Genomic DNA, 56846 nt, shown 5'->3' with positions numbered 1-56846 from the left:
TAAGTCGATTGCTCTGAAAGGTGACTTGCCACAAGCGGTGAGGCAGGCGGTGGTACATGCACTGCTAAATGAAGGCGATATCGCGAGAACCTTGCTGAAAGACCCACAAGTAATGGCAAGTTACATCGAACTGATTTTTGACATGTTGAAGCAGCGCAATAACGACACCCCATAACGCAGGAGGTTGAGAGAATGGCAGATAATATCCCCCAGGCCCCTCAAGGTGAGTTTGTGCTTTTTACCAGTGCGGATGGTCACACTCGCGTCGAATGCCGCTTTGAATCAGACACCTTGTGGCTCTCTCAAGCCGCGATGGCAGAACTTTATGACAAGGATGTTCGTACCATCAATGAGCACCTGATCAATATCTACCATGAAGGTGAACTTGTACAAAATGCAACCATCCGGAAATTCCGGATAGTTCGATTAGAAGGAACCCGCCAAGTATCTCGTGAAATCGACCACTATAATCTCGATGCAATTCTGGCTGTGGGATACAGAGTCCGCTCACTACGCGGTACACAATTTCGTCAATGGGCAACCCAGACATTAAAAGAGTATCTGATCAAGGGCTTCGTTATGGATGATGAACGCCTGAAAAACCCGCCGGTAGGTAACTCTGCGGTACCAGATTATTTTGATGAAATGCTGGAACGTATTCGCGATATCCGAGCCAGCGAGCGCCGTGTATATTTGCGGGTAAAAGAGATCTTTACCATGGCCGCTGACTACGAGCCATCAAACCTGGAGACAAATCGATTTTTTCAAACTATCCAGAATAAACTGCATTATGCCTGCACACATATGACTGCGGCAGAGCTTATCGCCAGTCGTGTTGATGCCAATAAGCCTGATATGGGCCTGACCAGTTATAAAGGCGATGAAGTACGTAAGACGGATGTCACTATCGCCAAAAACTATCTGCGTGAAGATGAAATCAAAGAGCTCAATCGCATTGTTAACATGTGGCTAGATTTTGCCGAAGACCAAGCACTGCGCCGCAAACAAGTATTCCTAAAGGACTGGGCCGAGAAACTCGATCAGTTCTTGAGCTTTAACGATCGAGATGTGTTGAGCGGCTCAGGGAAAGTATCCAAAAAAACGGCAGATGAGAAAGCAAGATTGGAATTTGACCGTTTTGCAGACCAACGCCGACGTTTGAAAGAAGCTGAAGGGGCGTTGTCCAATATTGCCGCCCTAAGGGCTATGTTCAAAAAAGAGAAATAGCGATCCGAAGGATCTGCTCCATGTGTTTGCCTACGTAGAATAAAAACGGCCCACCGAAGTGGGCCGTTGTTATTTGCACTGCCGGTGTTAATCAGCGGCTGGCGGCGCGGGCGCTCAGTTCGGCTTTCTCGCTATCGCTCAGGAAGGCCAGGGTCAGGCCGTTTTGCTGGGCAGTGCGGATCTCGCTCGTCGTCATGCCAGCGGCCGGGGCAGCCACCTCATATTCGTGGGGCAGGTCGATCCCTTCCACAGCCGGATCGTCGGTGTTGAGGCAGGCTAATACACCGGCAGCCAGGAACTGGCGGATCGGGTGCTCGGTCAGACTCGCCACCGTAGTGGTCTGGACGTTGGAGGTGAGGCAGGATTCGATGCCGATGCGGTGCTCGGCCAGATAGGCCATCAGGGCCGGATCCTGAATCGCTTTGACACCGTGGCCGATACGCTCGGCACCTAGCTCGCGAATGGCCTGCCACATGCTCTCGGGGCCAGCCGCCTCACCGGCGTGCACGGTGACGCGCATGCCTGCATCGCGCACCTTGCGGAAGTGGTCGACAAAGAGTTCCCCCGGGAAGCCCAGCTCGTCACCGGCCAGATCGATGGCGACCAGCTTGTCGCGATGGGCCAGACAGGCGGCCAGCTCCTGATTGCACTGCTCAGTGCCGAAGGTGCGGCTCATGATGCCGATCAGGTTGGCCTTGATGCCGAAGTCACGGCTGCCCGCGGCCACGCCGTCGATGATTGCTTCCACCACACCCTGCGGGTGCAGCTTATGGGCCATCGCCATATAGGCCGGGCTGAAGCGCAGCTCTGCATAGTCGATACCGGCGCGCAGCAGGTCTTCTACGTTCTCGTAGGCAACCCGGCGGCAGGCGTCGTAGTCGGCCAGCACGGCAACACCCCAGTCCAGCTTCTTCAGGAAGGCGACCAGACTTGGCTCGTTCTCGACGATCTGTACGTGGGGGCGCAGCGCCTCCAGCTCGAAGGCGGGCAGCTGAATATTGTGTTGGCGACCCAGCTCGAGGATGGTCTGCGGACGGATGTTGCCGTCCAGATGGCGGTGCAGGTCGGTCAGGGGGAGAGATCTGTCAATCATGATGGCGCCTTCTTCGAGTCGGGTTTGAAAGCCTGCCATTCTAGGCGGGGCTTTCAAAAAAGATACCCCGTTTGCTGGCAAACGGGGTCTTATTGGTCGGTGATTTATCAAGGCGTGATGGGAATCGTTTTTCCCCGGGACTCAGGAGAGATCGAGTTCCTTCAGCTTGCGGGTCAGGGTGTTGCGACCCCAGCCAAGCAGGCGCGCCGCCTCCTGCTTGTGGCCGTGGGTGTGCTCCAGCGCCGTCTCCAGCATGATCCGTTCGAACTGGGGCATGGCATCGGCCAGGATGTCTGTCTCTCCCAGCGCCAGCTTGCTGGCCACCCACTCCTGCAACTGTTGCTGCCAGCAACCGGGCAACGCCGGTTGACCGGGCTCGGCGTTGTGGGTGATGGGGGTAAGCAACTCGGGGGGAAGATCGCTCACCAGTACCTCCTGCCCGGAGGCCATCACGGTGAGCCAGCGGCAGACGTTCTCCAGCTGGCGCACGTTACCCGGCCAGGGCAGGCGGCTGATATAGGTCTGGGTATCCGGGTGCAGGCTCTTGGCCTCCACATTCAGCTCTTTGGCGGCGCGCAGCAGGAAATGACGAGCCAGCTGGGGAATATCCTCACGGCGCTCCTTGAGGGCGGGAATATGAATGCGGATGACGTTGAGGCGGTGGAACAGATCCTCGCGAAACTCGCCATCGGCGACCCGCTTCTCCAGATTCTGGTGGGTGGCTGCGATGATCCGTACATCCACCTGCACTGGCTGATGGCCACCTACCCGGTAGAACTGGCCATCGGCCAAGACCCGCAGCAGCCGGGTTTGCACATCCAGCGGCATGTCGCCGATCTCGTCGAGAAACAGGGTGCCGCCGTCGGCCTGCTCGAAGCGGCCGTGACGGATGTTGTTGGCGCCGGTGAAAGCCCCCTTCTCGTGACCGAACAGCTCGGATTCGATGAGATCTTTCGGGATAGCCGCCATGTTGAGGGCGATAAAGTTTTTGTGGGCGCGCGGGCTGTGCTTGTGCAGGGCGTGGGCGACCAGCTCCTTGCCGGTACCGCTCTGGCCGTTGATCAGCACCGAGATGCTGGAACGCGACAGGCGACCGATGGCGCGGAATACTTCCTGCATCGCCGGCGCTTCACCGATGATCTCGGGAGTGGCAGTGGCTTCTTGCTGGCGAGACTTCCGCTTGGTGCGCTGCTCTTTGAGGTGATTCTCGGCGCGGCGCACCAGGGTCACGGCTTCGTCGATGTCGAATGGCTTGGGCAGGTACTCGAAGGCGCCGCGCTGGTAGGCGTTGACCGCACTGTCGAGATCCGAGTGGGCGGTCATGATGATGATGGGCAGATCGGCCTGACGGCGGTGGATCTGCTCCAGCAGGCTCAGGCCGTCGATACCGGGCATCCGGATATCGGAGAGTATCACATCGGGTGAGCGCAGCTCAAGGGCGTGCAGCAGGGCTTCACCATCGGCAAAGCTCTCGCAGTTGAAGCCTTCGCTGCCGAGGGTGCGTTCCAGCACCCAGCGGATAGAGCTGTCATCGTCGACGATCCACACTTTGGCTGTCATGGTGTTCCCTTACTTGCGAAGCGGTAGAAAAATGGTGAATTCGGTGTGGCCCGGCCAGCTGATGCAGTCGATTTTCCCCTTGTGCTGGTCGATCAGGTTCTGGGCGATGGAGAGGCCAAGCCCGGTGCCGCCCTCTTTGCCGGTGATCATGGGATAGAACAGGGTGTCGCGGATGGCATCGGGAATACCGGGGCCGTTGTCGATGATCTTGATCTCCGCCGCCAGCCGGTAACGCTGACCGTGGATGGTGATCTGGAACGCAGTGCGAGTCTTGATGCGGATAAGCCCGGTCTGATCGCCCAGCGCTTCGGCGGCGTTGCGCACTATGTTGAGAAACGCCTGCTGCAGCTGATCCGGCTCCATCTCGAATTCGGGGATGCTGGGGTCGTAATCCCGTTCTATGCGCACCGTCGGTGGCAGCTCCAGCTCCACCAGTCGGCGTACCTGCTCCAGCACCGAATGGACATTGTGCATCTGGTGGCGGCCGGGGCGCTGGGGGCCGAGCAGGCGATCGACCAGTACCCGCAGCCGATCGGCCTGTTCGATGATGATGCCGGTATATTCGCGCAGGGCCGGGTCGGGCAGCTCTTTTTGCAGCAACTGGGCCGCGCCGCGCAGGCCGCCCAGCGGGTTCTTGATCTCGTGGGCCAGGCCGCGCACCAGCTCCTTGGCTGCCAGCTGCTGGGCATGCTGCTGCTGCTCCTGACTGATCTTTTTCTGCTGGTCGATCTTGCGAAGCTCCACGACCAGCAGGCGCTGCTCGTGGTCGGCCATGGGAGTAGCACTCAGCTCTACCAGCCGCGGTTCTCCCTCTACCACCAGAGTCACTTCGCTATCGGTAAAGCCCTGCCCTGAAACGAGGCACTGCTTGAGCCGCTGCAAATCGAGGGAGATATGTTCCAGCAGGTGGGGCAGTTCGATGCCGATCAGCCGCCGTTCACTGAGAGAGAGCAGCTGCTCGGCGGCGGGATTGACGAACTGGATGCAGAGCCGTTCATCCATCAGGATCACGGCGGTCAGCAAATTATCCAAGAGTGTTTTGGCATTGTCCGAGCGGGTTGGCACAGGTTTCTCCCTAAAACGGTGCTGTGCACCTGCAATGCACCGATATGGTGCATTAAGTTTACCCGCATCGGTGCGCTATATCACCCCTAGTCGGCTTTGGGGGTGGGTTTGGGAGCCGGCGTCACGCTCGCTCTATGCAGGTAAAAGGTGACTGCACTGGATTTAGCAAGGATCGTACCGTCTTTGGCGAGCAGCTCGAGCTGAGCCTCGTGGGCGCCGCGATCGACGTTTTCGACGCGGACAGAGAGACTGTTGCTGACGATGGGGGCGGCTTTGCCATCAAGGGTCAGGCGCACATCATACTGGGTTGGAGGTTTGGGGCTGATGGTGCCCTGAAAGACGATGTTGCCTGTGTTGTCGCGCAGGGTGCTGCCCTGTTCCGGGGAGAGCAGTTCGATGGTCAGCTTGGCTGCCTCTTTCTCTTTCTTGGCATCGGCGCCGGTCAGGCTGTTGAAGTTATCCACCTGCACCGATCTGGGCGCGCTGCTGCCCAGCAGCGGGGCGACCCGCAGATCGACCTCTTTGGCGTTTTTGCCGGGTGGTGGCGCATCCGAGTAGTGGGTGATGCCATTGCCATCGACCCAGGAGTAGACCTTGGCCGCGTCCGCAGCGAACGAGGTCAGCAACAGGAGGCCGAGCACCCCTATGCCATGCTTGTTGTTCATCCATCTCTCCTTGACGGTATTTTGCTTAATCCTATCAGAGAAAAAACCCGCCAGATGGCGGGTTTTGTCACGATTAAGCAAGCTGACCAGATTTAAACGGCCAGTCTGCTGAGACTTAGACGGAGTAGTACAGTTCGAACTCCAGCGGGTGCGGGGTCATGCGCACACGGTCAACATCCTGCTGTTTCAGTTCCAGATAGGAGTTGATGAAGTCATCGCTGAACACGCCGCCGCGGGTCAGGAACTCGCGGTCAGCATCCAGAGCGGCCAGGGCTTCGTCCAGAGAACCGGCAACGGTCGGCACTTCTGCGGCTTCTTCCGGCGGCAGGTCGTACAAGTTCTTGTCCATGGCATCGCCCGGATGGATCTTGTTGATGATACCGTCCAGACCGGCCATCAGCTGGGCAGCGAAGGCCAGGTACGGGTTGGCAGCCGGATCCGGGAAGCGCACTTCGATACGACGGGCTTTCGGGCTCGGTACCACCGGGATACGGATGGAGGCAGAGCGGTTGCGGGCAGAGTAGGCCAGCATGACCGGTGCTTCATAACCCGGAACCAGACGCTTGTAGGAGTTGGTGGTCGGGTTGGCGAAGGCGTTGATGGCCTTGGCGTGCTTGATGATACCGCCGATGTAGTGCAGAGCCATCTCGGACAGACCGCCATACAGGTCGCCAGCGAACAGGTTGACGCCGTTCTTGGCCAGGGACTGGTGGCAGTGCATGCCGGAGCCGTTGTCACCGAACATGGGTTTCGGCATGAAGGTGACGGTCTTGTTGTAGGCGTGAGCCACGTTGTGGATCACGTACTTCAGTACCTGTACTTCGTCAGCTTTCAGCGTAAGAGTGTTGAAGCGGGTAGCGATCTCGTTCTGACCGGCAGTGGCCACTTCGTGGTGGTGAGCTTCAACGACCTGGCCCATCTCTTCCAGCACCAGACACATGGCGGCGCGGATATCCTGGGAAGAGTCGACCGGTGCAACCGGGAAGTAACCGCCTTTCACGAACGGACGGTGACCCTTGTTGCCATGCTCATAGGCAGTGCCGGAGTTCCATGCGGCTTCTTCAGATTCGATTTTCACGAAGCTGTGGCCCATGGTGTTGGAGAAAGTAATGTTGTCGAACATGAAGAATTCCGGCTCCGGCCCGAACAGCACGGTGTCAGCGATGCCGCTGGACTTCAGGAAATCTTCTGCACGTTTGGCGATGGAGCGCGGATCGCGATCGTAGCCCTGCATGGTGGCAGGCTCCAGCACGTCACAAACGATGTTCAGGGTGGTCTCTTCGGTGAACGGGTCCAGCTTGGCGGAGGCTGCGTCCGGCATCAGCACCATGTCGGATTCGTTGATGCCCTTCCAGCCGCCGATGGAGGAACCATCGAACATCTTGCCGTCTTCGAAGAAATCTTCATCAACCTGGTGAGCAGGGATGGATACATGCTGCTCTTTACCCTTGGTGTCGGTAAAGCGCAGATCAACAAACTTGACTTCGTGTTCCTGGATCAGGGCCAAAACGTTCTGGGCTGACATGCTAAGTAACCTCCGGTGTTAAAACTCTCTGGGTGAATGCGTCGTCGTATTCACATAAGCCAGTATCGTGCCAAGTTTGTGACAGCTTGATTTCAGGGCAATCTCGCTGAAGAGGCTCCCCAAAATCAGGCGATCTCGACTCGCGTTGCATCAATTTAGTGCGATGGTGGATCGTTTTGGTGCACTGTAATGGTGCGCGAAATACGGTCACCGCCCATCTAAGCAGGGTTTGTCAGAGAGGTCTATGATCCAGATCTGTTGTTATGCGCGAATGTACTGCAATTCTGCTAGGCAGATCACAAAGGCAAGAGTACAATTAGCGCCCAATTTTACCCGGTGATTGAGGCGAGAATGTTAGAGAATTTACGCAATATTGCGATTATTGCGCACGTTGACCACGGCAAAACGACTCTGGTTGATAAGCTGCTGCAGCAGTCCGGCACCCTGGACCGCTCCACGGAAGGCCAGGAACGGATCATGGACTCCAATGATCTGGAACGGGAACGTGGCATCACCATTCTCGCCAAGAACACTGCGATCCGCTGGAATGACTACCGCATCAACATCGTTGATACCCCGGGTCACGCCGACTTCGGTGGTGAAGTAGAGCGCGTACTGTCCATGGTTGACTCCGTGCTGCTGTTGGTTGACGCCGTAGACGGCCCGATGCCGCAAACCCGTTTCGTGACCCAGAAAGCGTTCGCTCAGGGTCTGAAACCGATCGTGGTCATCAACAAGGTTGACCGTCCGGGTGCTCGTCCTGACTGGGTAATGGATCAGGTATTCGACCTGTTCGACAACCTGGGCGCGACTGACGAACAGCTGGATTTCAAAGTTGTTTACGCCTCTGCACTGAACGGTTGGGCCACCATGGATCAGGACGTCGAGTCCGAGAACATGGAGCCGCTGTTCCAGGCCATCGTTGACAACGTTGAAGCGCCGAAGGCTGATGCCGAAGGTGGTTTCCAGATGCAGATCTCCCAGCTGGACTACAACTCCTACGTGGGCGTTATCGGTATCGGCCGTATCACCCGTGGTCGCGTCAAGACCAACCAGCAAGTCACCATCGTTGGTGCTGACGGCAAGACCCGTAACGGTAAAGTCGGTCAGGTGCTGGGTTACCTGGGTCTGTCCCGTACTGAAGTTACCGACGCGCAAGCGGGTGACATCATCGCTATCACCGGTCTGGGCGAGCTGAAAATCTCCGACACCATCTGTGACAACGGTGCCGTTGAAGCCCTGCCGCCGCTCTCCGTTGACGAGCCGACCGTGAACATGACCTTCCAGGTCAACACCTCACCGTTCGCCGGTAAAGAGGGCAAGTTCGTGACCTCCCGTAACATTCTGGAGCGTCTGAACCAGGAGCTGGTCCACAACGTGGCTCTGCGTGTGGAAGAGACTGATGATCCGGACAAGTTCCGTGTATCCGGTCGTGGTGAACTGCACCTCTCCATCCTGATCGAAAACATGCGTCGCGAAGGTTATGAGCTGGCGGTATCCCGTCCGGAAGTAATCCTGCGTACCGTTGACGGCGAACTGCAAGAACCGTTCGAAACCGTAACTGTGGACGTTGAAGAAGCGCACCAGGGTTCCGTGATGGAGCAGCTGGGTCTGCGTAAGGGCGAAATGACCAACATGACCCCGGATGGCAAGGGGCGTGTCCGCTTGGACTTCATGATCCCGAGCCGTGGTCTGATCGGCTTCCAGACCGAGTTCATGACCATGACCTCAGGTACCGGTCTGCTCTACCACACCTTCGACCACTATGGTCCGCACAAGGGTGGCAGCATCGGTGAGCGTCAGAACGGCGTGCTGATCTCCAACGCTACCGGTAAGGCACTGACTTACGCCCTGTTCGGTCTGCAAGACCGCGGTCGTCTGTTCATCGGTCACGCGACCGAGGTGTACGAAGGCCAGGTGATCGGTATTCACTCCCGTTCCAACGACCTGACTGTTAACTGCCTGAAAGGCAAACAGCTGACCAACATGCGTGCCTCCGGTACCGACGAAGCTCAGGTTCTGACTCCGCCGATCCGCATGACTCTGGAACAGGCTCTCGAGTTCATCGACAACGATGAACTGGTAGAAGTGACTCCGAAGAACATCCGTATCCGCAAGAAATTGCTGACCGAGCTGGATCGCAAGCGCTCTGGCCGTGGTTAATGCCATGTGCTGAGCCTCGGCAGCCTTCGTGGCCGCTGACGGTTCACTGATAAACGGACCCAAACCTCTGGTTTGGGTCCGTTTTTTTATGCCTGTGATCCGCTCTGGCCATCCTCATGAGCTCGTTCAGGCCATCAGCAATGGATGATGAGTGGGCTGATGAGCGTTGAGCGAAGGTCGTGGGGATGGGTGAGATAAAAAAGCCGCAGCGGGTGAACGCTGCGGCTTTTTGCTGGCTTGCAGTAAGGGATTACTGGCGCCAGAAGGAGGGGAAGAAGAGCACGGCGACCGTCAGGATCTCCAGTCGTCCCAGCAGCATGCCGAATGACAGCAGCCATTTGGCCGATTCCGGCAGGCTGGCAAAGTTGGTGCTGGGGCCGACCACCGGGCCCATGCCCGGGCCGACGTTGGCGACAGCGGTGATGGAGCTGGATATGGCCGTCAGGGGATCAAGCCCGATGGCGCCCAAAAGTGCAGCTATCACCAGAATGATGGCGAAGTAGGCCAGCACGAAGGAGATCATCGAGCGGATGATGGCGTCATTGACCGTCCGGCCGTTGTACTTCTGGGGGAAGACGGCAGAAGGGTGCATCAGCTGGCGCATCTGCTTTCTGAACAGGGCAAACGCCACCTGTACCCGGAAGATCTTGAGGCCGCCCGCAGTGGAGCCTGAGCAGGCCCCCAGCGCCAGCAGCACGATGAAGACGATGCTGGCGAGCGGCCCCCAGGTGCCAAAGTCACCAAGGCCGTAGCCGGTGGTGGTGAGCACCGAGACGATGTTGAAGCAGCTGATGCGCAGGGCATCCCAGAAGCCGAACAGGTCTCTCTCCCACAGATAGAAGGTCATGATGACGGTGACCCAGACCACCAGCCAGAAGAAGCCGCGCACCTGGGCATCCTTGAACAGGCTGTTGTCCCTGTGGTTGAGGCTCTGCACATAGAGCAGGAAGGGCAGACCGCCGAGGAACATGAACAGGGTGCCAATCCAGTGTGCCGAGTTGGAGAAGTGGGACATGGATTGATCGGAGGTGGAGTAACCGCCGGTACTGAGAGTGGTCATGGCGTGGTTGATCGCCTCGAACATGTTCATGCCGCTGGCCCAGTAGGCCATGAAGCAGAGCATGGAGAGCACCAGATAGACCACGACGATGTTGTTGGCGACTGTCTTGGCACGCGGGGCGCTTTTGTCCGACCAGTCCGAGCTCTCGGTCTGGAACAGCTTCATGCCGCCGACGTTGAGGTAGGGCAGCACGGCTACCGCCATCACGATAAAGCCGACCCCGCCCAGCCACTGCAGGATGGAACGCCACAACAGGATGCTGTGGGCCATGTTGTCGAGGCCGGAGAGCACGGTAGAGCCCGTGGTGGTTACCCCCGACATGGTCTCGAAGTAGGCGTCGGTGAAGTTGATGTGGGTGATGAAAACAAACGGCAGGGCGCCGAAGGCGCAGGCCACCACCCAGACCGAGGTGGTGAGCAGGAACATCTCCCGCACCCCCAGATGAAACTCCGCTTTGCGGCCGTAGTGGAGGCAGAGCAGGGCGGCGCCGTGGGTGATCAGCACGGACTTGAGAAACTCGACAAATCCCTCTGACCCGGTGAGCAGTGCCAGCAAGGTGGGCAGCCACATGAAGAGCGCCAGCTTGGAGAGCACCAGCCCGAGGGTGAAGATAATGGGACGCAGCTTGATCATGTTCGATAACCTGGTCGTTGATTAACAAAAGACCCGGACCATCCCCTTGGGGGAGCTGAGCCGGGTCTGGTTTGACAGCCTGTGTGCATGAAGACGTTACAGGAAGAAGGGGCTTGGCTGGAATAGCCGCTCCACTTCCGGGATGTACTTCTTGTCCACCAGGAACATGACCACGTGGTCATCCTGCTGGATCTTGGTGCGATCGTGGGCGATCAGCACCTCATCTCCGCGTACTACTGCACCGATGGTGGTGCCCGGCGGAAGCTTGAGCTCGCCCACCGTCTTGCCGACCACCTTGGAGGTGTTCTCGTCACCATGGGCGATCGCCTCGATCGCCTCGGCCGCGCCGCGGCGCAGGCTGTAGACGTTAGCGATATCGGCCCGGCGCACGTGGGTCAACAGCGCCGAAATGGTGGCCTGCTGCGGCGAGATGGCGATATCGATGGAGCCACCCTGCACCAGATCGACGTAGGCGCCGCGCTGGATCAGCACCATGGTCTTCTTGGCGCCCATCTTCTTGGCGAGCAGTGCCGACATGATGTTGGCCTCATCCTCGTTGGTCACGGCGATGAAGACATCGATCTGGTCGATGTGTTCCTCGGCCAGCAACTCCTGATCCGCCGCATCGCCGCAGAAGACGATGGTGTTTTCCAGTAGTTCGGAGAGCTGCTCCGCCCGCTTCTGGTTGCGCTCGATGAGCTTGACGCTGTAGCGCTTCTCCAGCTGGCGGGCGAGACCGGCGCCAATATTGCCACCACCGACAATCATGATGCGGCGGTAGGGGCTCTCGAGGCGCTGCAGCTCCGACATCACGGCCCGGATATGGCCCGCGGCGGCGACGAAGAAGACCTCGTCATCCGCTTCGATGATGGTGGTGCCTTGCGGACGGATCGGGCGGCCCTGACGGAAGATGGCCGCTACGCGAGTTTCGATGTTGGGCATGTGCTCACGCAGGGTGGAGAGGGCGTTGCCCACCAGCGGGCCACCGTAGTAGGCCTTGACCGCCACCAGACCAACGCGGCCACCTGCAAAATCAACCACCTGCAGGGCGCCCGGGTATTCGATCAGGCGACGCACATAGTCGGTCACCAGCTGCTCCGGCGCGATCAGGTGATCCACCGGCACCGATTCCGGCAGGAACAGGCGATCTCGCTCGGTCAGATAGGCCGGCGAGCGGATCCGTGCCACCTTGTTCGGGGTGTTGAACAGGGAGTAGGCCACCTGACAGGCGATCATGTTGGTCTCGTCACTGTTGGTGACGGCGACCAGCATGTCGGCATCCTGAGCACCCGCTTCGCGCAGCACCTTGGGGTGAGCGCCATGGCCGTTGACCACCCGCAGGTCAAACTTGTCCTGCAGTTCGCGCAGGCGCTCACTGTCGGTATCGACGATGGTGATGTCGTTGTTCTCCCCGGCCAGGTTCTCGGCCAGAGTGCCGCCGACCTGGCCGGCTCCCAAAATGATGATTTTCATAGGGAACGTCTACTCACGTTGAGGCTGTAAAGGGGAGCGCCAGAACGGAGCTGGCGGCTCTCCCGAATGAGGTTTGTCATGCCCGGCTCAGAGCTTGACCAGTTTGGCGTAGTAGAAGCCATCCATCTCGGCTTCACCCGGCAGGAACTGGCGACCCGGACAGTCCGGGGTGTCCTGTTCGTGCAACGGTACCAATTTGGCATCTTTGGTCGCGGCAAGGAAGGCGCGGATCTGGTCGCGGTTCTCTTCCGGCAGGACGGAGCAGGTGGCGTAGAGCAGGGTGCCGCCGCTTTTCAGCTTGCCCCAGAGAGCGTTCAGAATACGGCGCTGCAGCTCGGCCAGCTCGCGGATGTCCTGATCCCGGCGCAACCACTTGATGTCTGGGTGGCGGCGGATGACACCGGTGGCGGAGCAGGGAGCATCCAGCAGGATGCGGTCGAACTGACCCTCCGGCCACCACTGTTCCGGTGCCGCCGCATCGCCGTGGATCACCTTGGCGGTCAGGCCGATGCGATCCAGGTTCTCCTGCACCCGCTTGAGGCGGTTTTCGTCGGCATCGACGGCAACCACGCCAGCCAGCTTGGGCTGACGTTCCAGCAGGTGGGCGGTCTTGCCGCCGGGTGCCGCGCAGGCATCGAGTACCCACTCACCCGGTTGCGGGTCGAGCAGTGCCGCTGCCTGTTGTGCTGCGCCATCCTGTACCGAGCAGTCACCCACTTCAAAGCCGGGCAGCTTGGTCACATCGCAAGGACGCTCCAGCAGGATGCAATCCTCGCCCTCTTCACCGGCCACGGCATTGATGCCGGCTTCGGCCATGCGAGCCAGCATGGCATCGCGGCTCTGGCGCTGGCTGTTGTTGCGGATCCACATGGGGGGGCGCTGGTTGTTCGCCTCCATGATGAATTCCCACTCATCGTGATAGGCCTGACGCAGGCGCTTGGTGAGCCACTCCGGATGACCGAGGCGAATGCTGGGAACACGGTCAATACGCAGCAGAATGACTTCGGCGCTGCGCTGGAAGTTGCGCAGCACGCCGTTGATGAGGCCACGCAGGGAGGTGCCCTTGAGCAGTTTGACGGCGTTGACGGTCTCGGCCACCGCGGCGTGAGCCGGAATGCGGGTGTAGATGAGCTGATAGAGACCGACCAGGATGAGGTAGTGGAAAATGCGGCTCTTGTTTTTGAGCGGCTTGTCCATCATCTCGTTGACTGCCGCATCGAGGCGGGGCAGCCAGCGCAGGGTGCCGTAGCAGAGTTCTTGCAGGAGAGCGCGATCGCGAGGTGCAACCTTCTCCTGGGCAGCAGGCAGAACAGCGGAGAGGGATTGACCCTGATCCAGCACCTGTTGAATAACGAGAGCGGCCTGTGCACGTGTTTTCATAGAGTTACCTTAGATGCGCAAGTCGGGGCCTGGGCCCCGCTTGTGTCAATTCAATCCAGTTCAATTCAATTGCGTGCCGGGTTCAAACCAGTCGCGGCGAGAGTTGAGCAGATCCGAAACGGACATCGCCTTCTTGCCGGGCGGTTGCAGGGTCAGCAGGCGCAGTACCCCTTTGCCGGTAGCGATATCGATCCCCTGCTTGTCGGCCTTGAGCAGGGTGCCGGCGGGTTGGCCGTGGTCGCTGTCAATGACGGCGGCTTGCCATACCTTGACGGTCTGGTCAGCCACTTCAAACCAGCTGATGGGCCAGGGGTTGAACGAGCGGATGCAGCGTTCGATGGCAACAGCCTCCATCGACCAGTCGATGCGGGCCTCTTCCTTGGAGAGCTTTTCGGCGTAGTTGGCCAGCGCATCATCTTGCGCCTCGGCAGCGGTTTCACCGGCGGCCATGGCATTGATGGTGTCGATCAGTGCCTGCGGGCCCAGCTCGGCCAGCTTGTCATAGAGGCTGGCAGAGGTCTCGTCGGCGGCGATGGGGCAGCTTACCTTGCGGATCATGGCGCCGGTATCCAGTCCCACATCCATCTGCATGATGGTGACGCCGGTTTCGGCATCGCCCGCCCAAATGGAGCGCTGGATCGGTGCGGCACCGCGCCAGCGCGGCAGCAGGGAGCCATGGACGTTGATGCAGCCCAGCCGCGGGGTATCGAGCACCACCTTGGGCAGGATCAGGCCGTAGGCAACCACCACCATCAGGTCGGCGCCAAGGGCGGCCAGTTCGGCTTGCGCCTCTTCCTTGCGCAGAGAGGCAGGTTGGTAAACCGGCAGGTTGTGGGCCTGTGCCAGCTCTTTGACCGGGCTGGCGGTGAGCTTCTGGCCACGGCCAGCAGGCTTGTCAGGCTGGGTATAAACGGCAACGACCTCGTGGTCGGAAGACAACAACGCCGCCAGGTGACGGGCGGCGAAGTCGGGAGTACCGGCAAAAATCAGTTTCAGCTTATTCAATGGGGCAGATCCTCAGAGGACTTTGCGATCTTCACGGGCCATCTTTTCCAGCTTCTGGCGAATGCGCTGGCGCTTGAGCGGGGACAAATAATCCACAAACAGCTTGCCGACCAGATGATCCATCTCATGCTGGATGCAGATGGCGAGCAGATCGTCCGCTTCCAGCTCGAATGGCTTGCCGTTGCGATCCAGGGCGCGGATTTTGATCTGTTCAGCGCGAGGCACCAGAGCACGGCTGCCGGGCACGGAGAGGCAACCCTCTTCAATGCCGGTGCTGCCGCACTGCTCGATGACCTCCGGGTTGATCAATACCAGAGGATCTTCACGGTTTTCAGAGACATCGATCACTATGATGCGCTGGTGAATGTCGACCTGAGTCGCGGCCAGGCCAATGCCTTCCTCCGCGTACATGGTTTCGAACATATCATCTACAATCTGTTGTAACTCGGGTGTAAAGGTCTCGACAGGGGCTGCAACGGTGCGCAGGCGCTCATCGGGAAAACGCAATACATCTAGAATGGCCATAGTTTTTTCTTTAGTTTCGTATAAATGCAGTCAATATTGGCGTAATTCTAGTCATTTACGCCGACAAAAAACAGCAACACTTTGCGTACAGAAGTAACAGGGAGTGTTATGTATCTGAAGCAAACCATCCTCGCCTGCCTGCTGGTGACCGTGAGTCAGGCAGCACTGGCCGATCAGCTGAGGCTGAAAGCGGGTTACCCCGAAAGCTATGTAGTGCAAAAAGGCGACACCCTGTGGGATATCTCCGGCAAGTATCTTTCCGAACCCTGGCTCTGGCCTCGTCTCTGGAACATCAATCCGCAGATAGCCAATCCTCACTGGATCTACCCCGGTGATGTACTGCATCTGAGCTGGGTCAATGGTGAACCCCGGCTCGGCAAGGCGATGCAGGGTGGCAAGCAAGTCATCCGTCTCGGCCCGAAAACCCGTTACGAGAACAAAGCCAACCCCATTCCGACCCTGCCTATCAGCGAGATCGGCCCCTTTCTGCAAACTGACCATATTCTGGCAGACAGCCTGCAGCAGAAAACCTTGCCCTATCTGCTGGGGTCGGATCAGAAACATATCGGCATGCTGGAGGGGGACACCCTCTATGTACAGGGCTCCCTGACACCGGGGCAGGTCTATGGCATTTATCACCCCGGAGTGGTCTACAAGGATCGCGAAACCGGTGAACTGCTGGGACAGGAGGCGATCTTTGCCGGTGTGGTGCGGGCCGTGGCGCGTCTTGATGGCGATCGGACTGAGGTGACTCTGACTCATAACCAGCGCGAAGTGCTGCAGGGCGACAAGGTGATGCCGCTGCCGGCTCAGGAAAACATGCCCGCCGTCTTCACACCGAAAGCGGCACCTGCCATCACGCCGGGCTATATCATCGATTTGCCGAACAAGACCCGGGGCGGTGGCAAGTTTGATGTGGTGCTGATCAACCGGGGTGGTCGCGATCAACTGGTCGCCGGGGATGTACTGGATGTCAGACGGCCCGGTGCTGCTCTGGTCACCAAGAATGGCGATGTACAATACAAGGAGCTCTCGTCGGTTTTTAACCGAGTGTTTTACAGCAGCAACAAGAAGGCATCACTGCCCTCTGAAGCGATTGCTCGTGTCATGTTGTTCAAGGTGTATGACAAGCTGAGTTACGGTCTCATCATGCAGAGTAACGACATGGTGAGTGCGGGCTATCAGGTCACTCACTTCTGACGTGAATTACCCCGACGCACGTCTGGCGCTCTGGCTAACTCTCGATGCGGTCACCGGTATCGGTCCGGTGACCGCTGCACGTCTGCTGGAACGGGCCGGGGGAAGTATTGAGACCCTGTTCCAGAGCGATGAAGCGCAGCTGCATGGTATGGGGTTGTCGTCAGAGCAGATCAAACAACTGCGCTGGCCCTCGCCGGTGGTTGAGCAGAGCCTGGCTTGGGCCGCTTTGCCTGACAATCTCCTTATTCCGCAAGATCACCCGATTTATCCACCCTTGTTGCGGGAAATTCCCGCGGCACCCCTGTTGCTCTACTGTCGTGGCGATCTTGCTGCGCTGTCGCTACCCCAGCTGGCAATGGTGGGGACACGCCATCCTACCTATGCAGGCAAAGATAATGCCTCCCGCCTTTGTAGCGAGCTGGTTGGATGCGGGCTGGCCATCACCTCGGGCCTTGCGCTCGGTATCGATGGTGTCTGCCATCAGCAAGCGCTGGCTGGTGGCGGTATCACCCTTGCCGTGTTGGGTTCCGGGCTGGATTGCCTCTACCCCAAACGCCACCAGGGGCTGGCAGGCCAGATTCTGGAGAGCGGTGGTTTGCTTATCTCCGAGCTGGCGCCGGATAAAGGACCGCTGGCTGAACATTTTCCTCGTCGCAACCGTATTATCAGTGGTCTGTCGCTGGGAACTCTGGTGGTGGAGGCGACCGAGCAGAGCGGTTCGCTGATCACCGCTCGCTATGCGCTTGAACAGGGGCGCGAAGTGTTTGCGGTACCCGGCGCCCCGCAAAATGCCCAGGCGATAGGGTGCAACAGATTAATTCAGCAGGGGGCCAAACTTGTGCTGAGTGCTGCCGATATAGTGGAAGAGCTGCCAGAGTGGGTCGCACGGCCAGATCCGTTGGTCATACCATCTGAGCAACCGCATAATAGCGAATTGCCTTATGCCGATTTGTTGGATAACGTAGATTATGAGACCACGAGCGTGGATACCGTTGCCGAGCGGGCCCAGCTTCCTGTCGAAGTGGTATTGGGCAGGTTGGTAGAGCTGGAGCTAGCCGGTGCAGTGATGGCGGTAGCCGGTGGATACGTCAGAGCGAGGAGGGCGAATCATGTTTGATGTATTGATGTACCTTTTCGAGACCTACATCCACAGCGATGCAGATGTGATGGTCGAGCAGGATGAGCTCACCGACGAGTTGAGCCGGGCCGGTTTCGATAAAGAAGAGATCGACAAGGCGCTCGACTGGCTGGAGCGGCTGGCCAATCTGCACGATAGCGAGCGGGAGGTCTATGTTACCGCCAGCGCGCAAGGCTCGATGCGTATCTATGCTCCGCAAGAGCTGGCGCGCCTCAGCACCGAGTGCCGCGGCTTCCTGCTCTTTCTGGAACAGGCCCAGGTGTTGAATGCCGAAACCCGCGAGATTTGTATCGAGCGCCTGCTCGAGCTGGACAAGCCGGATATCGAGCTGGATGACCTGAAGTGGGTCGTCATGATGGTGCTGTTCAACGTACCGGGCAGTGAAAATGCCTACCAGCAGATGGAAGAGCTGGTGTTTGATGAGTCAGACGGCGTCATTCACTGACAGTCCGGTGCCGCGCTGGTAGAATTCAGGCCATCTGGATTTCAAGGCGCGGCCCATGTCAAAAATCGATCATCACCTCTTTTCAGCCCACGAACATGCCTTCGAGCGCGAGCCGTGCCCGCAGTGCGGGGCCGAGCTGGTGATCCGCCAGGGCAAACATGGCCCCTTTCTCGGCTGTTCTGCCTATCCTGCCTGTGATTACATACGCTCCCTGACGCCATCCGGCCGCGACATCGAAAAGGTGCTCGAAGGCTCTGCCTGTCCCGATTGCGGAGAGCCGCTGGCGATCAAGAAGGGGCGTTATGGTCTGTTTGTCGGTTGTACCCAGTATCCGGCCTGTCAGCACATCGAATCCCTGCAGGAGAGTGACGATACCCAGATCCTCTGCCCCGAGTGCGGCAAGGGTCATCTGGTGAGCCGGACCTCCCGCTACGGCAAGCAGTTTTACTCCTGTGATGGCTATCCACACTGCAAATATGTGGTGAACGACAAGCCGATCCCCATGCCTTGTCCCGCGTGTGGTTGGGGCATCATGGTAGAGAAAAAAGTGAGGGGAACTCTGCGTTGGGTCTGTCCGCAAAAGAAATGCGGCCACCAAAGTGAGCAGGTATAATCCCGCCGCCGCAACCGGATTGAAACGTTTTCGGTGAACTTCAACCCCCCACTTGGAGTAAGGAAATTCCCACCATGAATAAACCCTTTGTTGCCGTATTGATGGGCTCTGATTCTGATTTCCCCGTGATGCAGACTACCCTCGAGGTGCTCAAGTCATTTGATATCGCAGTGGAAGTCAAAGTCACCTCCGCGCACCGCACGCCGGCTGCGACCCATCAGTATGTGACCGATGCCGAGGCCCGTGGCTGCAAGGTCTTTATCTGTGCTGCCGGTCTGGCGGCGCATCTGGCGGGTGCCGTAGCTGGCATCACGACTCGTCCCGTGATCGGGGTGCCCATCGATGGTGGCCCGCTCAAGGGGCTGGATGCGTTGCTCTCCACCGTGCAGATGCCGGGTGGTGTACCGGTAGCGACCGTGGCGATCGGCAAAGCCGGTGCCAAGAACGCAGGTTATCTGGCAGCCCAGATGCTGGCAGTAGCCGATGATGAACTGGCGGCCAAGGTTCGGGCCGAACGCCAGAAGAATGCCGAAGAGGTGATGGCCAAGGATGCCGCCCTGCAGGCTCAACTCAAGTAAGTGAACGGGTGGCGATCCGGATGTGTCGTATTTTCCTGTGCAACAGCAAAACGTCACTTTGCCATGGTCGCCGCCATACGGATTCAACTTGCTACTAAGTGACGAGGCGGCAGCCAGGCTGCCGCATTTTTCCTATGCCAAATGAATTTGAACAGGCGGTTGCTGCCCTCCAGCAGGAAGGAGTGATCGCTTATGCGACCGAGGCAGTGTTTGGTCTGGGATGTGATCCCGACTCCGAAGTGGCGGTTCAGCGACTGCTGGCCATCAAGCAGCGTCCGGTTGAGAAGGGGTTGATCCTGATTGCTGCCGACGTAGAGCAATTGCAGGATTACATCGATCTGAGCCAACTTAGTGGTGAACAACTGGCTCGGGTTGAAGCCAGCTGGCCCGGCCCCTATACCTGGATCATGCCTGCCCGTGCAACGACGCCGGCCTGGCTGACCGGGCAGTTCGAGACCCTCGCGGTACGCGTGACGGCTCATCCTCAGGTGCAGGCGTTGTGTCGCGCCTTTGGCAAGCCGCTGGTCTCTACCAGCGCCAACCTGACCGGTGAGGAGCCTGCCCGTCGGGTGGCCGATATTGGTGAGCGGCTGGCAAGCAAGTTAGCCTATATCCTGCCCGGTGAAGTGGGTGGTCAAGCTAACCCATCCGAGATCAAGGACGCCCGAACCGGCGCCATTATTCGCCCCTCCTGAGCAGGCGGATACGTCATGATTTGCTATCAATCCGCTGAGCGGTGAGCTCATTGGATTGATTTAACTATAAAAATGGACAGGGCGTTCACGATCCTGCCTGACTGGAGACAAGATGAGCAAACCGGATGTGGCCCAGGTCAAGGCCTTCCTGTTGCAGTTGCAGGACGAGATCTGCCGGGGTCTGGAGCAGGCCGATGGCAGTGGACACTTTGTGGAAGATGCCTGGAGCCGTGAAGGCGGTGGCGGTGGTCGCACCCGTGTGCTGCGCCACGGCGCGGTGATCGAGCAGGGGGGCGTCAACTTCTCCCATGTCTATGGCGATGCCATGCCTGCCTCTGCTACAGCCCATCGGCCCGAGTTGGCCGGTCGCAAGTTCGAGGCGATGGGCGTGTCGCTGGTGATCCATCCGCACAACCCCTATGTGCCGACCAGCCACGCCAATGTCCGTTTCTTCATTGCCGAGAAGGAAGGCGAAGATCCCATTTGGTGGTTTGGCGGTGGCTTCGATTTGACGCCCTTCTACCCGTTTGCCGAGGATGTCCAGCATTGGCATCAGGTCTCCCGTGATCTCTGCCGGCCCTTTGGTGATGAGATCTACCCCGAGTTCAAATCCTGGTGCGATCGTTACTTCTTCCTCAAGCACCGCAACGAGACGCGAGGGGTGGGCGGTCTCTTCTTCGACGATCTTAATCGCTGGCCTTTTGCCGACTGCTTTGCCTTTATGCAGGCGGTAGGTCGGGGATATCTCGATGCTTACCTACCGATCATCGAACGACGCAAGGTTCTACCCTATGGCGAGCGGGAGCGGGAGTTCCAGCTCTATCGTCGCGGCCGTTATGTGGAGTTCAATCTGGTGTATGACCGGGGCACCCTGTTCGGGCTGCAGACCGGCGGACGTACCGAATCGATCCTGATGTCGATGCCACCGCTGGCACGTTGGGAGTATGACTGGCAGCCACAGGCGGGCACTCCTGAAGCCTTGCTCTACACCGACTATCTCACGCCGCGAGAGTGGCTGTGACCCGAGGGGCCTTGATGGCCCCTTTTTGCTGGCCGATATTCGGCTTGTTCCCGAGTGCGAAAACCCGTTAAATCGGAATATTGCCCTCTGATGGAACTCTTTGATGGATCGTTATCTGGTTTTTGGCCACCCGGTGCGCCACAGCAAGTCCCCCTTCATTCACACCCTGTTTGCCAGACAAACCCAGCAAGAGCTGGAGTATGGGCTGGCTGAACCCGCCGTCGACGAGTTTGCCCAAACTCTGCGTGCTTTCTTTGCCCAAGGGGGCAAGGGGTGCAATGTCACCGTTCCCTTCAAGGAGCAAGCATTCACTTTGGTCGATCGCTTGAGCCCGAGGGCCAAGCGGGCGGGCGCGGTCAATACCATCAAGCTGACCGATGATGGCGTGTTGCTGGGGGATAATACCGATGGCGCTGGATTGGTCGCCGATCTCAAGTCCCATGGTGTGACGCTGGCGGATAGTCGGATCCTGCTGCTGGGTGCCGGTGGCGCGGCTCGTGGTGTATTGGCGCCGCTGCTGGCTGAGTTGCCGAGCGAGCTGGTGATCGCCAACCGCACCCACACAAAAGCGCAACAGTTGGCTGCCGAATTCTGCGATCTGGGGCCTGTGACTGCCCAGACCTATGAGCAGTTGGCAGGGCCATTCGATCTCGTCATCAACTCTACCTCCGCCAGCCTGCAAGGGGAGCTGCCGCCGTTGACTCCCGCCCTGATCCACACTGATATTGCCATCTACGACATGATGTATGGCGCCTCGGATACGGCCTTTATCAGTTGGGCCAAACAGCATGGGGCCCGTCAAACCATGGATGGACTTGGCATGCTGGTGGAACAGGCCGCCGAAGCGTTTACCGTGTGGCGCGGAATTCGTCCCGGGACTAAACAGGTATTGAGAGAGTTGAAGCGTAACTTGGGGGTGATATGAACCAGGGTATTCTGTTTCCCGATCTGATGGAGTGGCAGGCTGACGAACAGCGGGTGCGTTTTCCTGCCCAGCAGATGGGGGCGCTGATAGATTGTTACATCAGCCAGCGGCGGCTGGAGAGAATGACAGGTCTGGCGCTGACGAGAGAGGATGACATCGTCAGAGCCTTCGAAAGTGTACGTTTTGATATTGAAGACATGGCTGAAAAACTCATTGAAGAACAAGAGTTTGCTGAAGATGGTGCTATCTATCTCTGATTTTTCAAAGTTTTTTTGTTTTGTAGCGGAACTACTTTGAAATGGCGCTGACTAACTAGATAGTTGAGGAAGTGCTAGCTAGTCACCTTTATAACTCCCCGGTATTCGTACTGGGGATTTTTTTATCTGCATGAAAGTAAAAGGTTTTTTCTTAATCCGTAAGTTGTGAAACTAAATTACATAAATTACTTTCACTTTCTGCTGCTTTGCTGTACAGTTGTCTGCGTAGGGTACAGAGGTAAGATGTTCTATCTTTCAGACCTTTTATTTCACGTAATTGAATGTGGCTGAATAGCTGCCCCGATGAGGTTCTCGTCGGGGTGTTTTTTTATGCGCATCATTTAGAGTAAATGCTTTAAATTGGCGATGCATTTGATAGAATGAGGCTGCTTCTTGAGGAATACCTGTCGTCTGGTACTCAAGATTCAGCTTCTTCCCAATTTTTTGAACTTATTATTTCAGGCTGGATGGCATCACTGTCGTCCGGCCTCATTTTTATCCCTTTCGGTTAGGTTTTGTAATTAAATTTCATTTTTGTCTTTTTTTGTAATTCTGGTTCGTTTTGAAAGAACGAATTTGAAAACGCTCTCAACGTCTTTAGAGGTTAATTTCTTGTGTGAATTAACTGCCTATCTATATGAACTGTAAGCGGTAATGGATATAGCAGGGGAGGCGAATGCAGAGTGTTTGTCGTGAGGCAGGTGAAAGCGGCAATCTGAAACCCTTTCAATCAGCGGAGGAGTGCTCCGCCAATTGCAAGGAGAGCGAGGAGTAGATTACTCCTCGGCAGGTTGCTGTTCGTCAGCGTCCAGCAGGTCGGTATCGTCACCACTGACGTACCATTCGGTCAGGGTTTGCGCCAGCTTCTCCACACCTATATTGGTGAGGGAGGAGAACGCTTCGACCTGGATCTGGGAACCGAGGTTGGCAACGGCCTGGCGCACCTTGATCACCTGGTTGTTGCGCGGGCCGGGGCTCAGTTTGTCAGCCTTGGTCAGCAGTAGCATGACGGGCAGCTGACGGTGCGAGCTCCACTCCAGCATGTTCATGTCGGTATCTTTGAGCGGGTGGCGGATGTCCATCAGGATCACCAGACCTTTCAATGACTCACGGCGCTGCAGATACTCTGCCAGTGACTTTTGCCACTTGAGCTTCATTTCCAGCGGAACTTGCGCATAACCATAACCCGGCAAGTCGACCAGACGCTTGCCCGGTTCCAGCTCAAACAGGTTGATCAGCTGGGTACGACCGGGTGTCTTACTGGTGCGCGCCAGGTTCTTGTGTTTGGTTAAGGTGTTCAATGCAGATGACTTACCGGCGTTGGAACGGCCGGCAAACGCGATCTCGACACCCCCATCATTTGGCAGGTGACGGATGTCGGGTGCGCTGGTCACAAAATGCACCTTATTGAAATTCAGAGTTTGTGTATCCAACGTAAATTCCCCATGGAGATAGAGGGTTATAGAGTTACTTTTTTGTAAAATGGTGTAAAATAGCGTCGCTTAAACGCGTTTATTTTAACATGCCTTCAGCGGCATGGGATCTGGAAGCCTAATAACGAAAAGTTGGAACGCCATGAAGAACCTAGTCATTACTCTTGCTCTGATGGTTGGCGTAACGGGGATGGCACAAGCCAAGGGCGATGCCGCTGCGGGACAGACCAAGGCTGCCGTTTGTGCGGCTTGTCATGGACCGGACGGAAACAGCCTGGTTGATATGTACCCCAAAATTGCTGGTCAGCACGCATCATATATCAAAAAGCAGTTAGTTGAACTGAAGGCTGCCGCTTCTGGTCAAATTGGCCGGGTTGCGCCAGTGATGGGGCCGATGGCGTTACCTTTGTCGGAACAGGACATGGATGACCTGGCGGCTTATTTCTCCAGCCTGAAGGTTACCCCTATCGCTGTCCCTGACGACGTGGTCGAAGCGGGCAAGGCACTCTATATGGGTGGTGACATGAGTCGCGGTCTGGCAGCTTGTACGGCTTGCCATGGTCCCCGTGGCTCGGGTGTCGAACAGGCGAAGTATCCAAACCTGTCCGGCCAGCATCCTGCCTATATCAAGGCTCAGCTCACCGCATTCCGTGCCGGGACGCGTGACAACGATCCGAATGGCATGATGCGGGACGTTGCCAAGAAACTGACTGATCAGGATATCGAAGCCCTCTCCAAATATGTGGCGGGTCTGCACTGATATAGTCGATACGGTCGATTTGAGTTGAAACGGGGAGCCTGGGCTCCCCGTTGTTTTTATAGCTTTCAGATAATTCTCGGTTTAATCCCCCCGTTCTGTAAGAGATCTCCCATTCTCAAGGCAGGCCAAGGCTCATAAAATTGCATAAAATATTAAATAATCATTATTTATCAACAGATTATATAAATATTGATATTTTTCGACATGTTGAGAATGTTTTGAGTGGATTGAGCCGCTTTATAGAGTTGGTACAGTAGGCTTAATGGATTCACCCACGGATTGGGTGGCGGTTTCACGACAGGGTGTTGTGAGCAGAGGATGGCTGGCGTGGCGGGATGCCATGGGCTCGGATGAGCTGGCAAAGGATTGAAGGATCAGGATGGTGACCATCTCCGGAGCGGGATGGGGTTGCGGGATGCAGACTCCCCGGCACAATGGCAGGATGCGGTCGAGACGGGTCAAACAGGCACACGCACATTCAGGAACGACCAATATAAGGTCAGGATGACCACACAACGATATGATGCGGCGACAAGTTGTCACGGAGAGGATGAAACAGATTGTTTTGCCATTCAGGATGGCGCACGCATGAACATATCAAGGCAGCTTCGGCTGCCTTTTTTCTTTTGGGTCATTAACCCGATTAGCCATTCTGTGTCAAAATACCAGCAACATGCCCAGAGGATACCGATCCTGCGGTGTTCAGTGGCCTGATTGGGCCGGATTGGTGCGGGATCCTGCTCTTGTTCCAGCCTTACTGTTCCTCGCATCGTATCCCACCGGGTGAGATCATCCCGGGTACGGGTCAAACCAGTTATTTTCGGAGTTAGCCATTCATGTCTGCCAAACAACCCACTCGCAAGCCTACTGGCAAGCGCAAAGAATCTGATGTCAGTGCTCAGGAAGGCCGTGAGCGTAAACGGGCTGCCAAGCGAAAGGGCCTGAAGGCTGGTTCTCGTCAGCAAGTTGAACAGCCGAAGAACAAGTCTGGCAACAGCCAGTCCAAAGATCCGCGTATCGGTTCCCGCAAGCCGGTAGTTCTGGTGGTGGATGACAAACAGAAGAAGCCGGCAGCACCCAAGGCGGTGAAAGAGAAGAAGCTGGTGATGACCCCCGAGCAGGAGCTGGCTTCCATCGAAAACGATGATCGCTTGAATGATCTGCTGGATCGTCTTGATGCAGGTGAAACCCTGGAAGCGGCCGAGCAGGCCTGGGTTGATCAGCGTGTCGACCGTTATCAGGAGCTGATGGATGAGCTGGGCATCATCGACAACGACGATGATGAAGATGATGAGCTGCCGTTTGATGATGGCGATGACGCAGAGTTCGACGAGCAGAAACCAGCTTCCGAAGAGGAGCTGTGGGACCGTTTCAACCAGGTCGATTTCAAGCCGGAACCCAAGCCTGAGCCGAAGAAAAAGTGATGAGTGGATGGATGCTGGCCGCCCTGTTGGGCGGCCTGATTTTGTCAGGATTGGCCATCTATGCAGGCATGCTGCTGGCCAGACTGAGACGACAGCAAGCGATGCAGTGGCAGGCGATTACCGCTCGCAATGAACGAATTCTGGATAGCGTGCGGGTCATTGCTCATGCGGTGCAGGAGGGGCAGTGTGATTACTCCGAAGGCGCCATTCGGCTGACCAATCTGCTGGATGCGTTGCAGATCAAGGGGGGGCGAGCATTCGTTGCCGAGTTCCCGGGTCTGTACGGGCTGTATGAGAAGGTGAAAGATATGCCGACTCATGAGGCCAGACGTGCCCTCAAGCGCAATGAAGTGATGAAGATGGATCTCGAACGAAGCGGCTACGAGGCCGAGCTGGAGGCTCAGATCCTCAAGGATGTGGCCCAGCTGAAGGATTTTCAGTTAGGTCGGTGAGCCAACAATAACAACAAGAGAGGAAGCGAGCGTGCAAGCAGAACAGATTGTGTGGGATCAGGCCCTGATCGAAAAATATAACTACAGTGGCCCGCGATACACCTCTTATCCCACTGCGCTGGAGTTCAACGAGAGCTTCGGCTATCCGGATTTTGTCCGCGCTGCCGGCCAGTATCCCGAGCGCAATCTGTCGCTCTACGTGCACATCCCTTTCTGTCACAAGCTCTGCTACTACTGCGGCTGCAACAAGGTCATTACCCGCCATCAGCACAAGGCTGACGAGTACCTCGACTACCTGGAGCAGGAGATCAAGGCGCAAGCCCCGCTCTTCAAGCACCGTCTGGTCACCCAACTGCACTGGGGTGGCGGTACACCCACCTATCTGGATGAAGCGCAAACGCGCCGCCTGATGGCCATGCTGCGTGAGCATTTCCATTTCGCCGAAGAGGGGGAGTTCAGCATCGAGGTCGATCCGCGCGAGATTGCCATTACCATGCTGGATGTGCTGCGAGACGTCGGCTTCAACCGCATCAGCCTTGGGGTGCAGGACTTCAACAAGGATGTGCAGGTTGCGGTCAACCGCGAGCAGGACAACGACTTTATTAAAGCCATGCTGGAACGGGCCCGTGAACTTGGCTTCCGCTCGACCAACCTCGACCTTATCTATGGCCTGCCGCATCAGGATCGTGCCAGCTTCCACCATACGCTGGAAGAGGTGCTCAAGACGGATCCGGCGCGCCTCTCCATCTTCAACTATGCCCATCTGCCGAGCCGCTTTGCCGCCCAGCGCAAGTTGAAAGAGGTGGATATGCCTGCGCCGCAGGAGAAACTGGCCATGCTGCAGGACACCATCGCCTTTCTCACCGGTCAGGGTTACCAGTTCATCGGCATGGACCATTTTGCCAAACCCGATGACGAGCTGGCAGTGGCGCAGCGCGAGGGCAAGCTGCACCGCAACTTCCAGGGCTATACCACTCAAGGTGATTGCGATCTGCTGGGGCTGGGGGTCTCCTCCATCAGCATGATCGGTGATGCCTACTCCCAGAACCAGAAAGAGCTCAAGACCTATTACGCACAGGTTGCAGAGCTGGGTCATGCCCAGTGGAAAGGCTGCTCGCTCAATCAGGATGACCTGATCCGCCGTGAGGTGATCAAGCGGCTTATTTGTGATTTCCGTCTGAACTTTGCGTCTGTCGAGCAGGCGCATGGGCTCAATTTCAGAGAGTATTTTGCCGACGATCTCAAGCTGCTGCAGACCTTCATCAACGATGGATTGGTGCGTATGACGGAGGATGGTCTGGAGGTCTCCTCCACGGGGCAGCTGCTGATCCGCAATATCTGCATGTGTTTCGACGTGTACTTGCGCAACAAGGCACGCCAGCAGCAGTTCTCTCGCGTGATATAAGCTTGTTTGCCGATTATAAAACAGAAAAGGGCGCCATCGTGGCGCCCTTTTCATATGTATTTTTGCTTAAGCCGCGGGTCGGGAAGGTTCTGGCAAGAAGGCCGTGGGCTGAGGCAAGCGATAGGGCTGTGAAACGCAGATAAAAAGATGGGGGCGACTTGCGTCGCCCCCGGTAGTCGTATCGCTCAGATCCTTGAACGAAGTTGCTCCCTGCAATCCCTGACTGTTTACCTCTTCCTTTAGGTTTCCCCTTCCCAATCCTTTGGGGTGTCCTTTAGCCATCTTGGCCTGACGAGTCATCCTGTCCCGTCGCACTTTCTCCGTCCTGGGAGGTGTCCTTTACCACATCCTGTGGTGAGTCCATTTGCCCAACCCTGGCAGCCAGTCTTCCTGACCGACTTCATTGCGTCCGTGCATGAGTAACTATAAGGATTTTCTAACCGGCTACAACGCCAGATTGGAAAACGTTTTTGTCATTAGCTATTTCGAAAGTGATGCGTTTCGATTTATTCATTTATAAACAGATAGTTAAGTTACTCATCTTCATGTTTTAAGATCTTATCTTCCGATTATCTCGGGGATCTTTTCGGCTGTTGGCTTACATGTGGAATGGCAGATCTCTTACGTGGCGTTTTGGTTGCTTCAGAAACAGATTTTGCAGTCTGATGATGGTCATTCGGGGTGAGTGGGCGAGGCACACAAAGAGCGGTTGAATGGAGAAATTATGAGCGCTGGTTGAGCCGCTCATAGATGGTCTGGCGCTCTTCAGGAGTCAGCGAAGAGAAGTAATGGGTAAAGAGGCGCAGCAACAGGGACTTGTTCATGCCATCTTGCTGGGTCAGATTACCCAGCTCGTCGATGGCCACCGTGCTCATGGAGAAGGTGGCTTTTTTGTAGCTGGGCTTCAGGTGCTCGCCGCTCTCGATAAAGGCCAGCGCCGACAAGGCTTCGTCACGATGCAGGCCCAGTTCGAGGCTGACCACCTTGGGTTTGCCCTTGGCGTAGAACTCCGCATCTTCGATAAATTCGTCGACGGTGAACTTCTTCTGGTGATGCAGCTGGTGCTTTTTCTTCAGATCGGCCAGACCCATCTCACACCCCCACTTGCAGGAACTCTTTGGCGATGGCCCGGATCTCTTCGGCGGATTTGCCATCCGGCTCGATCTCCATCACCGACAGTCCCTTCTCTTCGCTGTCGTCATAGACGTTGCGACCATAGGTGATGGCGTTCAGGACGTCGACACCGAACGAGGAGCAAACCTCTTTCGCTTCGAGAATGCGTTTTACCTGATTGGGCAGGGCGGGGCACTGGGTCAGCACTACTGCTGCATTGAGGGTCGGGTTGACCATCTTGCAGGTGGTGATGAGATCTTCCATGTGGGGCAGGGTCTTGAGGTCGCGGCGTTTCGGACGCAAGGGGATCAGGGCGTGGGTGGCGACAGCCATGGTAGAGCGCAGCGCCCGGTTGTCTTGCCCGCCGCAATCGACGATGACGTAGTCGTAGCGGTTTTTCAGGCTGAGCAGGTCGTTGCGAATATTGCCATAGAGCTGTACGCAGTTGATTTGTGGCAGCTCCGGGTTGTCGTTGCGCTCCTGAATCCAGTCAGAGGTGGTGCGCTGCGGGTCGCAGTCGACCAGTAACACCTCCCCCTGAAATTGGGATCTGAGGTAGACCGCCAGATTTTGTGCCAGGCAGCTCTTGCCACTCCCCCCCTTCTCTCCACCGACCAACAAGATCATGACGTTCCCCTATCCATGAGAAAACCGCTGATTTCAGTATAGGAGGGGCCTGTCTCATCACAAGGCGAGAGGAGTGATGCTCCTCTCGTTGTTTCGACTAGTAATGAACGCTGCCTCCCTGCCAGCGGCAGACATAGTCAGGCACCAGCATCTGGGGGGCCTTGTCGACATGGCATACCACCATGGGCATGGCAGGGGCTCCTTCAGCCTGACTGAGGGTGGGGAGCGCAGAGAGCAGCAAAGTCGCGAGCAACAGCATGGGTTTCATCTTCATAACAACTCCTTGGTAGTGCCATTCCTGTGTGATCTGGATCACTTTCTGAGTTAAGTCGAGGTTGGCGCCAGCGCAAGGTGAGACGAATAAATTCAATTAATGAAAAAAGTATCAAAAGGCGTTGTGGTGACCGACGAGGATGGTTGCCCACCTTGATGCGGACTTTGTGCATATTAAGTTGAACCGCACAAAGAGGTGGTGACTTATGGGGCCGAGCCTGATGGGGTTGGCATCAATGCCATGATCTGGAACAAGAAAAGATTTATGCAGTGAATGTGGTCGATGTGAGTATTTATTTCTCACGTGTTCATCCCGTCACGGCGATGTATTCAATACCTAGGGAACAATATTCAAATTATATTTGTAAAGTTACTTATAGTAATGATTTTTAACGGTTTTTGTTATTTGCATTTAATCACTCCAGTGAACTGGCATGAATAAAAAATGAATCAATCTGAAATATAGCAGGGTGGTTTTGCATGGTTATTCGGTGCGCTTTGTGTGGAAAATGCGCAATTTGCTACCGGGGTCATAGATTGGATGGTGAATATATTCAGTTCTGAGTGAATGTGATCAATGTCTAAGTTTGTCGTGATTCGCAGGGCTAACCTCGGTCTCGAAAGGCAAGGGCAGGATAGAACATAAGCCGATTACCCTACATAAAGAATATCCCGCCTTAGCCACGAGCATGAATAGAAGGAATCTATTCAATCACTCGCAGGGACCACTGCTAGACGGAATATAATCATGAGCAAATTTTATGTAGGTTCTGAAGTTGGCCAATTGCGCCGTGTCATGTTGCACCGCCCCAACCTCAGTCTGAAGCGTCTGACTCCTTCCAACTGCCAGGATCTGCTGTTCGATGACGTCCTGTCTGTTGAACGTGCCGGTCAGGAGCACGACAAATTCGCTCAGGTACTGCGCGATCAGAATGTCGAAGTTTTCCTGCTGACCAATCTGCTGGCCGAAACCCTGGATGTGCCGGAAGCCAAAACCTGGCTGTTGCAACATCAGGTCTCCGACTACCGCCTCGGCTCTTCTTTTGCCAACGACGTGCGCTGCTTCCTGGCTGACATGCCGCACCGCGAACTGGCCCGCATTCTCTCCGGCGGCCTCACTTACTCCGAGATGCCCTACAGCGGCGTCAACATGGTAGTGGGCATGCACGCTCCGACCGATTTCATCATCGAGCCGCTGCCCAACCACCTCTTTACCCGTGACACCTCCTGCTGGGTTTACGGTGGCGTCTCCATCAACCCGATGGCCAAGCCGGCTCGTCGCCGCGAGACCAACCATGTGAAGGCCATCTACCGCTGGCACCCGATGTTTGCCGGTCAGGACTTCATCAAGTACTTCGGTGACGAGGAGCGTGACTACGACAACTCCACCATCGAGGGTGGCGACGTACTGGTGATCGGCCGCGGCGCTGTGCTGATCGGGATGTCCGAGCGCACCACCCCGCAAGGTGTCGAGCACCTGGCTCGCAGCCTGTTCAAACATGGTCAGGCCAAGCAGGTCATCGCTATGGAGCTGCCGAAGCACCGCAGCTGCATGCACCTGGATACCGTGATGACCCACATGGATATCGACACCTTCTCCGTTTATCCGGAAGTGATCCGCAAGGACGTGCAGTGCTGGAGCCTGACTCCGGGCGGCGCCACCGGTATGAACATCAAGGAAGAGGGTTACTTCGTCACCGCCATCGAGAAAGCGCTGGGCGTGGATCAGCTGAAGATCATCACCACTGGTGGTGACAGCTTCGAAGCCGAACGTGAGCAGTGGAACGACGCCAACAACGTGCTGACCGTACGTCCCGGCGTGGTGGTGGGTTACGAGCGCAATACCTACACCAATGAGAAATATGACAAGGCCGGTATCACAGTTCTCTCCATCCCGGGTGATGAACTGGGCCGTGGCCGCGGCGGCGCCCGCTGCATGAGCTGCCCGATGGAACGCGACAGCATCTGATGAGACGGCGTGGCGCCGGCAGAAGCTGGCGCCACACAGAACCAAATTCGAGATTAACCACTATGAAAAAACCAACTGTCGTCGTCGCTCTGGGTGGCAATGCACTGCTCCGTCGTGGTGAGCCACTGGAAGCGGATATCCAGCGCAAGAACATCGCAACTGCCGCCAAGACCATCGCCCTCATCGCTCAGGAGTACAACGTGGTGCTGGTGCATGGCAACGGCCCGCAAGTCGGCTTGCTGGCCCTGCAAAACAGCGCCTACACCAAGGTGTCCCCCTATCCGCTGGATGTGCTGGGTGCCGAGTCCCAGGGCATGATCGGCTACATGCTGATCCAGGAACTGAAAAATCTGATGCCAAGCCGCAACGTCACCGCGCTGCTGACTCAGGTGCAGGTCGATCCCAAGGATCCGGCATTCGCCAACCCGACCAAATTTATCGGCCCCGTCTACGAAGAGGCTGAAGCCCGCACCCTGGCAGAAGAGAAGCGCTGGGTGGTCAAGGCTGACGGCAAGTTCTTCCGCCGTGTAGTGCCGTCCCCGCTGCCCCAGCGTATCGTCGAAGGCGACGCCATCGAAACCCTGATTGCCCAGGGCCACCTCATCATCTGTACCGGTGGCGGCGGCATCCCTGTGACTTGGGATGGTCAGAGCCTGACCGGTATCGAAGCCGTCATCGACAAGGACATGTCTGCCGCCTATCTGGCCAAGCAGATCAAGGCCGACGCCCTGCTGATCCTGACCGATGCCGATGCCGTCTATCTGGATTGGGGCAAGCCGACCCAGCGTCCGCTGCGAGTCACCAGCCCGGACGAGCTGGCCGGGGTCAAGTTCGACGCAGGTTCCATGGGACCGAAAGTCGAAGCCTCCTGTGAATTTGTCAAAGCGACCGGTGGCATGGTTGGCATCGGCTCGCTGGAAGATGGTCTTGCCATCCTCAAGGGTGAAGCCGGCACCAATATCGTCGCCACCCGCACCGTACATGCGTAATTACCGATATCTGTACTGAGAATGCGTAGTCAACACTACTGCCCGAACTGGTCTGAAACATATATAGAGAGAACTCATCATGGCTTTTAATCTGCGTAACCGTAACTTCCTGAAACTGCTGGACTTCACCCCGCGCGAAATCCAATACATGATCGACCTGGCCATCGACCTGAAAAAAGCCAAATACGGTGGCTACGAGCGCAAGCATCTGGTCGGTAAAAACATCGCCCTGATTTTCGAGAAGACCTCCACCCGTACCCGTTGTGCATTTGAAGTGGCGGCCTTCGACCAGGGCGCGCAAGTCTCCTACCTTGGCCCAAGCGGTTCCCAAATCGGTCACAAGGAGTCCATGAAGGACACCGCCCGTGTACTGGGTCGCATGTATGACGGTATCGAATACCGCGGCTACGGTCAGGAGATCGTGGAAGAGCTGGGTGCCTACGCCGGTGTACCGGTCTGGAACGGCCTGACCAACGAATTCCACCCGACCCAGATCCTGGCCGACTTCATGACCATGCTGGAGCACGGCAAGGGCAAGCGTCTGGATCAAATCAAGTTCGCCTACCTGGGTGATGCCCGCAACAACATGGGTAACTCCCTGATGGTCGGCGCCGCCAAAATGGGCATGGACATCCGCCTGGTCGCACCGAAAGCCTTCTGGCCGGAAGAGGAGCTGGTTGCCAAGTGCCGCCTGATCGCCGAAGAGACCGGCGCACGCATCACCCTGACCGAAGATGTGAAAGAGGGCGTGCTGGGTGCGGACTTCCTCTACACCGACGTCTGGGTATCCATGGGTGAAGCGAAAGAAGCCTGGGATCAGCGCGTCAAACTGATGACCCCGTATCAGGTCAACATGGATGTCATCAACGCCACCAAGAACCCGGATGTGAAGTTCATGCACTGCCTGCCGGCGTTCCACAACGACGAGACCACCATGGGCAAGGAAGTGGCTGACAAATATGGCATGAAAGGCCTGGAAGTGACCGAGGACGTGTTCGAATCCGAGCACAGCATCGTGTTCGACGAGGCCGAAAACCGGATGCACACCATCAAGGCAGTGATGGTTGCTACGCTGGGCGACTAAGGTCGCAGTAGTGGTGCCGGGGGGCGACCCCCGGCTTTTCGACCATGTGACAGCGGCATAATACCTCTAACCCTACAACCCGCAGCCTGCATGGATACCACACCCACAGAAGGAAGCTGGACCATGACCAAATTCAAGTTCCCGTCAGCCTACACGATACTGTTTGTGCTGATCGCCCTGGTGGCCGCCCTGAGCTGGATAGTGCCGGCCGGCAAATATGAGATGACCATGAACGAAGCCCTCGGCAAAGAAGTGCCGGTGGCGGGTACCTACAAACTGGTGGAGGGGAATCCCCAGGGGATCGTCGACGTGCTGCTGGCACCTATCGATGGCCTCTACAACCACGACACCTATGAGGCAGGCGCCATCGACGTCTCCCTCTTTATCCTGATCATCGGTGGTTTTCTTGGCATAGTGACCAAGACCGGTGCCATCGATGCCGGTATTGAACGTGTGACCGACCGCCTGCGCGGCCGGGAAGAGTGGATGATCCCGATCCTGATGGCGCTGTTCGCCGCAGGGGGCACCATCTACGGGATGGCCGAAGAGTCGCTGCCTTTCTACACCCTGCTGGTGCCGGTGATGATGGCCGCCCGCTTCGACCCTGTGGTCGCCGCGGCAACCGTATTGCTGGGTGCCGGTATCGGTACTCTCGGTTCCACCATCAACCCGTTTGCCACCGTGATTGCCGCCAACGCGGCCGGTATCTCCTTCACCGACGGTATCTGGCTGCGCGTCGCCATGCTGGTCGCCGGTTGGTTGCTCTGCGTTGCCTACGTCATGCGTTACGCCAAGATGGTGCGTAGCGATCCGAGCAAATCTCTGGTGGCTGACAAGTGGGAAGAGAACCGTGCCCACTTCCTTGGCAACAAGAGTGACCAGATGCTGGAGTTCACCCTGACCCGTAAAATCGTGCTGGGTATCTTCGTCGCCGCCTTCGCCGTGATGATCTACGGTGTCGCCGTGCTGGGCTGGTGGATGGCGCAGATCTCCGGTGTGTTCCTGGCTGCCGCCATCATCGTTGGTCTCATCTCCCGCATGAGCGAAGAGGAGCTGACCTCCAACTTTATCGATGGTGCTCGCGACCTGCTGGGTGTGGCGCTGATCATCGGTATCGCCCGCGGTATCGTGGTGGTAATGGATAACGGTATGATCACTCACACCATTTTGCACAGTGCAGAAGGGATCGTGACCGGCCTCTCCACCATCGTCTTTATCAACGTGATGTTCGTGCTGGAAGTGGTGCTCTCCTTCCTGGTGCCGTCCTCCTCCGGTCTGGCCGTACTGACCATGCCGATCATGGCGCCGCTGGCCGACTTCGCCAACGTGGGCCGCGATCTGGTGGTGACTGCTTACCAGTCTGCTTCCGGTCTGGTGAACCTGGTGACCCCGACCTCCGCCGTGGTCATGGGTGGTCTGGCCATCGCCAAGGTGCCTTATGTGCGCTGGCTGAAGTGGGTGGCTCCGCTGCTCGGTATCCTGACCGTGCTGATCGTGGTCTGCCTGAGCCTGGGCGCCGTGCTCTCCTGAGGGATGACAAGCAAGATGAAACGGGAGCCTGTGGGATCCCGTTTTTTATAGGCGCAAGAAGTGATGGACACAAAGTAGCAAGCAACAAAAAGGCGACCCGCGGGTCGCCTCAGTGCATTTGGGGGAGAGAGCTTAGCGGGCCTGCGCCAGCGTGCGCACCACGGCGGCATGGGCCTGACGGGTGCGGCTGATATGGCGCGGCGCGACCAGCACCACGTCATTGCCCGCGACGGCGCCCATGATCTCGGGATTGGCGTTGCGATCCAGCAGGCGAGCCACCACGGTGGCGGCCCCCGGAGTGGTGTGGATCAGCACCATCTGCTGGTTGTGTACCACTTCGCGCACCATGTCGTGGATCGAGCGGGTACTGCCGGCGGGTTCCAGCTGCTCATCGACCAAGGTGTAGACCTTCTTGCCGTTGGCATTCTGCGCTTTGGCGACGCCGAGGCGGCGCAGCAGGCGGGAGATGGTGGACTGGCTGATGTCGGCAAAGCCGCGCTCCGACAGCTCGCGGCGGATCTCTTCCTGGGTGCTGTAGCAGTGCTGACCGATGATCTGGCGACAGGCATCCAGCTGGGCCAGATCGGGCTCTTGGGCAACGGGACGACTGAGGGTTTTGACCACGGCGAATTCCTTTGATGATGACCGGAGGTAAACGCGCGATATCTGCCATAGCAGTCAGTTATCAGGCAAAAACACTGATAATCCATCTATATGCAGGGAATGAACGGGCATTACCATCTTGCGATGGCAAATTATAGCTGACTGGAAATTCGGTGATGTGACAGGGTTCAAAAATGGGCCCCGCAGGGCCCAATCAGATATCAGTAACGCTCGCTGACGATGTCCTGAGTGAAGGACTTCTCGCAATATTTGCACTTCATCCGCACCACGCCTTTCACTTCGCGCACCCGGAAGTAGCTGTCCACCGGCTCGTTATGGGAGATGCAGTTGGAGTTGGGACAGTGGAACACCCCAGCGATGAACTCCGGCAGCTCCAGCTGGTGCTTCTTCACCACATTGAAGTCTTCGATGATGTTGACGGTCGCTTTCGGGGCGAACAGCGCAAGCTGGTTGGCTTGCTGTTCGGTCAGGCGGGTGTTCTCGATCTTGATGAGATCCTTCTTGCCCAGCGCACCGGATTTCAGGTTGAAGCCGACGGTGATCCGCTCCTGGGTTTCGACCAGCTGGAACAGCTTGAGGATCTTGATGCCCTGGCCAGCGGGGATGTGATCGATGACGGAGCCGTGACGGATGGCTTCGACTTGCAGTTGGTTCTTGTCAGACATGATATTCCCCTAAGCTCAGACAGTTTCGTTCAGTACCAGTGCCAGCAGCGCCTGGCGTGCATAGACCCCGTTCTCCGCCTGCTGGAAGTAGCAAGCGTGGGGGGTCTTGTCGACCGCCACATCGATCTCGTCGACGCGGGGCAGGGGATGCAGGATCTTCATGGTGGGCTTGGCCCCTTCCAGAGTCGCCAGCTCCAGAATGAACTTGGCGGCCATGTGCTTGTATTCGGTCTCGTCGAAGCGCTCTTTCTGGACGCGGGTCATGTAGAGGATGTCCAGCTCCGGCATCACCTCTTCCATGGTCTGGTGGACGCTGAACTGGATACCCTTCTCTTCCAGCTCTTCGCAGATGTAGTCCGGCATCGCCAGCGCTTCCGGGGAGATGAAGAAGAAGCGGCAGTTGAACAGGCTGAGGGCCTGGGCCAGCGAGTGCACGGTGCGGCCATATTTCAGGTCACCGACGAAGGCGACGTTGAGGTTGTCCAGACGACCCTGGGTCTCATGGATGGTGAACAGGTCGAGCAGGGTCTGGCTCGGATGCTGGTTGGAGCCGTCGCCGCCGTTGATGACCGGCACGCGGGAGAACTCGGAGGCCAGACGAGCCGCGCCCTCTTTCGGGTGGCGCATCACCACCGCATCCGAGTAGGAGCCGATGATCTTGATGGAGTCAGCCAGCGTCTCGCCCTTCTTGGCGCTGGTGTTGCCACCGTCGGCGAAGCCGATGATGTTGCCGCCAAGGCGCTGTACCGCGGTCTCGAACGAGAGGCGGGTGCGGGTGGAGGCTTCGAAGAAGCAGCTGGCAACCAGCTTGTCTTTCAACAGGCTGGTGTCAGGTTCAGCCTTCAACCGTTGTGCGGTTGAGACTACCAGTTCCATTTCTGACCGGGTCAGGTCCGAAATGGAGATGACATGTTTCTTATAGAGTGGATTGGTCATCGTCTGCATTCCCTTTGACATCATTGGAGGTTTTTCGGGCACAAAAAAAAGCCCCTGAAACAGGGGCTTTTTTTAAAAATAACTGGGGATCGTTGGGGTGGGAACCGGAAACAACGGGGCCGCTCTGGTGCGCACCACCCGTCTGCAAGGCTGTTTTCTGAATCAAAAACTGCATCGTTTCGTCCCGACCTTTTTCAAAACCGGACAGATTATAGGGCCGCTTTTTTAATTGTCAAAATTTTATTTCCGATGCCAATTTCAGCATGAAAAACGTTTAAGTGGCGGAAACATGACGACAAATCCACACCTTGTGCGTCTCTTGCAGCGATTCCCCATCGCGGGCCATGGCGCGCAAATAACCGAGTCTGTGGTGTCCTTCCAGCAGGCAGTAGGGGCGGGGCAGGGGATGGCCGTTCGGGTAGCTGGCTCCCTCCTCCGGCGCCAGTACGATGACAGGTTCCGGCCAGGTGCCGTCGCTCAGCATCTTCTCGCCGAGCCAGGAGCGGCGGACATAACGGTTGCTGCGCAGCATCTCGCCCCAGCGCTCGATCACCTCCATATGGCGGGAGTCCACCTGATCCACCAGTTGCGCGGTGGGCCAGCTTTCACAGGTGAACTGATGGCTGGCGAGATCGATAAAGCTCCAGTTGGACTCAAAACCGCGCCAATGGCGGTAAATCCACTGGGAGAGCACATTTTCAGGAATAAAGGGCACCAGTGGCGCGACCCGTTCAAGATAGGCGGGCAGGGACTCTGTCTTGCGTTCATCCCTGAAGTTGAGGGGCGCCAGTTGTTGGAGCAATCGGTAATTGAGCATAAGTGGCCTCCCGGTACTTGATTTCACCCTACCCCCATTTATGTCCCATTCCTACCCCGGCAGGGCTGCAAATACAGCAAGTTATCCCGCTTTGCTGCACAAACAAGCGCGACTTGTTCGGGATTTGTGCAATCGCATTAAAAGTGTGAAAAAAGCCTTTACCTTTGAAACCCGCTTTGTATACTACGCCTCGTTTGTTGCAGGGGCGTAGTTCCAATTGGTAGAACAGCGGTCTCCAAAACCGATGGTTGCGGGTTCGAGTCCTGCCGCCCCTGCCATTTTCAGAAAGGCCAGCTCATTGAGCTGGCCTTTCGCATTTCCGGCGTTCGCCAATTTATCCCTCTCTCCTTTCTCTTCTCCTTCTTGCCGCTAGCCCTCGGTGACTGTGGCCACATTGATCTCGATGTCTGCCGCAAGAGCGTTCAGTGTGCAGCAACCCGCTGTTTCAGCACGGTGACCAGCCGCTGGTGGCGGGCGGGGAGCGGCCACTCGGCGCGGTAGATCAGCCAGAGGGTGTCGATCACTTCAATGCTGCTCTGGATCACCCGGATCTTCTCCTGCTGGGCAAAGGCGGTGACGGCGAAGCGGGGCAGCACGGTAAAGCCGAGGCCGCGGGCGACCGGCTCCAGGATCAGGCCGATCTGGTTGGTAAAGCCGCGCAGCGGGATCTCGTCAACGCGCTGGCCGGGGTAGCGTCGTCCCAACAGGCGTTGTGCCATGCTGCGGCCATCCGGGTGGTCGATAAAGCCGAGCTGACAGAGGTGCAGCCAGCTCGGCTCCTCGCCGTCGTTGGGTACCACCAGACAGAGGGGTTCGCGGGCGAAGGGCTCGGCGGCGATGCTGGGGTGTTCCGGCGGTTGATCCACCAGTCCCAGATCGCTGCGCCCTGCCAGTACCGCCTGCACTATGTCGGGGGTGGGGGCGAAACGGTGCTGGATGGTGAGTCCGGGGTGCTCCTGTTGCTGGTCGAGCAGCAGGGGATAGAGCAGCAGACCGATGCTGCCCGGGGTGGACAGGGTGATGGCGCCGCGGTGAGGGTCATCGTCCGAGAGGCGCGCCCGCAGCTGTTCGGCGGCCTGCGCCTGCTGGCGGGCGAAGTCGAGCAGCACCAGCCCGCGCGGAGTGAGCTCCAGCTGACGAGGCTTGCGCAGCAGCAGGGGGCCAAATTCGGCCTCGAGACGCGAGATATGCTGACTGACGGCGGCCTGGGTGAGATTCAGCCGCTCGGCGGCACGGGTAAAGCTGCCGGTTTCATGCACCACCACCAGGGTATGGAGCCAGAGTGGATTAACCATAAATTTAATTTATGCCTTCCATTAGTTTGACCTTATTTTTCATTATGGCGCCCCTTCCTATCATGTCACCTGTTTCCCACACACAATTTCAAGGTGATTTATGACTTACCCACGCAACTTCTCCCATATCGGTATCACGGTGACTGACCTCGACAAAGCGGTCGAGTTCTATACCAAGGTGATGGGCTGGTATCTCATCATGCCGGCGACCACCATCACCGAGGATGACTCCGCCATCGGCGTGATGTGCAACGACGTGTTTGGCCCGGGCTGGGGCTCCTTCCGCATCGCTCACCTCTCCACCGGCGACAAGATCGGCATCGAGCTGTTCGAGTTCCCCAACAGCGAGCAGCGCGAAAACAACTTCGAATTCTGGAAGACCGGAGTGTTCCACTTCAGCGTGCAGGATCCGGATGTCGAGGGGCTGGCGGCGCGCATCGTCGCGGCGGGCGGCAAGCAGCGGATGCCGGTGCGCGAGTACTACCCGGGTGAGAAGCCCTACCGCATGGTCTACATGGAAGATCCCTTCGGCAATATCGTCGAGATCTACAGCCACAGCTATGAGCTGACCTACTCCGCCGGTGCATATCAGGGGTAAGTGACAGGCCGCCTTCGGGCGGCCTGCTGCTTTGTTGTTACAAGAGTCAGTAGCATGGAATAGCGATCTGCTTCACACGAATAGCGCGTTCTGTTGTTGATAGATGGGAAAATATACAGATTCACTAAAGTCTGTTCATATTGCGGCCGATAGCCTTTGATACATCAGGGTTTTCCCTGCCTGACACAACAACAAGGATTCGTCGTCATGACCCTCTCTCTGCGCGGCAAGCTGCTGGCCACCAGTCTTGGCGTAGTGCTGCTGATGGCATCACTGCTCGGCATCGTTGCCTTTCACACCCTAAAATCCCGCACCATGAGCGCCATCCAGAGCGAGGCGGTCAACTATGGCCACGCCTACTCGGTCGCCATCGGCGACTGGATGACGGATCGCAAGAACACAGTCCATGCGCTGGTCAACCTGATCAGCGATAACCCCCAAGCCGAGCTGGTGCCGCACCTGAAGCAGGCCTACACCTCCGGTGGGTTCGGGCTCACCTATTTTGGCTCCGCGCAGGGGGTGATGACCCGGCAGGATCCCTCCCTCAACACCGGCAACTATGACCCGCGCGAGCGCCCCTGGTATCAGGATGCGGTGAAGGCGGGGCAGCTGATCGTCACCGCCCCCTATGTCAGCGTCACCATGCAGAAGCTGGTGGTCACCCTCTCCGAGCCGGTACGCCATCAGGGCGAGCTGGTCGGTGCCGTGGGGGCCAACCTGGCGCTCGACAAGCTGATCGACGAAGTACTGGCGATGAAGGTGCAGGGTGAAGGCTATGCCATGCTGCTCGACAGCAGCGGCCTCATCGTCGGCCATCCGCAGAAGGATTTGGCGCTCAAGCCCATCGCCGAACTGGCGCCGGGACTCTCTGCCGCCACCTTCCAGCAGTGGGGCCGTGAAAACAGCGAGCTGCACGCCGCCACCCTCGACGGGCGGGATGTGCTGCTGGCGGTACAACCGGTGCCGGGCACCGACTGGCTGCTGGCAATGGTGATGTATCGCGATGTGCTGGAAGCGCCGCTCAGCAGCCTGCTGTGGGAGCTGGTGGGGCTGACCTTGGTGCTGATGCTGGTGTTCAGCGCCCTGCTCACCGCCACCTTCAAATACCTGTTCGCCGATCTCGGTCGGGTCGCGCACGCCCTGCACGACATTGCCCACGGCGAGGGGGATCTCACCGTTCACATCAACACTCACAGCAAGGATGAGGTGGGTCAGCTGGCCCAGAACTTCAACCAGTTTGTGGCGCGGCTGCACGGTATCGTCAGCCGGTTGCGGGATGTGACCGTCGAGCTGGCGGCACAGTCTCGTGCTCAGGCGGCCGGGGCGCAGGCTCGCAGTCAGCGGGTGCGCCAGCAGCAGGACGAGATCGTGATGGTGGCGACCGCGGTGACCGAGATGGCTTCCGCTACCCAGGAGATCGCCGGCAACGCCGAGTTTGCCGCCACCACCGCCACCGATGCGGTTGCACTGGCGGTCGCCGGTCAATCCCAGGTTGGCCAGAGTCAGCGCAGCATTACCGGTCTGGCGGACGAAGTGGCCGATGCCAGCCAGATCATCAATGAGCTCGACAGCCATGCCCAGAAGATCAGCGGCATTCTGGCGACCATCAGCGGCATCGCCGAGCAGACCAACCTGCTGGCGCTCAACGCCGCCATCGAGGCGGCCCGGGCCGGTGAGCAGGGACGCGGTTTCGCGGTAGTCGCGGACGAGGTGCGGGTGCTGTCGCGCCGTACCCACGACTCTACCGACGAGATCCAGCAGATGATCGAGACCCTGCAGCAGACCACCCGTCGCGCCGTGGGTGGCATGGAGACCAGCCGTCAGCTGGCGGGTACCAGCGTCGAGGATGCGGAAGCGGCCAACCAGAGCCTTGCCCGGATCAACGAAGCGATCGGCTCCATCAGCGACATGGCGACCCAGATCGCCGCGGCGGCCGAGGAGCAGACTTCAGTGACCGGCGAGATCAGCCGCAATACCGAGAATATCCGCCACGTCTCGCAAGAGCTGGCCGAGCAGGCGGGCAACGAGGCGGCGCAGGCGGCCGAACTCAAGTCGCTGACCGAGCGGCTGGAGCAGGAGATCGGCCGCTTCCGGCTCTGACATCCCGCCACGCCAGCAACAGAAAGGGCAGCCCGCGGGCTGCCCTTTGTTATTTCACGACTGGCTTAAGGGTTCTGCTTGACCCAAATCAGCTGGTCGGTGGCAAAGCCCAGCGATTTCGCTTTGGCGACCAGCGCATCCACCTTTGCCTTGGGTGGGTTGGGTGAGCGGGAGAGGATCCAGAGGTAGTCGTGGTTGTAGCTGGTCACCAGCGAGAGCTGATAATCGGGGTCGAGGTCGATGACGTTGTAGCCGCCGTAGAAGGGGCCGAAGAAGCTCACCTTGAGCCGCGCCTCGTCCGGGTTGCCGACGAAGTAGGCCTTGCCCTCGGCTTCGCGCCAGCTGCCATCGCTCTGCTTGCCGCGGTTGAGCACCTTGATGCCGCCATCGTCCCGCAGGCTGTAGGTGGCGCTCACCTGCTCCAGCCCCCGCTCGAAGCTGTGGTCGAGGCGGGCGATCTCGTACCAGGTACCGAGATAACGATCGAGCTGGAAGCCGGTGACGGGGCGGATGCCGTCGGCGAGGCCGGTGCAGGCCGTCAGCAGAAAAGCGGTGAACAGGCAAAGCAGTGAACGCATAAGTAATCCCTCTCTTGTTATCCCTCTATGATGCGCAGTTGGCCATCCCGGAAGCGGGAGGCCTGATCCGTCGGCGTGCTGCCGAAGAAGCGCTTGTACTCCCGACTGAACTGGGAGTTGCTCTCGTAACCGACTCTGGCTGCCGCGGTGCCCGCCTTGATACCGTCGTGCAGCATCATCATCCGCGCCTTGTGCAGGCGAAACGACTTGATGTACTGCAGCGGTGAGGTGGCAGTGACCGCCTTGAAGTGGTGGTGAAAGGCGGAGACGCTCATGTTCACCTCCCGCGCCAGCTCCTCCATGGTGAGGTTGTCGGCATAACGGGACTCTATCATACGCAGCACCCGGGCGATCTGGCCCACATGGTTGTGGCGATTGGCGAGCGCCTGCAGCGCCGGGCCGCCCCCCTCGGTGAGGGCGTGGAACAGCATCTCCCGCACCGTTTGCGGTCCCAGCACCCTGGCGTGCAGCGGGTTGTCCATCAGCTCGATCAGTCGCTCGGCAGCGCAAAACATGGTTTCGGACAGGGGGACCGAGTGGACGCCGCTCTTTTGTGGCGCGGGGGCGGGCAGGGCATCGCCCAGCTCCAGCAGCAGCTCTTGCAGGGTGACCAGATCGATCTCGATGGTAAAACCGATAAGCGGCTGCTCGGGGGAGGCGAAGCACTCGCACTCGCAGGGGAGCGGCAGGGTCATCAGCAGGTAGTGGTTGGGGTCGTAGCGAAACACCTGATCCGCCAGATAACCCACCTTGTGTCCCTGCAGGATAACGATCATCCGCGGTTGGTAGAGCACCGGGGTGCGGCCATGGTGCTCGGTGGTATAGATGAGGTTGACCTGTTTCACCGGTGATGGGGTGATGCCGGGGGCGGTGACGTGGCGGGTCAATCTGGTTGCGAGGTCGCTGTAACGGTTTTGCATGGCGCTCTTTGATTCGATAGTTCCGGTTTTCGCTGCTTTGTAGAAATAGGCAAGAATCAAGCAGGATGTTGTCTTGATGGTAGAGTGGTTCTGGAGAAAAATGCAATCACGATTTCGCGGCCTGGCCGCCCTGACTATCAGAAGAAGGCAATGTCGATGAACAACTTTACTCTCCATACCCCGACCAAAATCCTGTTCGGCCAAGGGCAGATCGCCCAGCTGCGCGAGCAGCTTCCGAGCGATGCCCGCGTCATGATCACCTACGGTGGCGGCAGCGTGGTACGCAGCGGCCTGCTGGAACAGATCCGCAACGAGCTGGCTGGCATGACCCTGTTTGAATTTGGCGGCATCGAGCCGAACCCGGCCTACGAGACCCTGATGGGCGCCGTGGAGCTGGCCCGTGCCGAGCGGGTCGACTTCCTGCTCGCCGTTGGCGGTGGTTCCGTGCTCGATGGCACCAAGTTTATCGCTGCTGCCGCGCACTACGATCTGGCCAAGGATCCCTGGCACATTCTCGAGACCGTCGGCAGCGAAGTGCGTTCCGCCATCCCGCTCGGTTCGGTGCTGACCCTGCCGGCGACCGGTTCCGAAATGAACATGGGCGCCGTCATCACCCGTCGCAGCAGTGGCGACAAGGTGCACTTCTTCTCGCCGTTCGTGATGCCGCGCTTCGCCGTGCTGGATCCGGTGCTCACCTACACCCTGCCCGAGCGTCAGGTGGCGAACGGGGTAGTTGATGCTTTCGTCCACATCGTGGAGCAGTACCTCACCTATCCGGTCAACGCCAAGGTGCAGGATCGCTTCGCTGAAGGCTTGCTGCTGACCCTGATCGAAGAGGGCCCCAAGGCGCTGGCCGAGCCGCACAACTACGAGGTGCGCGCCAACATCATGTGGAGCGCCACCATGGCGTTGAACGGCCTGATCGGTGCCGGTGTGCCGCAGGATTGGGCCACCCACATGCTGGGTCACGAGCTGACTGCCCTGCACGGCCTCGACCACGCCCAGACTCTGGCGGTGGTGCTGCCTGCCCTGCTGCAGGCCAAGCGCAAACAGAAACATGCCAAGCTGCTGCAATACGCAGAGCGGGTGTGGGGTCTGAACAGCGGCAGCGAAGCGGAACGCATCGACGATGCCATTGCCGCGACCCGCGGCTTCTTCGAGCGGATGGGGGTCAAGACCCGACTGCGCGACTACGGTCTGAAAGATCTGGGTATCGACACCCTGATCGGCAAGCTGGGTGAGCACGGCATGACCCGTCTGGGCGAGCACAGCGACATCGATCTGGTGCAGAGCCAGCATATTTATGAAGCGGCCTGGTAAGGGCCGCCAATCGGTGCCAAACGGGCGAAACGATTGAATTGCCGGGGCCCTCTCCCGCCATCTGGCGGCTGAGCGGCCCGCTTTTGTTGGGAAAATGTTACTTTTCGGCGTTTCGCTGCGAGAAGTGAGACGAAAGCGGATTTCGTAAGAACAAAAAACGCTAAGATAGAGGGCCGGTAAAACATTTTTTTTGACTGGTTGGATCACTTTTTTCAGCCGTTTTTACTGGTATAAGCCTCTAATTTGGTTTGTTTTTTTTAATCGTAGCCAGGGATGGGCTGAATTCTGTACGAGTGCCGTCGGGACTGCGGTTGTAATAAAACTCCAAAATTTGATACTAATCACCTTCGCGCCTGAAAAGCGGGGGCCTGACCATGACAGGAGGTTGAGGTAAAGCCTACTGATTTTCATAACAAAGAGCCCTGGACCTGCACTTTGGTCATGTCTTGTTTCGTCAGAAGTGAGACACTGGGCAGCGATTGTTTATTAACCATCAGGGAATAGTCATGCAGATTGGAATACCGAGAGAGAGTCTCGCCGGTGAGACCCGGGTCGCAGCGACCCCGGCTACCGTCGAGCAGCTGAAAAAGCTCGGCTTCGAGGTCGCCATCGAGACCGGCGCAGGCCTGTCGGCCAGCTTCGATGATGCCGCCTTCGAGGCTGCCGGTGCCAGCGTGGTGCCGAATGTCTGGCAAGCCGACCTTATCTTCAAGGTCAATGCGCCGACCGATGCCGAGATCGCACAAATTAAAGATGGCGCCACTCTGGTGAGCTTCATCTGGCCTGCCCAGAACCCTGAGCTGGTCAAGAAGCTGTCCGAGCGCAACATCAATGTGATGGCGATGGATATGGTGCCGCGGATCTCCCGTGCCCAGTCCCTCGATGCCCTCTCCTCCATGGCCAACATCGGTGGCTATCGCGCCGTGGTTGAAGCTGCGCACCAGTTCGGTCGCTTCTTCACCGGTCAAATCACCGCAGCCGGTAAAGTGCCGCCTGCCAAGGTACTGGTGATCGGTGCCGGTGTAGCCGGTCTGGCCGCCATCGGTACGGCCGGTTCCCTCGGTGCCATCGTGCGTGCGTTCGATACCCGTCTGGAAGTGGCCGAGCAGATCGAATCCATGGGTGGGGAATTCCTCAAGCTGGACTTCGGTGGCGAAGATGGCGCATCCAGCGATGGTTACGCCAAAGTCATGTCCGATGAGTTCATCAAGGCCGAGATGGAGCTGTTCGCCCAGCAGGCCAAAGAGGTGGATATCATCATCACCACCGCCCTGATCCCGGGCAAGCCGGCTCCCAAGCTGATCACCAAAGAGATGGTCGACAGCATGAAGCCGGGCTCCGTCATCGTGGACATGGCCGCTCAGGCTGGCGGCAACTGTGAATACACAGTGCCGGGCGAACTGCATGTCACTGCCAACGGCGTCAAGGTGATTGGTTACACCGATCTGCCGGGTCGTCTGCCAGCCCAATCCTCCCAGCTCTACGGTACCAACCTGGTCAACCTGATGAAGCTGATGTGCAAGGAGAAGGACGGCAACGTTGCCATCGACTTCGAAGACGTGGTTCAGCGCAACATGACGGTGATCCAGGCCGGTGAAGTGACCTTCCCGCCGCCCGCCATCTCCGTCTCTGCTGCCCCGCAGAAACCGGCCGCCGCCAAACCGGCAGCCAAGAAGGAAGAGGCCAAGCCTTCCAACAAGAAGTTCGTGTTCGGTGCCCTCGGCATCGCCGCCTTCGGCTGGATCGCCTCCGTTGCCCCGGCAGCCTTCCTCTCCCACTTCACCGTATTCATCCTGGCCTGTGTGGTCGGTTACTACGTGGTGTGGAACGTCTCTCACGCCCTGCACACGCCGCTGATGTCGGTCACCAATGCCATCTCCGGCATTATCGTGGTCGGTGCCCTGCTGCAGATCGGGCAAGGGTCGACCTTGGTCACCGCGCTGGCGTTCATCGCCGTGCTGATTGCCAGTATCAACATCTTCGGCGGCTTCACCGTCACTCAGCGCATGCTGAAGATGTTCCGTAAGGATTAAGGGGGTTTAACGTGTCTCAAGGACTGGTAACAGCATCCTATATCGTTGCCGCCGTGCTCTTCATCCTCAGTCTCGCGGGACTGTCGAAGCAAGAAACGGCCAAGCATGGCAACCTGTTCGGTATCGCGGGTATGGCTATCGCCCTGCTCGCTACCGTATTCAACCCGGAGACCAGTGGCGTTCACTGGATCATTCTGGCCATGGTGATTGGCGGTGCCATCGGCGTGCGTCTGGCACTCAAGGTCGAAATGACCGAGATGCCCGAGCTGGTGGCCGTGCTGCACAGCTTCGTGGGTATGGCGGCAGTGCTGGTGGGCTTCAACAGCTTCATCGATCTGCACCCCTCTGCACCTGCTGAGGTCGTCGTCTCCGTCGGTTCCAATCTGGATGCCACCCTGGCAGCCGCCCGTGCGGCGTTCGAGCAGGCCAACAGCGTTGCTCAGGTCGAGCACCTGACCGGCGCCATGCTGAACATCCACCTGGTCGAGATCTTCCTGGGCGTCTTCATCGGTGCCGTAACCTTTACCGGTTCCGTGGTTGCCTTCGGCAAACTGCGTGGTCTCATCTCCTCCAAGCCGCTGATGCTGCCGCACCGCCACAAGCTGAACCTGCTGGCCGTGGTCGCCTCTCTGGCCCTGATGGTCTACTTCGTCAACGCGGGCGGCTCTACCTTCGCCCTGCTGGTGATGACCCTGATCGCCTTCGCCTTCGGCTGGCATCTGGTTGCCTCCATCGGTGGCGCAGACATGCCGGTGGTAGTCTCCATGCTGAACTCCTACTCCGGTTGGGCGGCGGCGGCGGCGGGCTTCATGCTCTCCAACGACCTGCTGATCGTCACCGGTGCCCTGGTGGGTTCCTCCGGTGCGATCCTCTCTTACATCATGTGTAAGGCGATGAACCGCTCTTTCATCTCCGTGATCGCCGGTGGCTTCGGCTCCGACGGCGTAGCCTCCACGGCTGATCAGGAGATGGGCGAATACCGCGAAACCAGCGCCGAGGAAGTGGCTGACCTGCTGAAAAATTCCAGCTCCGTCATCATCACCCCGGGCTACGGTATGGCGGTGGCGCAGGCCCAGTATCCGGTGGCTGAAATCACCCAGAAGCTGCGTGATCGCGGCGTCAAGGTGCGCTTCGGTATCCACCCGGTTGCCGGTCGTCTGCCTGGCCACATGAACGTGCTGCTGGCGGAGGCGAAAGTCCCGTATGACATCGTGCTGGAAATGGACGAGATCAACGACGACTTCGCCGATACCGATACCGTGCTGGTGATTGGTGCCAACGACACCGTCAACCCGGCCGCGATGGAAGATCCGGGCAGCCCGATCGCCGGTATGCCGGTGCTGGAAGTGTGGAAAGCGCAGAACGTCATCGGCTTCAAGCGCTCCATGAACACTGGCTACGCCGGCGTCCAGAACCCGCTGTTCTTCAAGGAAAATACCCAGATGTTGTTTGGCGATGCCAAGGCCAGCGTCGAGGCAATCCTGAAAGCACTGTAAGTGCCATTCAGAGAGTGAATATCAAGGAGGCTTCGGCCTCCTTTTTTATTGCTCATCCCTTGTATATCCTCAATCCATACGGACCATGAGGGATCTCCATGATGTGGTGTCAGGGTTGGCGAAGGATCGGGTTGTACGGCTGGCTGCTGGCCTCCCTGTTTGGTGCTGGTTCGGCTGTGGCGACAGACGAGCCGCCGACTCTGACGCTGCTGACCGAGCTGTGGCCCCCTTATGTGATGCGTGATGACAATGGCGAGCTGGCCGGCGCAGATCTCGATCTGGCCTGTACCGTGTTGCGCCAGATGGGTTATCGCACTGAAATCAGGGTGCTGCCCTGGAAGCGGGTTCTGCAGCAGGCCCGTCTCAGGCAGGGGGATGCGGTGCTCGATGTCTTCTTTGAACCTTCCCGCCAGCATTGGCTCCACTACCCCGAAGAGCCGCTCTCTTACAGCGGCGAAGTGCTCTTCTATCCGACGGTTCGTCCGGTGGATTTCAGGCAGCTCTCCGACCTCAAGGGTCTGCGGATAGGTATTCAGGAAGATTATGCCTACAGCCCCGATTTTCTGACCGATCCCGGGGTGATCCGGATGCCGATGACGGGGGAGGGGAATGCCATCAAACAGCTGCATTTGATGATGGCCGGTCGGCTGGACGGGGTGGTGCTCAACGAGCGGGTCGGTCGCTACTTGCTGCATACCCAGGGGCTACAGGATCAGGTGAACCACGGCTCGCGTCTGCTGACCGACGACAACCGCAACTTCCTCGCGTTTACCCACAAGCCCGGCCACGACCAGCTGGCTATCCGCTTCTCCTCTGCCCTCAAGGCATTCAAACAGACTCCCGCCTACAAGCAACTGCTGGCCCGCTATCACCTCTGAGTTGCTGCCCTGCTGTGCGCCGCTTCACAATTTGTCGCACTTTGTTAAAAGGTGGGCATAATGGCGAGCAAAAAGGGGATGCCGCTCAACATTAGTTGATCTTGTTGATAGTAGAATCAACTGTGGTTTACTCAGAGTTACTCATATATGTCCACAGCAGCCACCACTGACCAGATCAATTCGTTAACGGATGAAGAACGTCATCTGATCGCCAGTTTCGAGCCCGCGGTCGAGGCGCTGGCCGCGCTGTTTGGCGCAGGGTGCGAGGTGGTGTTGCATGCGTTCGATACGCTGGATGCATCGGTCATCAAGATTGCCAACGGCAATGTCACCGGTCGTCGGGAGGGGGCGCCGGTCACCGACTTTGCCCTCAACCGCTTGCAGGGGGAGGCGGGCAGCCAGTGGAGCAGCTACTTCAGCCGTACCCGCGACGGGACGCTGATGAAGTCCTCCTCCATCACCATCAGCAACCGGCAGGGCAAGCCCATCGGCATGCTCTGCGTGAACTTCAGTCTGGATACCTCCCTTGGCAGTCTGCTCGATACCTTTGCGCTGCCAGCGGCACCGGCGCCGCTCAACAACGAGACCTTTGCCAGCTCGGTGGACGATCTGGTGACTCAGGTGATTGAGAAGGTGGATCGGGACGATTCGCTCTCCTGCACGGTGCGCAACAAGGAGATAGTGACCCGGCTCTTCGACATGGGGATCTTCGAGATCAAGGAGGCGGCCCAGCTGGTTGCCCGGATGCTCGGCATCTCCCGTCATACTGTTTATCTGCATATCCGTAATCACAAAGCGGATCTGAACAAGCAATAACTGCCTGCGGGCACCCTGAACATGAGAAACACTGCGATGAAAGCACAATGGACCGACTTTATTACCCTGCTCAAGCGTGAAGTGGTGCCGGCCCTGGGCTGTACCGAGCCGATGTCGGTGGCGCTGGCGGCGGCCAACTGCCGCAAGCTGCTGGGGGAGACCCCGACCCGCATCAGCGTCTGGGTCAGTGGCAATCTGTTCAAGAACGGCATGGGGGTCGGAGTACCGGGCACCGGCATGATCGGTCTGCCGGTGGCCGCTGCGGTCGGCATCACCGGCGGCAATCCCGATGCCGGGCTGGAGGTGCTCAAGACCCTCACACCAGAACTGGTGGAAGCGGCCAAGGCGCTGCTGCCGGTGATCAAGGTGGATGTGAAGGATGTGCCGGACGTGCTCTACGCCGAGGTGCTGGCCGAAGTGGAGGGCCATAGCGCCCGGGTGGTGATCTGCACCGACCACACCCGCATCATCCTGATGGAGAAGGATGGCGAGGTGCTGATGGAGCAGGCCAGTGCCCCCGGCGTGCAGATCCAGCCAGCCAAATCCGCCAAACCGGCCATGACCCTGCGGGAGATCGTCGATTTTGCATTGGAAGTGCCGCTGGCGGAGATCGACTTTATCCGCGAGGCCGCCACCATGAATCAGGCGCTGGCAGATGAAGGGTTGCAGGGTTACGGCCTGAAGATCGGCAAGATCCTCACCGAGCAGGTGGAGCGCAAGCTGCTCTCCGATGATCTGATGACTCTGGCGATGCGCCTCTCCTCCGCTGCCTCCGATGCGCGAATGGATGGTGCCATGCTGCCCGCCATGTCCAACTCCGGTTCCGGCAATCAGGGCATTGCCGCCACCATGCCGGTGGTCGCGGCCGCCCGCTTCCTCAAGGCGAGCGACGAGCAGCTGACCCGGGCACTGGTGATGAGCCATCTGGTGGCCATCTACATCAAGACCTATCAGAACAAGCTGTCGGCCCTCTGCGCCGCCAGTACCGCCGCCATGGGTGCCGGTGCCGCCATCACCTGGCTGCTGGGTGGCCAGTATCAGCAGATCAGCCACTGCATCAACAACATGATTGGCGATGTCTCCGGCATCATCTGTGACGGCGCTGGCAGCGCCTGCTCCATGAAGGTCTCCACCTCCACCTCGGCGGCGGTTAAGTCTTCGCTGATGGCCATCAACAACCTGCATGTCCCCCAGAGCGAGGGGATCGTCTCCGACGATGTAGACCAGACCATCGCCAATCTGGGCCGTCTCTCCAAAGAGGGGATGCTGGATACCGACATCGAAATCATCAACATCATGCGAGCGAAACAGCAGAAGCAGTGAATCTGTGACAAGGGGGCGATAGACCCCCTTGTTCTTGTCACGACGGCGCAGACCGTCTGACACGGTTGCCAGGGCAAGCATGGCGCTTGCTCTTGTTTCTCGGGCCCAAGCCCGCTTTTTGGGGAGTCATACCATGACATTTAGCGTTATCGGCAATCTGGCCATCGCCGCCATCTTGCTGTTCTTTCTCTACCGGTTACAGGAAAAACATGTGAGCTTCACCCGCCGGGTATTTGCCGGTCTGGGGCTCGGTATTCTGTTCGGCGCCGCGTTGCAACTGCTTTACGGTGCAGGTTCGCCCGTCATTGTTCAGACCATCGACTATCTGGATATCGTGGGGAGCGGCTATGTGAAGCTGCTGCAGATGATCATCATCCCGCTGATCATGGTCTCCATCATCAGCGCTATCTTGAAGCTCAATGGTGGCACAGCGCTGGGCAAGATCAGCGCCATGACCATAGGCGTGCTGATCTTCACCACCGCCATCGCCGCCGGGGCGGGCATCCTGATGTCCAACCTGTTTGGCCTGACCGCTGAAGGGCTCACCTCCGGGGCCGCCGAGAGCGCCCGTGGTGCCGCGCTGCAGACCACCCTCGGCAGCGTCGAGAGCATGTCTTTCGCCAAGATGATGCTGGAGTTCATTCCCGCCAATCCCTTCCTCGACATGACCGGGGCGCGCAAGACCTCCACCATCGCCGTGGTGATCTTCTCCATCTTCATTGGCCTCTCCGCCACCGGCATCGCCCGCAAGAAGCCGGAGATCTTCGCCAGCTTCAGCCACTTCGTGGCCGTGGCTCATGCCATCGTAATGCGAATGGTGACTCTGGTGCTGCGCCTGACCCCGTTCGGCGTGCTGGCGCTGATGACCAAGGTGGTCTCCGGCTCCAACTATGCGGATATTCTCAACCTGCTCAGCTTTGTGATGGCCTCTTACGGTGCCATCGCCATCATGTTTGTCGTGCACCTGCTGCTGGTGAGCATGGTCGGCATCAACCCGCTGCGCTTCCTCAAGAAGATCACGCCGGTGCTGGCGTTTGCCTTCACCTCGCGCACCAGTGCGGGCTCCATCCCGATGAACGTGCAAACCCAGACCAAGTCGCTGGGTATTCCTGAGGGGATCGCCAACTTCGCCGCCTCCTTCGGTTCCACCATCGGCCAGAACGGCTGTGCCGGTATCTATCCGGCCATGCTGGCCGTGATGATTGCCCCGACCGTTGGGGTTAACCCGATGGATCCCGGCTTTATCATGACCCTGATCGCCATCATCACCGTCAGCTCCTTCGGGGTGGCCGGGATTGGCGGCGGCGCCACTTTTGCCGCGCTGATCGTGCTCTCCGCGCTGGACTTCCCGGTGGCGCTGGCCGGTCTGCTCATCTCCATCGAGCCGCTGATCGACATGGGCCGTACCGCGCTCAACGTTTCAGGCTCCATCACCGCAGGGACGGTGACCAGCCGCCTGATGGGCGAGACCGACATGCATGTGTTCAACAGCGATCACGAAGTGAGTCTGGACGGCGAAGAGTCCACCGTCTGAGTTGCTGTCGGTTGATCTGCCCGTGGAAAGGGGCGACTCTTTCCCGTCATAGACCGCAGGGAGGGCATGCCCTCCCTGCGCCATTGAGAGGAAAAACAATGAGAATTCTGATCATCGGTGGCGAAGCCGCCGGTATGAGCGCGGCGGCCAAGGCACGCCGTCTGGCCAAAGATGCCGACATCGTGGTGTATGAGGCCTCCGAAGTGATCTCTTTCGGTGCCTGCGGCCTGCCTTACTTCGTCGGCGACGAGTTTCAGGAGCCCGGCTACATGGCCGAGTTCACCCCCGAGCAGTTCGCTGCCAAGGGGATCGAGGTCAAGATTGGCCATCGGGTATTGAGCGTTGACGCAACAGCCCAGACCCTACAGGTGGAGCACAACGGCGACACCTTCACCGATCGCTACGATCGGCTGATGATTGCCACCGGTGCCCGCGAAGTGATGCCCCCCATCCCCGGTCTGCAGCAGCAAGGGGTATTCGGTCTGCGCCGGATGGCCGACGGGCTGGTGCTTAAGGCGGCGGTGCAAGACAAGAATAATCGCCGCGCCGTGGTGATTGGCTCCGGCTTTATCGGGCTGGAAGTGGTCGAGGCGCTGGTCCATCAAGGCAAAGAGGTGCGTCTTATCGAGCTGGCGGATCGGGTCATCCCCGATGCGTTTGATGGCGAGATCACCCAGCACATCGAAACCGAACTGCGCGAGCAGGGGGTCTCTCTCCATCTGGGTGAGCGAGTTGAAGCACTATTGGGGGATGGTCGGGTGACCGGCGTGCGCACCAGCCAGGGCGAGTACGAGGCCGATATCGTGGTGGTCTGCACCGGGGTCAAGCCCAACACCGAGTTTCTGGCTGATACCGGCATCGAGCGGCTCGGTAACGGCGCCATTAAGGTGGATCGTCAGGGTCGCAGCTCGCTGGCCAACGTCTGGTCGGCCGGTGACTGTGCCAGCGTCTGGCACAGCGTGAAGCAGCAGCAGGTCTATGTACCGCTCGCCACCATCGCCAACAAGCTGGGGCGCATGGTAGGCGAGAACCTGGCGGGTGCCGAGCAGGAGTTCCCGGGTACCCTCGGTTCTGCGGCGCTCAAGGTGCTGGGGCTGGAGGCGGGCCGTACCGGCCTCTCCGAGCAGGAAGCCAGGGCGATGGGCATCGACTATCGCACCGTGGTGATCAAGGATAAGTGCCACACCAACTACTGCCCGGGTCAGTCCGACATTCACGTCAAGCTGGTCTATGAGGCGGGCAGCAAGCGGCTGCTGGGCGGCCAGATCCTCGGTCGCAAGGGGGCGGTCCACCGCGTCGACGCGCTGGCGGTTGCCATCACCATGGGAGTGACCACCGAGCAGCTCGGCATGCTGGACTTTGCCTACGCGCCGCCCTTCTCCCGCACCTGGGATGCCCTGAACGTGGCGGGTAATGTCGCGAAGTAAGCGTTGCGATGACGGACGGCGTTGGGAAGGCGCCGTTACGTTGCCCCAGCTCTGCAGAGCCCCTGCGGGTAATTTCAGTGGCTAAATTGCAGCAATAAAAAAACCGATGCCAAGGCATCGGTTTTTTGTTACCGGTTTATCCGTATCACTCAGCCACGGCCGAGGCGGTTCTCCGGGTAGTTCTTGGCCAGCACTTCGCGGGCATGCTTGGCCAGCTGCGGCATCTTCAGGGCGTCGTAAGACTCGACCATGATCTCCAGCGCCTTCTCGGTTTCGGCTGTGTCGGGGTAGGTTTCGACAATCAGCTTGGCCCGGTTGGCGGCTGCGACCAGTGCATCGCGCTTCACGTAATACTCGGCCACGCTCAGGTCATATCGGGCCAGACGATTCTTCAGGCCAATCATGCGGGCGCGGGCATCGGCGGCATAGACGCTGTTGGGGTAGTTCTGCAGCAGGGTCTTGAAGTCCTGGAATGCCTGACGGGCATAAGCCGGGTCTTTGTCGTCACGACCGATACCGAACAGGCTCTGGAAGAAGTTGTAATCCGCCGCCATGTTGGTTAGGCCGCGCATATAGAAGACGTAATCGATATTTTTATGCGCCGGATTGAGGCGGATAAAACGGTCGATATTGGCGATCGCCTGAGCGGTATCATCCTGCTTGTAGTAGGCATAGATGAGGTCAAGCTGCACCTGGTTGGAGTAGGCGCCGAACGGGTAGCGAGAGTCCAAAGCCTCAAGCAATTCAGTGGCTTGCACGTAATTGCCAACGTCCAGTTTGAGGCGTGCTTTCTGGTACAGGGTCTCCGGCGGTTCGTCGGGTACCTTGGGTTTGGTGCTGGAACAGCCTGTGATCAAGGTAGCGACCAAGGCGAGCGACATCAGCAGGTGAGACTTCTTTCCCATCAACAACATCCGGTCCATTTCCACGAAATTGGCAAAGTATCCGTTATGCTTGGCTAAAAGAAAAGCTAGAATACCCGGATTATTTCGAATTGATACCCCCCGCTCAAGAGACCATACATGAGCCAGCATATTGAACTGACAGGCGAATTCCAGGATCACCAATTCGGGCAGCGACTCGACCAGGCCCTGGCCGAATTGTTTCCAGACTACTCCCGCACCCGCATCAAGGAGTGGATTTTACAGGACAGAGTGACCCTGGACGGTCAGGTTGCCAACACCCCGCGCGAGAAGATTCTGGCCGGGCAGCAGGTGCATGTGAATGTCGAGCTGGAAGATGATACTCGCTGGGATGCCCAGGATATCGAGCTCAACATTGTTTATGAAGATGAACACATTCTGGTGATCGACAAACCGGCCGGTCTGGTGGTTCACCCGGGCGCAGGTACGCCGGATGGCACCATCCTCAACGCCCTGCTGCACCGCTACCCCGGCATTGCCGAGGTGCCCCGCGCCGGTATCGTGCACCGTCTGGATAAAGACACCACAGGTTTGATGGTGGTTGCCAAAACCGTACCCGCACAGACCCATCTGGTGGAAGCGTTGCAGGCACGCCAGATCACCCGTGAGTACGAAGCGATCGCCATCGGTCACATGACCGCCGGTGGCACCGTCGATGCGCCCATCGGCCGTCACCCGACCCAGCGTACCCACATGGCCGTAGTGCCCAATGGCCGCCCCTCTGTGACCCACTACCGGGTTCACGAGAAGTTCCGTGGCCACACCCGTCTGCGTCTGCGTCTGGAGACCGGCCGTACCCACCAGATCCGTGTCCACATGGCGCACATCAAGCACCCGCTGGTGGGAGATCCCGCTTACGGTGGCCGTCTGCGCCCGCTGCGCAACGCGACCCCCGAGCTGACCCAGGCACTGCGCAACTTCAACCGTCAGGCGCTGCATGCCACCATGCTGCAACTGGCTCACCCCATCACGGGGGAAGTGATGCAGTGGCACTCAGCTACACCGCAAGACATGGTGGAGCTGATGGAAGTGCTGCGCGCGGATACTCTCGCCAATCCGGACGATCTGGTCTGGAACTGATGTGATAGGGCCTGCTGCGTCGGTTTCTGGCGTCATCCGGCCCGAATAGATGCCAAACGGGGTTCCCTTGCAGGAGCCCCGTTTTTATATCGGTGAAATTGAAGGAGTCACAGATGAAATGGATCGAACCTGACTGGCCTGCTCCGGCCAATGTCAGAGCCCTGTCAACTACTCGGGA

At 58.3% G+C, this 56846-nt stretch carries 54 protein-coding genes and 1 tRNA gene (1 of these 55 running past the window's edge); 32 read left to right on the top strand and 23 right to left on the bottom strand.

All coding sequences use genetic code 11. The annotated features are described in order from the left end of the window. Both AB5Y82_RS19385 and AB5Y82_RS19380 read left to right on the top strand, forming a co-directional pair. Positions 1-175: the final stretch of a DEAD/DEAH box helicase family protein gene (locus tag AB5Y82_RS19385; protein ID WP_368174407.1), read on the top strand. The gene continues 3056 nt to the left of window position 1, outside the view; only the last 175 of its 3231 coding nucleotides appear in the window; its start codon lies beyond the left edge, outside the window; it ends in the stop codon at positions 173-175. Positions 176-192: 17 nt separating this feature from the next. Next, positions 193-1227, top strand: a complete 1035-nt coding sequence (locus AB5Y82_RS19380; protein ID WP_368174406.1) for a virulence RhuM family protein — start codon at positions 193-195, stop codon at positions 1225-1227. A gap of 91 nt (positions 1228-1318) precedes the next feature. On the opposite strand, the gene add is transcribed toward AB5Y82_RS19380, so the two are convergent. The 5 genes from add to glnA form a co-directional block, all read right to left on the bottom strand. Next, complete coding sequence (gene add / locus AB5Y82_RS19375; protein WP_033135416.1) at positions 1319-2320, bottom strand: adenosine deaminase; 1002 nt, start codon at positions 2318-2320, stop codon at positions 1319-1321. Between the two features lie 141 nt (positions 2321-2461). Further along, a complete protein-coding gene (gene glnG / locus AB5Y82_RS19370; RefSeq protein ID WP_033135371.1) occupies positions 2462-3880 on the bottom strand; it encodes a nitrogen regulation protein NR(I) in 1419 nt (472 codons plus the stop codon). 9 nt (positions 3881-3889) lie between these two features. Further along, the gene (gene glnL / locus AB5Y82_RS19365; RefSeq protein ID WP_043850701.1) at positions 3890-4945 is read right to left on the bottom strand and encodes a nitrogen regulation protein NR(II); all 1056 of its coding nucleotides are present in this window, start codon (positions 4943-4945) and stop codon (positions 3890-3892) included. 86 nt (positions 4946-5031) lie between these two features. Next, complete coding sequence (locus tag AB5Y82_RS19360) at positions 5032-5610, bottom strand: DUF4124 domain-containing protein (protein ID WP_042079784.1); 579 nt, start codon at positions 5608-5610, stop codon at positions 5032-5034. 115 nt (positions 5611-5725) lie between these two features. After that, entirely contained in the window at positions 5726-7135 is a 1410-nt protein-coding gene (glnA, locus tag AB5Y82_RS19355; protein WP_005339672.1) for a glutamate--ammonia ligase, read from the bottom strand. Between the two features lie 351 nt (positions 7136-7486). Between glnA and typA the strand changes: the two genes are divergently transcribed. Beyond that, positions 7487-9298, top strand: a complete 1812-nt coding sequence (gene typA / locus AB5Y82_RS19350; protein WP_058056236.1) for a translational GTPase TypA — start codon at positions 7487-7489, stop codon at positions 9296-9298. A gap of 250 nt (positions 9299-9548) precedes the next feature. On the opposite strand, the gene AB5Y82_RS19345 is transcribed toward typA, so the two are convergent. The 5 genes from AB5Y82_RS19345 to def form a co-directional block, all read right to left on the bottom strand. Further along, the gene (locus tag AB5Y82_RS19345; protein ID WP_005341967.1) at positions 9549-10991 is read right to left on the bottom strand and encodes a TrkH family potassium uptake protein; all 1443 of its coding nucleotides are present in this window, start codon (positions 10989-10991) and stop codon (positions 9549-9551) included. Between the two features lie 96 nt (positions 10992-11087). Beyond that, positions 11088-12464 carry a Trk system potassium transporter TrkA gene (gene trkA / locus AB5Y82_RS19340; protein ID WP_005339689.1) on the bottom strand — a complete coding sequence of 459 codons (1377 nt, stop codon included), beginning with the start codon at positions 12462-12464 and terminating at the stop codon, positions 11088-11090. An 87-nt stretch (positions 12465-12551) separates the two neighbouring features. Further along, positions 12552-13844 (bottom strand): 16S rRNA (cytosine(967)-C(5))-methyltransferase RsmB, encoded by a 1293-nt coding sequence (gene rsmB / locus AB5Y82_RS19335; RefSeq protein ID WP_005341964.1) that lies wholly within the window; start codon positions 13842-13844, stop codon positions 12552-12554. A 60-nt stretch (positions 13845-13904) separates the two neighbouring features. Next, positions 13905-14849: a methionyl-tRNA formyltransferase gene (fmt, locus tag AB5Y82_RS19330; RefSeq protein ID WP_159142839.1), complete on the bottom strand. Its 945-nt coding sequence runs from the start codon at positions 14847-14849 to the stop codon at positions 13905-13907. Positions 14850-14861: 12 nt separating this feature from the next. Further along, complete coding sequence (gene def / locus AB5Y82_RS19325) at positions 14862-15374, bottom strand: peptide deformylase (protein ID WP_005357510.1); 513 nt, start codon at positions 15372-15374, stop codon at positions 14862-14864. A gap of 108 nt (positions 15375-15482) precedes the next feature. On the opposite strand from def, the gene AB5Y82_RS19320 reads away from it, so the two are divergent. The 9 genes from AB5Y82_RS19320 to AB5Y82_RS19280 all read left to right on the top strand — a co-directional run bounded on the left by AB5Y82_RS19320 (position 15483) and on the right by AB5Y82_RS19280 (position 22246). Then, the gene (locus AB5Y82_RS19320; RefSeq protein WP_111900963.1) at positions 15483-16574 is read left to right on the top strand and encodes a LysM peptidoglycan-binding domain-containing protein; all 1092 of its coding nucleotides are present in this window, start codon (positions 15483-15485) and stop codon (positions 16572-16574) included. A 1-nt stretch (position 16575) separates the two neighbouring features. Further along, a complete protein-coding gene (dprA, locus tag AB5Y82_RS19315; RefSeq protein WP_159142840.1) occupies positions 16576-17691 on the top strand; it encodes a DNA-processing protein DprA in 1116 nt (371 codons plus the stop codon). Then, complete coding sequence (locus AB5Y82_RS19310; protein WP_005339699.1) at positions 17684-18157, top strand: DUF494 family protein; 474 nt, start codon at positions 17684-17686, stop codon at positions 18155-18157. The genes dprA and AB5Y82_RS19310 overlap by 8 nt, the downstream gene beginning before the upstream one ends. A gap of 55 nt (positions 18158-18212) precedes the next feature. Next, a complete protein-coding gene (locus AB5Y82_RS19305; RefSeq protein WP_005339702.1) occupies positions 18213-18770 on the top strand; it encodes a type I DNA topoisomerase in 558 nt (185 codons plus the stop codon). A 74-nt stretch (positions 18771-18844) separates the two neighbouring features. Continuing rightward, complete coding sequence (purE, locus tag AB5Y82_RS19300; protein WP_005339704.1) at positions 18845-19348, top strand: 5-(carboxyamino)imidazole ribonucleotide mutase; 504 nt, start codon at positions 18845-18847, stop codon at positions 19346-19348. Between the two features lie 134 nt (positions 19349-19482). Continuing rightward, positions 19483-20043 carry an L-threonylcarbamoyladenylate synthase gene (locus tag AB5Y82_RS19295; RefSeq protein ID WP_111900961.1) on the top strand — a complete coding sequence of 187 codons (561 nt, stop codon included), beginning with the start codon at positions 19483-19485 and terminating at the stop codon, positions 20041-20043. A 112-nt stretch (positions 20044-20155) separates the two neighbouring features. Beyond that, positions 20156-21064, top strand: coding sequence for an oxygen-dependent coproporphyrinogen oxidase (hemF, locus tag AB5Y82_RS19290; RefSeq protein ID WP_111900960.1), 909 nt, complete (start codon positions 20156-20158; stop codon positions 21062-21064). Between the two features lie 103 nt (positions 21065-21167). Then, a complete protein-coding gene (gene aroE / locus AB5Y82_RS19285; RefSeq protein WP_368174405.1) occupies positions 21168-21989 on the top strand; it encodes a shikimate dehydrogenase in 822 nt (273 codons plus the stop codon). Further along, positions 21986-22246 carry a DUF1488 domain-containing protein gene (locus tag AB5Y82_RS19280; protein WP_019445781.1) on the top strand — a complete coding sequence of 87 codons (261 nt, stop codon included), beginning with the start codon at positions 21986-21988 and terminating at the stop codon, positions 22244-22246. The genes aroE and AB5Y82_RS19280 overlap by 4 nt, the downstream gene beginning before the upstream one ends. A 776-nt stretch (positions 22247-23022) precedes the next feature. Here the strand turns inward: AB5Y82_RS19280 and yihA are convergent. Beyond that, entirely contained in the window at positions 23023-23679 is a 657-nt protein-coding gene (yihA, locus tag AB5Y82_RS19275) for a ribosome biogenesis GTP-binding protein YihA/YsxC (RefSeq protein ID WP_026034975.1), read from the bottom strand. Positions 23680-23821: 142 nt separating this feature from the next. On the opposite strand from yihA, the gene AB5Y82_RS19270 reads away from it, so the two are divergent. From AB5Y82_RS19270 to hemN, 4 genes are all read left to right on the top strand, one after another. After that, positions 23822-24439, top strand: coding sequence for a cytochrome c (locus AB5Y82_RS19270; RefSeq protein ID WP_005339710.1), 618 nt, complete (start codon positions 23822-23824; stop codon positions 24437-24439). An 836-nt stretch (positions 24440-25275) separates the two neighbouring features. Continuing rightward, on the top strand, positions 25276-25863 hold the full coding sequence (gene yihI / locus AB5Y82_RS19265) for a Der GTPase-activating protein YihI (RefSeq protein WP_019445784.1): 588 nt from the start codon (positions 25276-25278) through the stop codon (positions 25861-25863). Positions 25864-25874: 11 nt separating this feature from the next. Next, entirely contained in the window at positions 25875-26315 is a 441-nt protein-coding gene (locus AB5Y82_RS19260; RefSeq protein ID WP_019445785.1) for a DUF2489 domain-containing protein, read from the top strand. A 31-nt stretch (positions 26316-26346) separates the two neighbouring features. After that, the gene (gene hemN / locus AB5Y82_RS19255; RefSeq protein ID WP_111900958.1) at positions 26347-27720 is read left to right on the top strand and encodes an oxygen-independent coproporphyrinogen III oxidase; all 1374 of its coding nucleotides are present in this window, start codon (positions 26347-26349) and stop codon (positions 27718-27720) included. Between the two features lie 722 nt (positions 27721-28442). Here the strand turns inward: hemN and AB5Y82_RS19250 are convergent. The 3 genes from AB5Y82_RS19250 to AB5Y82_RS19240 all read right to left on the bottom strand — a co-directional run bounded on the left by AB5Y82_RS19250 (position 28443) and on the right by AB5Y82_RS19240 (position 29734). After that, complete coding sequence (locus AB5Y82_RS19250) at positions 28443-28811, bottom strand: hypothetical protein (RefSeq protein WP_005339715.1); 369 nt, start codon at positions 28809-28811, stop codon at positions 28443-28445. 1 nt (position 28812) lies between these two features. Next, positions 28813-29460: an AAA family ATPase gene (locus AB5Y82_RS19245; RefSeq protein ID WP_005339716.1), complete on the bottom strand. Its 648-nt coding sequence runs from the start codon at positions 29458-29460 to the stop codon at positions 28813-28815. 97 nt (positions 29461-29557) lie between these two features. Further along, a complete protein-coding gene (locus AB5Y82_RS19240; RefSeq protein ID WP_005339717.1) occupies positions 29558-29734 on the bottom strand; it encodes a hypothetical protein in 177 nt (58 codons plus the stop codon). Positions 29735-30481: 747 nt separating this feature from the next. Here AB5Y82_RS19240 and arcA point away from each other — a divergent pair. From arcA to AB5Y82_RS19220, 4 genes are all read left to right on the top strand, one after another. Continuing rightward, positions 30482-31702 carry an arginine deiminase gene (arcA, locus tag AB5Y82_RS19235; RefSeq protein WP_005339718.1) on the top strand — a complete coding sequence of 407 codons (1221 nt, stop codon included), beginning with the start codon at positions 30482-30484 and terminating at the stop codon, positions 31700-31702. Between the two features lie 62 nt (positions 31703-31764). Beyond that, on the top strand, positions 31765-32691 hold the full coding sequence (arcC, locus tag AB5Y82_RS19230; RefSeq protein WP_265776091.1) for a carbamate kinase: 927 nt from the start codon (positions 31765-31767) through the stop codon (positions 32689-32691). 79 nt (positions 32692-32770) lie between these two features. Continuing rightward, on the top strand, positions 32771-33775 hold the full coding sequence (gene argF / locus AB5Y82_RS19225; protein ID WP_005339721.1) for an ornithine carbamoyltransferase: 1005 nt from the start codon (positions 32771-32773) through the stop codon (positions 33773-33775). A gap of 123 nt (positions 33776-33898) precedes the next feature. Next, positions 33899-35305 carry a YfcC family protein gene (locus tag AB5Y82_RS19220; protein WP_005339725.1) on the top strand — a complete coding sequence of 469 codons (1407 nt, stop codon included), beginning with the start codon at positions 33899-33901 and terminating at the stop codon, positions 35303-35305. 132 nt (positions 35306-35437) lie between these two features. On the opposite strand, the gene AB5Y82_RS19215 is transcribed toward AB5Y82_RS19220, so the two are convergent. From AB5Y82_RS19215 to AB5Y82_RS19195, 5 genes are all read right to left on the bottom strand, one after another. Next, on the bottom strand, positions 35438-35929 hold the full coding sequence (locus AB5Y82_RS19215; protein WP_005339728.1) for an arginine repressor: 492 nt from the start codon (positions 35927-35929) through the stop codon (positions 35438-35440). Between the two features lie 200 nt (positions 35930-36129). Further along, positions 36130-36594 carry an aspartate carbamoyltransferase regulatory subunit gene (pyrI, locus tag AB5Y82_RS19210; RefSeq protein WP_005339730.1) on the bottom strand — a complete coding sequence of 155 codons (465 nt, stop codon included), beginning with the start codon at positions 36592-36594 and terminating at the stop codon, positions 36130-36132. A 15-nt stretch (positions 36595-36609) separates the two neighbouring features. After that, positions 36610-37530 (bottom strand): aspartate carbamoyltransferase, encoded by a 921-nt coding sequence (gene pyrB, locus AB5Y82_RS19205; RefSeq protein ID WP_005339735.1) that lies wholly within the window; start codon positions 37528-37530, stop codon positions 36610-36612. Further along, positions 37511-37705, bottom strand: coding sequence for a hypothetical protein (locus tag AB5Y82_RS19200; RefSeq protein WP_013724188.1), 195 nt, complete (start codon positions 37703-37705; stop codon positions 37511-37513). Before AB5Y82_RS19200 ends, pyrB begins: the two co-directional genes overlap by 20 nt. Positions 37706-37804: 99 nt before the next feature. After that, positions 37805-38347 (bottom strand): hypothetical protein, encoded by a 543-nt coding sequence (locus tag AB5Y82_RS19195; protein ID WP_193860848.1) that lies wholly within the window; start codon positions 38345-38347, stop codon positions 37805-37807. A gap of 201 nt (positions 38348-38548) precedes the next feature. On the opposite strand from AB5Y82_RS19195, the gene AB5Y82_RS19190 reads away from it, so the two are divergent. Further along, positions 38549-38625, top strand: a tRNA-Trp gene (locus tag AB5Y82_RS19190). Between the two features lie 144 nt (positions 38626-38769). On the opposite strand, the gene AB5Y82_RS19185 is transcribed toward AB5Y82_RS19190, so the two are convergent. Then, positions 38770-39642: a LysR family transcriptional regulator gene (locus AB5Y82_RS19185; protein ID WP_368174404.1), complete on the bottom strand. Its 873-nt coding sequence runs from the start codon at positions 39640-39642 to the stop codon at positions 38770-38772. A 100-nt stretch (positions 39643-39742) separates the two neighbouring features. On the opposite strand from AB5Y82_RS19185, the gene AB5Y82_RS19180 reads away from it, so the two are divergent. Next, positions 39743-40240: a lactoylglutathione lyase family protein gene (locus AB5Y82_RS19180; RefSeq protein WP_042054839.1), complete on the top strand. Its 498-nt coding sequence runs from the start codon at positions 39743-39745 to the stop codon at positions 40238-40240. A gap of 207 nt (positions 40241-40447) precedes the next feature. After that, a complete protein-coding gene (locus AB5Y82_RS19175) occupies positions 40448-42340 on the top strand; it encodes a methyl-accepting chemotaxis protein (protein ID WP_064337549.1) in 1893 nt (630 codons plus the stop codon). A 65-nt stretch (positions 42341-42405) separates the two neighbouring features. Here the strand turns inward: AB5Y82_RS19175 and AB5Y82_RS19170 are convergent, their stop codons facing one another. Together AB5Y82_RS19170 and AB5Y82_RS19165 are read right to left on the bottom strand one after the other, a co-directional pair. Further along, entirely contained in the window at positions 42406-42918 is a 513-nt protein-coding gene (locus tag AB5Y82_RS19170; RefSeq protein WP_368174403.1) for a lipocalin family protein, read from the bottom strand. A gap of 17 nt (positions 42919-42935) precedes the next feature. Next, the gene (locus tag AB5Y82_RS19165; protein ID WP_005339751.1) at positions 42936-43838 is read right to left on the bottom strand and encodes an AraC family transcriptional regulator; all 903 of its coding nucleotides are present in this window, start codon (positions 43836-43838) and stop codon (positions 42936-42938) included. A gap of 156 nt (positions 43839-43994) precedes the next feature. Between AB5Y82_RS19165 and yqhD the strand changes: the two genes are divergently transcribed. The 8 genes from yqhD (at position 43995) to AB5Y82_RS19125 (ending at position 54665) form a co-directional block, all read left to right on the top strand. Next, a complete protein-coding gene (gene yqhD, locus AB5Y82_RS19160; RefSeq protein WP_368174402.1) occupies positions 43995-45158 on the top strand; it encodes an alcohol dehydrogenase in 1164 nt (387 codons plus the stop codon). Positions 45159-45664: 506 nt separating this feature from the next. Beyond that, a complete protein-coding gene (pntA, locus tag AB5Y82_RS19155; protein WP_040070064.1) occupies positions 45665-47191 on the top strand; it encodes a Re/Si-specific NAD(P)(+) transhydrogenase subunit alpha in 1527 nt (508 codons plus the stop codon). Between the two features lie 11 nt (positions 47192-47202). Then, positions 47203-48687 (top strand): Re/Si-specific NAD(P)(+) transhydrogenase subunit beta, encoded by a 1485-nt coding sequence (gene pntB, locus AB5Y82_RS19150; RefSeq protein ID WP_005339759.1) that lies wholly within the window; start codon positions 47203-47205, stop codon positions 48685-48687. A 98-nt stretch (positions 48688-48785) separates the two neighbouring features. After that, positions 48786-49565 (top strand): substrate-binding periplasmic protein, encoded by a 780-nt coding sequence (locus AB5Y82_RS19145; RefSeq protein WP_368174401.1) that lies wholly within the window; start codon positions 48786-48788, stop codon positions 49563-49565. A gap of 147 nt (positions 49566-49712) precedes the next feature. Then, positions 49713-50381, top strand: a complete 669-nt coding sequence (locus AB5Y82_RS19140) for a transcriptional regulator (protein ID WP_368174400.1) — start codon at positions 49713-49715, stop codon at positions 50379-50381. 21 nt (positions 50382-50402) lie between these two features. Further along, entirely contained in the window at positions 50403-51704 is a 1302-nt protein-coding gene (locus AB5Y82_RS19135) for a serine dehydratase subunit alpha family protein (RefSeq protein ID WP_236381593.1), read from the top strand. Between the two features lie 133 nt (positions 51705-51837). Continuing rightward, positions 51838-53238, top strand: coding sequence for an L-cystine transporter (locus AB5Y82_RS19130; RefSeq protein ID WP_005341918.1), 1401 nt, complete (start codon positions 51838-51840; stop codon positions 53236-53238). Between the two features lie 98 nt (positions 53239-53336). Beyond that, on the top strand, positions 53337-54665 hold the full coding sequence (locus tag AB5Y82_RS19125; protein WP_236381591.1) for a CoA-disulfide reductase: 1329 nt from the start codon (positions 53337-53339) through the stop codon (positions 54663-54665). Positions 54666-54814: 149 nt separating this feature from the next. Here the strand turns inward: AB5Y82_RS19125 and AB5Y82_RS19120 are convergent, their stop codons facing one another. Further along, the gene (locus tag AB5Y82_RS19120) at positions 54815-55570 is read right to left on the bottom strand and encodes an outer membrane protein assembly factor BamD (protein ID WP_005339769.1); all 756 of its coding nucleotides are present in this window, start codon (positions 55568-55570) and stop codon (positions 54815-54817) included. Between the two features lie 117 nt (positions 55571-55687). Between AB5Y82_RS19120 and rluD the strand changes: the two genes are divergently transcribed. Further along, positions 55688-56668 carry a 23S rRNA pseudouridine(1911/1915/1917) synthase RluD gene (rluD, locus tag AB5Y82_RS19115; protein ID WP_005339771.1) on the top strand — a complete coding sequence of 327 codons (981 nt, stop codon included), beginning with the start codon at positions 55688-55690 and terminating at the stop codon, positions 56666-56668. Positions 56669-56846 lie beyond the last annotated feature (178 nt).

Source organism: Aeromonas sp. s13 (genome assembly GCF_040907905.1).
Classification (GTDB): domain Bacteria; phylum Pseudomonadota; class Gammaproteobacteria; order Enterobacterales; family Aeromonadaceae; genus Aeromonas; species Aeromonas veronii.
The sequence above is the reverse complement of the archived record's forward strand: the minus strand, read 5'-3'. Positions and strand labels throughout refer to the sequence as shown.

Coding starts and splice junctions, on each gene's coding strand:
- AB5Y82_RS19380 (WP_368174406.1), top strand. CDS start 193: ATGGCAGATAATATCCCCCAGGCCCCTCAAGGTGAGTTTGTGCTTTTT.
- add (WP_033135416.1), bottom strand. CDS start 2,320: ATGATTGACAGATCTCTCCCCCTGACCGACCTGCACCGCCATCTGGAC.
- glnG (WP_033135371.1), bottom strand. CDS start 3,880: ATGACAGCCAAAGTGTGGATCGTCGACGATGACAGCTCTATCCGCTGG.
- AB5Y82_RS19360 (WP_042079784.1), bottom strand. CDS start 5,610: ATGAACAACAAGCATGGCATAGGGGTGCTCGGCCTCCTGTTGCTGACC.
- glnA (WP_005339672.1), bottom strand. CDS start 7,135: ATGTCAGCCCAGAACGTTTTGGCCCTGATCCAGGAACACGAAGTCAAG.
- typA (WP_058056236.1), top strand. CDS start 7,487: ATGTTAGAGAATTTACGCAATATTGCGATTATTGCGCACGTTGACCAC.
- AB5Y82_RS19345 (WP_005341967.1), bottom strand. CDS start 10,991: ATGATCAAGCTGCGTCCCATTATCTTCACCCTCGGGCTGGTGCTCTCC.
- trkA (WP_005339689.1), bottom strand. CDS start 12,464: ATGAAAATCATCATTTTGGGAGCCGGCCAGGTCGGCGGCACTCTGGCC.
- rsmB (WP_005341964.1), bottom strand. CDS start 13,844: ATGAAAACACGTGCACAGGCCGCTCTCGTTATTCAACAGGTGCTGGAT.
- def (WP_005357510.1), bottom strand. CDS start 15,374: ATGGCCATTCTAGATGTATTGCGTTTTCCCGATGAGCGCCTGCGCACC.
- AB5Y82_RS19320 (WP_111900963.1), top strand. CDS start 15,483: ATGTATCTGAAGCAAACCATCCTCGCCTGCCTGCTGGTGACCGTGAGT.
- AB5Y82_RS19310 (WP_005339699.1), top strand. CDS start 17,684: ATGTTTGATGTATTGATGTACCTTTTCGAGACCTACATCCACAGCGAT.
- AB5Y82_RS19305 (WP_005339702.1), top strand. CDS start 18,213: ATGTCAAAAATCGATCATCACCTCTTTTCAGCCCACGAACATGCCTTC.
- purE (WP_005339704.1), top strand. CDS start 18,845: ATGAATAAACCCTTTGTTGCCGTATTGATGGGCTCTGATTCTGATTTC.
- AB5Y82_RS19295 (WP_111900961.1), top strand. CDS start 19,483: ATGCCAAATGAATTTGAACAGGCGGTTGCTGCCCTCCAGCAGGAAGGA.
- hemF (WP_111900960.1), top strand. CDS start 20,156: ATGAGCAAACCGGATGTGGCCCAGGTCAAGGCCTTCCTGTTGCAGTTG.
- aroE (WP_368174405.1), top strand. CDS start 21,168: ATGGATCGTTATCTGGTTTTTGGCCACCCGGTGCGCCACAGCAAGTCC.
- AB5Y82_RS19280 (WP_019445781.1), top strand. CDS start 21,986: ATGAACCAGGGTATTCTGTTTCCCGATCTGATGGAGTGGCAGGCTGAC.
- AB5Y82_RS19270 (WP_005339710.1), top strand. CDS start 23,822: ATGAAGAACCTAGTCATTACTCTTGCTCTGATGGTTGGCGTAACGGGG.
- yihI (WP_019445784.1), top strand. CDS start 25,276: ATGTCTGCCAAACAACCCACTCGCAAGCCTACTGGCAAGCGCAAAGAA.
- AB5Y82_RS19260 (WP_019445785.1), top strand. CDS start 25,875: ATGCTGGCCGCCCTGTTGGGCGGCCTGATTTTGTCAGGATTGGCCATC.
- AB5Y82_RS19250 (WP_005339715.1), bottom strand. CDS start 28,811: ATGGGTCTGGCCGATCTGAAGAAAAAGCACCAGCTGCATCACCAGAAG.
- AB5Y82_RS19245 (WP_005339716.1), bottom strand. CDS start 29,460: ATGATCTTGTTGGTCGGTGGAGAGAAGGGGGGGAGTGGCAAGAGCTGC.
- AB5Y82_RS19240 (WP_005339717.1), bottom strand. CDS start 29,734: ATGAAGATGAAACCCATGCTGTTGCTCGCGACTTTGCTGCTCTCTGCG.
- arcA (WP_005339718.1), top strand. CDS start 30,482: ATGAGCAAATTTTATGTAGGTTCTGAAGTTGGCCAATTGCGCCGTGTC.
- arcC (WP_265776091.1), top strand. CDS start 31,765: ATGAAAAAACCAACTGTCGTCGTCGCTCTGGGTGGCAATGCACTGCTC.
- argF (WP_005339721.1), top strand. CDS start 32,771: ATGGCTTTTAATCTGCGTAACCGTAACTTCCTGAAACTGCTGGACTTC.
- AB5Y82_RS19220 (WP_005339725.1), top strand. CDS start 33,899: ATGACCAAATTCAAGTTCCCGTCAGCCTACACGATACTGTTTGTGCTG.
- pyrI (WP_005339730.1), bottom strand. CDS start 36,594: ATGTCTGACAAGAACCAACTGCAAGTCGAAGCCATCCGTCACGGCTCC.
- pyrB (WP_005339735.1), bottom strand. CDS start 37,530: ATGACCAATCCACTCTATAAGAAACATGTCATCTCCATTTCGGACCTG.
- AB5Y82_RS19200 (WP_013724188.1), bottom strand. CDS start 37,705: ATGCAGTTTTTGATTCAGAAAACAGCCTTGCAGACGGGTGGTGCGCAC.
- AB5Y82_RS19195 (WP_193860848.1), bottom strand. CDS start 38,347: ATGCTCAATTACCGATTGCTCCAACAACTGGCGCCCCTCAACTTCAGG.
- AB5Y82_RS19185 (WP_368174404.1), bottom strand. CDS start 39,642: ATGGTTAATCCACTCTGGCTCCATACCCTGGTGGTGGTGCATGAAACC.
- AB5Y82_RS19180 (WP_042054839.1), top strand. CDS start 39,743: ATGACTTACCCACGCAACTTCTCCCATATCGGTATCACGGTGACTGAC.
- AB5Y82_RS19175 (WP_064337549.1), top strand. CDS start 40,448: ATGACCCTCTCTCTGCGCGGCAAGCTGCTGGCCACCAGTCTTGGCGTA.
- AB5Y82_RS19170 (WP_368174403.1), bottom strand. CDS start 42,918: ATGCGTTCACTGCTTTGCCTGTTCACCGCTTTTCTGCTGACGGCCTGC.
- AB5Y82_RS19165 (WP_005339751.1), bottom strand. CDS start 43,838: ATGCAAAACCGTTACAGCGACCTCGCAACCAGATTGACCCGCCACGTC.
- yqhD (WP_368174402.1), top strand. CDS start 43,995: ATGAACAACTTTACTCTCCATACCCCGACCAAAATCCTGTTCGGCCAA.
- pntA (WP_040070064.1), top strand. CDS start 45,665: ATGCAGATTGGAATACCGAGAGAGAGTCTCGCCGGTGAGACCCGGGTC.
- AB5Y82_RS19145 (WP_368174401.1), top strand. CDS start 48,786: ATGATGTGGTGTCAGGGTTGGCGAAGGATCGGGTTGTACGGCTGGCTG.
- AB5Y82_RS19140 (WP_368174400.1), top strand. CDS start 49,713: ATGTCCACAGCAGCCACCACTGACCAGATCAATTCGTTAACGGATGAA.
- AB5Y82_RS19135 (WP_236381593.1), top strand. CDS start 50,403: ATGAGAAACACTGCGATGAAAGCACAATGGACCGACTTTATTACCCTG.
- AB5Y82_RS19130 (WP_005341918.1), top strand. CDS start 51,838: ATGACATTTAGCGTTATCGGCAATCTGGCCATCGCCGCCATCTTGCTG.
- AB5Y82_RS19125 (WP_236381591.1), top strand. CDS start 53,337: ATGAGAATTCTGATCATCGGTGGCGAAGCCGCCGGTATGAGCGCGGCG.
- AB5Y82_RS19120 (WP_005339769.1), bottom strand. CDS start 55,570: ATGGGAAAGAAGTCTCACCTGCTGATGTCGCTCGCCTTGGTCGCTACC.
- rluD (WP_005339771.1), top strand. CDS start 55,688: ATGAGCCAGCATATTGAACTGACAGGCGAATTCCAGGATCACCAATTC.